This is a genomic window from Rhizobacter sp. P2_G4 (assembly GCF_056403575.1).
In genome coordinates, this window is sequence record NZ_JBFUFG010000004.1 from 112,356 (window position 1) to 168,206 (window position 55,851).

Annotated in this window: 54 protein-coding genes and 1 tRNA gene (2 of these 55 running past the window's edge); 43 read left to right on the forward strand and 12 right to left on the reverse strand. The window is 63.5% G+C overall.

The genetic code is table 11. The features are described 5' to 3' along the window. Together AC1DYS_RS16595 and AC1DYS_RS16600 are read left to right on the forward strand one after the other, a co-directional pair. Positions 1-364 carry the 3' portion of a YqaA family protein gene (locus tag AC1DYS_RS16595; protein ID WP_477901053.1) on the forward strand. The gene continues 119 nt to the left of window position 1, outside the view, so only the last 364 of its 483 coding nucleotides appear in the window; the start codon falls outside the window, past its left edge; it ends in the stop codon at positions 362-364. A gap of 189 nt (positions 365-553) precedes the next feature. Beyond that, complete coding sequence (locus tag AC1DYS_RS16600; protein WP_477901055.1) at positions 554-1,270, forward strand: hypothetical protein; 717 nt, start codon at positions 554-556, stop codon at positions 1,268-1,270. A 70-nt stretch (positions 1,271-1,340) separates the two neighbouring features. Here AC1DYS_RS16600 and AC1DYS_RS16605 read toward each other — a convergent pair whose 3' ends face one another. Next, positions 1,341-1,883 (reverse strand): phasin family protein, encoded by a 543-nt coding sequence (locus AC1DYS_RS16605; RefSeq protein ID WP_477901057.1) that lies wholly within the window; start codon positions 1,881-1,883, stop codon positions 1,341-1,343. Between the two features lie 193 nt (positions 1,884-2,076). Between AC1DYS_RS16605 and AC1DYS_RS16610 the strand changes: the two genes are divergently transcribed. The 3 genes from AC1DYS_RS16610 to AC1DYS_RS16620 all read left to right on the forward strand — a co-directional run bounded on the left by AC1DYS_RS16610 (position 2,077) and on the right by AC1DYS_RS16620 (position 6,373). After that, on the forward strand, positions 2,077-4,074 hold the full coding sequence (locus tag AC1DYS_RS16610; RefSeq protein WP_477901059.1) for an SDR family oxidoreductase: 1,998 nt from the start codon (positions 2,077-2,079) through the stop codon (positions 4,072-4,074). Between the two features lie 21 nt (positions 4,075-4,095). Beyond that, positions 4,096-5,166 (forward strand): RNA methyltransferase, encoded by a 1,071-nt coding sequence (locus tag AC1DYS_RS16615; protein WP_477901061.1) that lies wholly within the window; start codon positions 4,096-4,098, stop codon positions 5,164-5,166. A gap of 61 nt (positions 5,167-5,227) precedes the next feature. Continuing rightward, positions 5,228-6,373 (forward strand): zinc-binding dehydrogenase, encoded by a 1,146-nt coding sequence (locus AC1DYS_RS16620; protein WP_477901063.1) that lies wholly within the window; start codon positions 5,228-5,230, stop codon positions 6,371-6,373. A 14-nt stretch (positions 6,374-6,387) separates the two neighbouring features. On the opposite strand, the gene AC1DYS_RS16625 is transcribed toward AC1DYS_RS16620, so the two are convergent. Further along, positions 6,388-8,262: a hypothetical protein gene (locus AC1DYS_RS16625; protein ID WP_477901065.1), complete on the reverse strand. Its 1,875-nt coding sequence runs from the start codon at positions 8,260-8,262 to the stop codon at positions 6,388-6,390. A 106-nt stretch (positions 8,263-8,368) separates the two neighbouring features. On the opposite strand from AC1DYS_RS16625, the gene argB reads away from it, so the two are divergent. The 12 genes from argB (at position 8,369) to tatC (ending at position 15,335) form a co-directional block, all read left to right on the forward strand. Further along, complete coding sequence (gene argB, locus AC1DYS_RS16630) at positions 8,369-9,292, forward strand: acetylglutamate kinase (RefSeq protein ID WP_477901067.1); 924 nt, start codon at positions 8,369-8,371, stop codon at positions 9,290-9,292. 112 nt (positions 9,293-9,404) lie between these two features. Next, entirely contained in the window at positions 9,405-10,106 is a 702-nt protein-coding gene (locus AC1DYS_RS16635; RefSeq protein WP_477901069.1) for a pyrimidine 5'-nucleotidase, read from the forward strand. Positions 10,107-10,124: 18 nt separating this feature from the next. After that, positions 10,125-10,772, forward strand: a complete 648-nt coding sequence (gene slmA / locus AC1DYS_RS16640; RefSeq protein ID WP_477901071.1) for a nucleoid occlusion factor SlmA — start codon at positions 10,125-10,127, stop codon at positions 10,770-10,772. 55 nt (positions 10,773-10,827) lie between these two features. Beyond that, positions 10,828-11,706, forward strand: a complete 879-nt coding sequence (locus AC1DYS_RS16645) for an ATP-binding protein (protein ID WP_477901073.1) — start codon at positions 10,828-10,830, stop codon at positions 11,704-11,706. Beyond that, positions 11,703-12,140: an NUDIX domain-containing protein gene (locus AC1DYS_RS16650; RefSeq protein ID WP_477901075.1), complete on the forward strand. Its 438-nt coding sequence runs from the start codon at positions 11,703-11,705 to the stop codon at positions 12,138-12,140. Before AC1DYS_RS16645 ends, AC1DYS_RS16650 begins: the two co-directional genes overlap by 4 nt. A 12-nt stretch (positions 12,141-12,152) precedes the next feature. Next, positions 12,153-12,542: a phosphoribosyl-AMP cyclohydrolase gene (gene hisI / locus AC1DYS_RS16655; protein ID WP_477901077.1), complete on the forward strand. Its 390-nt coding sequence runs from the start codon at positions 12,153-12,155 to the stop codon at positions 12,540-12,542. A gap of 9 nt (positions 12,543-12,551) precedes the next feature. Continuing rightward, a complete protein-coding gene (locus tag AC1DYS_RS16660; protein WP_477901079.1) occupies positions 12,552-12,911 on the forward strand; it encodes a phosphoribosyl-ATP diphosphatase in 360 nt (119 codons plus the stop codon). Further along, positions 12,908-13,279, forward strand: a complete 372-nt coding sequence (locus AC1DYS_RS16665; RefSeq protein WP_477901081.1) for a DUF4870 family protein — start codon at positions 12,908-12,910, stop codon at positions 13,277-13,279. Before AC1DYS_RS16660 ends, AC1DYS_RS16665 begins: the two co-directional genes overlap by 4 nt. 12 nt (positions 13,280-13,291) lie before the next feature. Continuing rightward, positions 13,292-13,642, forward strand: a complete 351-nt coding sequence (locus AC1DYS_RS16670; RefSeq protein WP_477901083.1) for a histidine triad nucleotide-binding protein — start codon at positions 13,292-13,294, stop codon at positions 13,640-13,642. A 49-nt stretch (positions 13,643-13,691) separates the two neighbouring features. Then, entirely contained in the window at positions 13,692-13,925 is a 234-nt protein-coding gene (tatA, locus tag AC1DYS_RS16675; RefSeq protein WP_477901085.1) for a Sec-independent protein translocase subunit TatA, read from the forward strand. Between the two features lie 139 nt (positions 13,926-14,064). Further along, entirely contained in the window at positions 14,065-14,550 is a 486-nt protein-coding gene (gene tatB, locus AC1DYS_RS16680) for a Sec-independent protein translocase protein TatB (RefSeq protein ID WP_477901087.1), read from the forward strand. Continuing rightward, positions 14,547-15,335, forward strand: a complete 789-nt coding sequence (gene tatC, locus AC1DYS_RS16685; RefSeq protein WP_047493797.1) for a twin-arginine translocase subunit TatC — start codon at positions 14,547-14,549, stop codon at positions 15,333-15,335. Before tatB ends, tatC begins: the two co-directional genes overlap by 4 nt. Before the next feature lie 112 nt (positions 15,336-15,447). Here the strand turns inward: tatC and AC1DYS_RS16690 are convergent, their stop codons facing one another. Beyond that, complete coding sequence (locus tag AC1DYS_RS16690) at positions 15,448-16,623, reverse strand: S1C family serine protease (RefSeq protein ID WP_477901089.1); 1,176 nt, start codon at positions 16,621-16,623, stop codon at positions 15,448-15,450. Between the two features lie 17 nt (positions 16,624-16,640). Here AC1DYS_RS16690 and AC1DYS_RS16695 point away from each other — a divergent pair, with 17 nt between their 5' ends. Together AC1DYS_RS16695 and pdxA are read left to right on the forward strand one after the other, a co-directional pair. Further along, positions 16,641-17,390: a Nif3-like dinuclear metal center hexameric protein gene (locus tag AC1DYS_RS16695; protein WP_477901091.1), complete on the forward strand. Its 750-nt coding sequence runs from the start codon at positions 16,641-16,643 to the stop codon at positions 17,388-17,390. Beyond that, the gene (gene pdxA / locus AC1DYS_RS16700; RefSeq protein ID WP_477901093.1) at positions 17,387-18,400 is read left to right on the forward strand and encodes a 4-hydroxythreonine-4-phosphate dehydrogenase PdxA; all 1,014 of its coding nucleotides are present in this window, start codon (positions 17,387-17,389) and stop codon (positions 18,398-18,400) included. The genes AC1DYS_RS16695 and pdxA overlap by 4 nt, the downstream gene beginning before the upstream one ends. 4 nt (positions 18,401-18,404) lie before the next feature. Here pdxA and AC1DYS_RS16705 read toward each other — a convergent pair whose 3' ends face one another. Together AC1DYS_RS16705 and mscL are read right to left on the reverse strand one after the other, a co-directional pair. Further along, positions 18,405-20,969, reverse strand: coding sequence for a DUF1631 family protein (locus tag AC1DYS_RS16705; RefSeq protein WP_477901095.1), 2,565 nt, complete (start codon positions 20,967-20,969; stop codon positions 18,405-18,407). Between the two features lie 207 nt (positions 20,970-21,176). Then, a complete protein-coding gene (gene mscL / locus AC1DYS_RS16710) occupies positions 21,177-21,587 on the reverse strand; it encodes a large conductance mechanosensitive channel protein MscL (protein ID WP_477901097.1) in 411 nt (136 codons plus the stop codon). A gap of 172 nt (positions 21,588-21,759) precedes the next feature. Here mscL and petA point away from each other — a divergent pair, with 172 nt between their 5' ends. The 6 genes from petA to AC1DYS_RS16740 all read left to right on the forward strand — a co-directional run bounded on the left by petA (position 21,760) and on the right by AC1DYS_RS16740 (position 26,089). After that, on the forward strand, positions 21,760-22,359 hold the full coding sequence (gene petA / locus AC1DYS_RS16715; RefSeq protein WP_047493816.1) for a ubiquinol-cytochrome c reductase iron-sulfur subunit: 600 nt from the start codon (positions 21,760-21,762) through the stop codon (positions 22,357-22,359). A 116-nt stretch (positions 22,360-22,475) separates the two neighbouring features. Next, complete coding sequence (locus tag AC1DYS_RS16720; protein WP_477901099.1) at positions 22,476-23,876, forward strand: cytochrome b; 1,401 nt, start codon at positions 22,476-22,478, stop codon at positions 23,874-23,876. Positions 23,877-23,901: 25 nt separating this feature from the next. Continuing rightward, positions 23,902-24,672 (forward strand): cytochrome c1, encoded by a 771-nt coding sequence (locus AC1DYS_RS16725; RefSeq protein WP_477901101.1) that lies wholly within the window; start codon positions 23,902-23,904, stop codon positions 24,670-24,672. A gap of 128 nt (positions 24,673-24,800) precedes the next feature. Then, positions 24,801-25,412 (forward strand): glutathione S-transferase N-terminal domain-containing protein, encoded by a 612-nt coding sequence (locus tag AC1DYS_RS16730; protein ID WP_047493825.1) that lies wholly within the window; start codon positions 24,801-24,803, stop codon positions 25,410-25,412. An 18-nt stretch (positions 25,413-25,430) separates the two neighbouring features. Continuing rightward, on the forward strand, positions 25,431-25,961 hold the full coding sequence (locus AC1DYS_RS16735; protein WP_477901103.1) for a ClpXP protease specificity-enhancing factor: 531 nt from the start codon (positions 25,431-25,433) through the stop codon (positions 25,959-25,961). Positions 25,962-26,013: 52 nt separating this feature from the next. Then, positions 26,014-26,089: transfer RNA gene (locus tag AC1DYS_RS16740), tRNA-Thr, on the forward strand. A gap of 115 nt (positions 26,090-26,204) precedes the next feature. Here the strand turns inward: AC1DYS_RS16740 and AC1DYS_RS16745 are convergent. After that, positions 26,205-26,552 carry a hypothetical protein gene (locus tag AC1DYS_RS16745; RefSeq protein WP_477901105.1) on the reverse strand — a complete coding sequence of 116 codons (348 nt, stop codon included), beginning with the start codon at positions 26,550-26,552 and terminating at the stop codon, positions 26,205-26,207. On the opposite strand from AC1DYS_RS16745, the gene AC1DYS_RS16750 reads away from it, so the two are divergent. The 6 genes from AC1DYS_RS16750 to AC1DYS_RS16775 all read left to right on the forward strand — a co-directional run bounded on the left by AC1DYS_RS16750 (position 26,539) and on the right by AC1DYS_RS16775 (position 34,252). Further along, positions 26,539-27,516 (forward strand): M23 family metallopeptidase, encoded by a 978-nt coding sequence (locus AC1DYS_RS16750; RefSeq protein WP_477901107.1) that lies wholly within the window; start codon positions 26,539-26,541, stop codon positions 27,514-27,516. The two genes, AC1DYS_RS16745 and AC1DYS_RS16750, sit on opposite strands and share 14 nt — an antisense overlap. A 195-nt stretch (positions 27,517-27,711) precedes the next feature. Then, complete coding sequence (gene secA / locus AC1DYS_RS16755; RefSeq protein ID WP_477901109.1) at positions 27,712-30,456, forward strand: preprotein translocase subunit SecA; 2,745 nt, start codon at positions 27,712-27,714, stop codon at positions 30,454-30,456. A gap of 130 nt (positions 30,457-30,586) precedes the next feature. Further along, positions 30,587-31,816, forward strand: coding sequence for a bifunctional glutamate N-acetyltransferase/amino-acid acetyltransferase ArgJ (argJ, locus tag AC1DYS_RS16760; protein WP_477901111.1), 1,230 nt, complete (start codon positions 30,587-30,589; stop codon positions 31,814-31,816). Between the two features lie 167 nt (positions 31,817-31,983). Next, the gene (locus tag AC1DYS_RS16765; RefSeq protein WP_477901112.1) at positions 31,984-32,160 is read left to right on the forward strand and encodes a hypothetical protein; all 177 of its coding nucleotides are present in this window, start codon (positions 31,984-31,986) and stop codon (positions 32,158-32,160) included. Between the two features lie 140 nt (positions 32,161-32,300). Continuing rightward, a complete protein-coding gene (locus tag AC1DYS_RS16770) occupies positions 32,301-33,650 on the forward strand; it encodes an MFS transporter (RefSeq protein WP_477901113.1) in 1,350 nt (449 codons plus the stop codon). Positions 33,651-33,661: 11 nt separating this feature from the next. Continuing rightward, complete coding sequence (locus tag AC1DYS_RS16775; protein WP_477901114.1) at positions 33,662-34,252, forward strand: GNAT family N-acetyltransferase; 591 nt, start codon at positions 33,662-33,664, stop codon at positions 34,250-34,252. On the opposite strand, the gene ugpQ is transcribed toward AC1DYS_RS16775, so the two are convergent. The 5 genes from ugpQ to ugpB form a co-directional block, all read right to left on the reverse strand. Next, positions 34,243-34,992: a glycerophosphodiester phosphodiesterase gene (gene ugpQ / locus AC1DYS_RS16780; RefSeq protein ID WP_477901116.1), complete on the reverse strand. Its 750-nt coding sequence runs from the start codon at positions 34,990-34,992 to the stop codon at positions 34,243-34,245. The two genes, AC1DYS_RS16775 and ugpQ, sit on opposite strands and share 10 nt — an antisense overlap. 85 nt (positions 34,993-35,077) lie before the next feature. Continuing rightward, entirely contained in the window at positions 35,078-36,142 is a 1,065-nt protein-coding gene (locus tag AC1DYS_RS16785; RefSeq protein ID WP_477901118.1) for a sn-glycerol-3-phosphate import ATP-binding protein UgpC, read from the reverse strand. 8 nt (positions 36,143-36,150) lie between these two features. Then, on the reverse strand, positions 36,151-37,002 hold the full coding sequence (gene ugpE / locus AC1DYS_RS16790) for a sn-glycerol-3-phosphate ABC transporter permease UgpE (RefSeq protein WP_047493847.1): 852 nt from the start codon (positions 37,000-37,002) through the stop codon (positions 36,151-36,153). Then, the gene (ugpA, locus tag AC1DYS_RS16795) at positions 37,002-37,886 is read right to left on the reverse strand and encodes a sn-glycerol-3-phosphate ABC transporter permease UgpA (protein WP_047493850.1); all 885 of its coding nucleotides are present in this window, start codon (positions 37,884-37,886) and stop codon (positions 37,002-37,004) included. The genes ugpE and ugpA overlap by 1 nt, the downstream gene beginning before the upstream one ends. Before the next feature lie 88 nt (positions 37,887-37,974). Beyond that, positions 37,975-39,297 (reverse strand): sn-glycerol-3-phosphate ABC transporter substrate-binding protein UgpB, encoded by a 1,323-nt coding sequence (gene ugpB, locus AC1DYS_RS16800; protein WP_477901121.1) that lies wholly within the window; start codon positions 39,295-39,297, stop codon positions 37,975-37,977. A gap of 219 nt (positions 39,298-39,516) precedes the next feature. On the opposite strand from ugpB, the gene AC1DYS_RS16805 reads away from it, so the two are divergent. Then, positions 39,517-43,428: a DUF3683 domain-containing protein gene (locus AC1DYS_RS16805; RefSeq protein ID WP_477901123.1), complete on the forward strand. Its 3,912-nt coding sequence runs from the start codon at positions 39,517-39,519 to the stop codon at positions 43,426-43,428. A gap of 105 nt (positions 43,429-43,533) precedes the next feature. Here the strand turns inward: AC1DYS_RS16805 and AC1DYS_RS16810 are convergent, their stop codons facing one another. Beyond that, positions 43,534-44,511 (reverse strand): Bug family tripartite tricarboxylate transporter substrate binding protein, encoded by a 978-nt coding sequence (locus AC1DYS_RS16810; protein WP_477901125.1) that lies wholly within the window; start codon positions 44,509-44,511, stop codon positions 43,534-43,536. 65 nt (positions 44,512-44,576) lie between these two features. Between AC1DYS_RS16810 and AC1DYS_RS16815 the strand changes: the two genes are divergently transcribed. The 11 genes from AC1DYS_RS16815 to xrtB form a co-directional block, all read left to right on the forward strand. After that, positions 44,577-45,035 (forward strand): HIT family protein, encoded by a 459-nt coding sequence (locus AC1DYS_RS16815; RefSeq protein WP_477901127.1) that lies wholly within the window; start codon positions 44,577-44,579, stop codon positions 45,033-45,035. A 132-nt stretch (positions 45,036-45,167) separates the two neighbouring features. Continuing rightward, complete coding sequence (locus AC1DYS_RS16820; RefSeq protein ID WP_477901129.1) at positions 45,168-46,046, forward strand: 2OG-Fe(II) oxygenase; 879 nt, start codon at positions 45,168-45,170, stop codon at positions 46,044-46,046. 31 nt (positions 46,047-46,077) lie between these two features. Continuing rightward, positions 46,078-47,277 carry an acetyltransferase domain-containing protein gene (locus tag AC1DYS_RS16825; RefSeq protein ID WP_477901131.1) on the forward strand — a complete coding sequence of 400 codons (1,200 nt, stop codon included), beginning with the start codon at positions 46,078-46,080 and terminating at the stop codon, positions 47,275-47,277. 36 nt (positions 47,278-47,313) lie between these two features. Continuing rightward, entirely contained in the window at positions 47,314-47,733 is a 420-nt protein-coding gene (locus AC1DYS_RS16830) for a gamma-butyrobetaine hydroxylase family protein (protein WP_477901133.1), read from the forward strand. A gap of 17 nt (positions 47,734-47,750) precedes the next feature. Continuing rightward, on the forward strand, positions 47,751-48,482 hold the full coding sequence (gene ubiE / locus AC1DYS_RS16835) for a bifunctional demethylmenaquinone methyltransferase/2-methoxy-6-polyprenyl-1,4-benzoquinol methylase UbiE (RefSeq protein ID WP_477901135.1): 732 nt from the start codon (positions 47,751-47,753) through the stop codon (positions 48,480-48,482). Between the two features lie 274 nt (positions 48,483-48,756). Further along, the gene (locus AC1DYS_RS16840; RefSeq protein WP_477901137.1) at positions 48,757-49,656 is read left to right on the forward strand and encodes an EpsD family peptidyl-prolyl cis-trans isomerase; all 900 of its coding nucleotides are present in this window, start codon (positions 48,757-48,759) and stop codon (positions 49,654-49,656) included. A 23-nt stretch (positions 49,657-49,679) separates the two neighbouring features. Further along, the gene (gene epsE / locus AC1DYS_RS16845) at positions 49,680-50,486 is read left to right on the forward strand and encodes a polysaccharide export protein EpsE (protein ID WP_477901139.1); all 807 of its coding nucleotides are present in this window, start codon (positions 49,680-49,682) and stop codon (positions 50,484-50,486) included. 9 nt (positions 50,487-50,495) lie between these two features. Beyond that, positions 50,496-51,902 carry a chain length determinant protein EpsF gene (epsF, locus tag AC1DYS_RS16850; protein ID WP_082001070.1) on the forward strand — a complete coding sequence of 469 codons (1,407 nt, stop codon included), beginning with the start codon at positions 50,496-50,498 and terminating at the stop codon, positions 51,900-51,902. Beyond that, the gene (gene epsG / locus AC1DYS_RS16855) at positions 51,899-52,804 is read left to right on the forward strand and encodes a chain length determinant protein tyrosine kinase EpsG (protein WP_047493867.1); all 906 of its coding nucleotides are present in this window, start codon (positions 51,899-51,901) and stop codon (positions 52,802-52,804) included. The genes epsF and epsG overlap by 4 nt, the downstream gene beginning before the upstream one ends. Positions 52,805-53,517: 713 nt before the next feature. Next, on the forward strand, positions 53,518-54,933 hold the full coding sequence (locus AC1DYS_RS16860; RefSeq protein WP_477901142.1) for a DUF1996 domain-containing protein: 1,416 nt from the start codon (positions 53,518-53,520) through the stop codon (positions 54,931-54,933). A gap of 342 nt (positions 54,934-55,275) precedes the next feature. Continuing rightward, a protein-coding gene (gene xrtB, locus AC1DYS_RS16865) for an exosortase B (RefSeq protein ID WP_477901144.1) crosses the window boundary here: on the forward strand, positions 55,276-55,851 show its 5' portion. The gene runs 336 nt beyond the window's last position; only the first 576 of its 912 coding nucleotides appear in the window; its start codon is at positions 55,276-55,278; its stop codon lies off the right edge, out of view.

The window sequence follows — 55,851 nt, forward strand, 5'->3', positions numbered from 1 at the left end:
GCTGTTCGGCCTGGTCAAGCTCAACCCGGAGATGTTCTGGCCAGCTGTGCTCGTGGCATCCGTCGGCAACACGCTGGGCGGCATGGTCACCTGGTGGATGGGCTACGGCGCCGAGCGCGCCTACGAGAAAGTGGCGCACCACCCGCCACGGGCTCGCGCATTGGCGTGGCTGGAGCGCTTCGGCCCCAAGGCCTGCCTGTTGTCGTGGCTGCCGCTTGTCGGCGATCCGCTGTGCGCGGTGGCTGGCTGGCTGCGCCTGCCCTTCTGGCCCTGCGTTTTCTACATGGGCGTCGGCAAGTTGCTGCGTTACGTGATGATGACGGCGGTGCTGCTGTGGTTCTGGCCGGGGCAGTTCACGCCCTGATCGCGTGGCGGCTCAACGTGAGCAGAATTGCCGGATAGTTGCCAGATTGTGGGCAGTTGCCGACCGCGCGCGGCATGTCTCTGCGGTTTGCCTGTGGCACGATGAAACAGCTTGTTTCTACCGAGGATTCACCGTGTCAGTGCAGCATCTCGAACCTGTCTTGTTGTGTCGCACTGATCGGAGGCAATCGTGAGCCGCGCTTCATCGGCCCCGGCGGCGAAACGGGCCCCGTCTGCAAAGTCGGGCAACGCGGGAGCGGCTGACAAAGCGAACAAGGCAGACATTGCGGGCAAAGCCACCAAGCTGGTGAAGGCCGGCAGCAAGAAGAAGTCTTCAGCCCAGGCGGTACCGGTTGTCGAGAAGGACAGTTGGTTGCAGCGGCTCAAGCGCTTTCGCTTCAGCTTCAAACGCAAGGGCTTCAACATCCAGGTGCTCCTCGAAGACCCGGCCAAGCACATCGCGGAGATCAAGCGTGAATCCGCGGCTGCCGAGATATCTGAGGCTGCCACGCTGAACGCGGCCCTGAAGGGTGTGCTGGATCGCCACCCGACATCGCGTTCGGTGCTGGTGCACCTCGGGCTGCTCGAGAAAGCCATGAGCCGGCACGGCCTGAAGGCACTCGACGACATGCCGGCCGACATCCTCCAGCGTGCCATGTCGCAGTTCGACACGCTGGTGTCCGATTGGTCACCGGCTCCACTGGCGGCCCTGCGCGCCAAGATCAAGACCGTGTTGCTGGCCCACGAACGCGCCAATGACCACCGCAGCACCGCACAGCGCCTGTCCGACTTTCACGACGACAAGCGCATGCACGTGGCCGAGGCCAGCGTGACCACCTTCATGGAGGCCAACGCGGAGTGGGAGAAGTCGTTCACCGGGCAGAGGCTGAGTGCTGAGGTGAAGTAAACGCTGCGTGGAGCGGAAATGAAAAAGGGGCGCCGCGGCGCCCCTTGTCACGCGTGCACGAACTGGTCGCTCAGGCAGCCTTGCGCACTGCGCGCTTGGCAACTGACTTGACGGCCGGTTTGGCCAGGGTCTTCGCTGCAGGCTTGGCAACCGTCTTTGCCGCGGGCTTCTTCGCAGAGGCCGTGCCACCGAGCTTGGCCACCTGGGCGCTCAACTCGTCGATGCGCTTGGAGAGTGCGGCCACATCCTTCGCGCTCGGCACGCCCAGCTTGCCGAGGGCGCGGGCGGTGCGTTCTTCGAAGATGGATTCGAGCTTGTCCCAGTGCTGCCCAGCCTTGGCCGTCACATCGCCGGCCATGCCGCTCATCTTGCTGGCCACTTCGCCGAGCTTTTCTTCGGCCACGGTTTGCGTTTTCTTCTGGATGGTCACGCCTTCCTTGACCAGCGCCTCGAACACCTTGCCGCCTTCTTCCTGTGCCTTGGAGAAAGCGCCCAGGCCGGCGAGCCAGATCTGCTGGGCCGAGTCTTTCACTGTGCTGGCGAACTGGCCGTCGAGCAGGCCTGCTGCCGATGCGCTCTTCTTGTCCGCCATCTGTTTGAGTTTCTTGACCATGGTCTCTTTCGGTTGAGTGGATGAGTGAATGCGCGCTGCGCGGGGTGGCGTCGACTATAGGAGCGGCCCACCGCGCACGCACCGGGTTTCTCTAGTGAGCGATCTCTATGGCCGCCTCGGGGTAAGCGCGCAGCAAGGCCGGTGAGGGTTTGGTCAAGAATGCCGCACACCAACGCGCACCCAGGAGGCATGCATGCAGTACTTCGTGACCGGAGCCACCGGCTTCATCGGCAAGCGGCTCGTCAAGACCCTGCTGCAGCGACGCGGTGCCACGGTGCACTTTCTGCTTCGTGCCGAGAGCGAATCGAAGGTGGCCGACCTGCTCGACTACTGGGGCGTGACCGCAGCGCGCGCCGTGCCGGTGTATGGCGACCTGACGAGCAAGAAGCTGGGCGTGTCGGCCGACGCAATCAAGAAGCTCAAGGGCCATGTCGATCACGTCTACCACCTCGCGGCCGTGTACGACCTGAAGGCGGACGAAGAGTCGCAGGTGCAGGTGAACATCGAAGGCACGCGCAACCTGGTGGAGTTTGCGAAGGCCGTCGACGCCGGCCACCTGCACCATGTGAGCAGCATCGCCGCGGCCGGCCTGTACGAAGGCGTGTTCCGTGAAGACATGTTCGACGAGGCCGAGGGCCTCGACCACCCGTACTTCATGACCAAGCACGAGAGCGAGAAGATCGTGCGCAAGGAGAGCAAGACGCCGTGGACGGTGTACCGCCCGGCGCTCGTGGTGGGCGACTCGGCCACCGGCGAGATGGACAAGATCGACGGCCCGTACTACTTCTTCAAGCTGATCCAGCGCATGCGGCAGTTGCTGCCGCCGTGGATGCCCAGCATCGGCCTCGAAGGCGGGCGCATCAACATCGTGCCGGTCGACTTCGTCGTCAGCGCGCTCGATCACATCAGCCACCAGAAGGCAGCGATCGACAAGAAATGCTTCCACCTCGTCGACCCCGAGGGCTACCGCGTGGGCGACGTGCTCGACGTGTTCAGCAAGGCCGCGCACGCACCGAAGATGAACGTGTTCATCAACGCCGCGCTCTTGGGCTTCATCCCCAAGAGCATCAAGAAGGGGCTGATGGCGCTGGCACCGGTGCGCCGGGTGCGCAATGCGGTGATGAAGGACCTGGGCCTCCCAGAAGACATCCTGACCTTCATCAACTACCCCACGCGCTTCGATTGCCGCGAGATGCAGGCCGCGCTCAAGGGCAGCGGCATCGCCTGCCCGCACCTGCCCGACTACGCGTGGCGCCTGTGGGATTACTGGGAGCGGCATCTCGACCCGGCCCTCAAGATCGATCACAGCCTGCGCGGCACGGTGGGCGGCAAGGTGGTGCTGGTGACGGGCGGTTCGTCGGGCATCGGCCTGGCGGCGGCGATCAAGTTTGCCGAGGCCGGTGCGATCACCGTCATCTGCGCGCGCGACGAGGCCAAGCTCGCCGAAGCCAAGAAGGAGATCCTGGCCGCCGCCGGCAAGGACGCCAAGGTGGCGACCTTCTCGTCCGACATCGCCGACGAAGCCAGCTGCCGCGAGCTGATCGACTGGCTGACCGAAACCTACGGCGGCGTCGACTTCCTGATCAACAACGCCGGCCGCTCGATCCGCCGCGCCATCGAGAGCAGCTACGACCGCTTCCACGATTTCGAGCGCACGATGCAGCTCAACTACTTCGGTTGCCTGCGGGTGACCATGGGGCTGCTGCCCGGCATGGTGGCCAAGCGAAAGGGACACATCGTCAACATCAGCTCGATCGGCGTGCTGACGAACGCGCCTCGCTTCTCGGCCTACGTGGCCAGCAAGGCCGCGCTCGACGCGTGGACGCGCTGCGCCTCGAGCGAGTACGCCGACACCGGCATCACCTTCACCACCATCAACATGCCGCTGGTGCGCACGCCGATGATCGCGCCCACGCAGATCTACAAGAACGTGCCAACGCTCGCGCCCGAAGAGGCCGCCGACATGATCGCCGAGGCCTGCGTCTACAAGCCGGTGCGCATCGCCACCCGCCTGGGCATCTCGGGCGAGGTGCTGCACGCGCTGTTGCCGCGGGTGGCGCAGATCGTGATGAACACCAGCTTCCGCATGTTCCCCGACAGCTCTGCAGCCAAGGGCGACAAGAGCGCCAAGCCGACACTGTCACCTGAGGCGGTGGCCTTGCAGCAGATGATGCGGGGCATTCACTTCTGAGCTCAGGGGCGACAATGCGGCATGCGCATCGAAGACATTCGCCAGCGCCTGCGCGCCGCGGGTGCCAAACCCGTTCACGAGCAGCGCGTGCTGCGCCTGTGGGCGCAAGCCAAGCCGCAAGACAGCGGCCGCCGCCGGCCTGAAGACTTCCTGCCGCAAAGCGTGCGCGAGGTCTTGCCCGCGCTGACCGAGGAGCTGCAGGGTCTCGCGACGCTGAGTTCCGAGCACCCGGGTGAAGACGGCTCCGCGCGCCTGCTGGTGCAGCTGGCCGATGGCCAGGCGGTCGAGAGCGTGCTGTTGCCGCGAGACGGCTTGTGCGTCTCGACGCAAGTGGGCTGCGCGGTCGGCTGCGTGTTCTGCATGACCGGCCGCGAAGGCCTGTTGCGCCAGGTGGGCAGCGCCGAGATCGTGGCGCAGGTGGCGCTCGCGCGCACCCGGCGCGAGGTCAAGAAGGTGGTGTTCATGGGCATGGGCGAGCCGGCGCACAACCTCGACAACGTGCTCGAAGCCATCGAGTTGCTCGGCACCGCGGGGGCCATCGGTCACAAGAACCTCGTCTTCTCGACGGTGGGCGACCCGCGCGTGTTCGAGCGCTTGCCGCTGGGCGTGGTGAAGCCCGCGCTGGCCTTGTCGCTGCATTCCACGCGCCCCGAGCTGCGAGCGCAGCTGATGCCTCGTGCGCCGCGCATGGACCCGGCCGATCTGGTGGAGCAGGGCGAGCGCTATGCACGCGCCACCGGCTACCCGGTGCAGTACCAGTGGACGCTGCTGGAAGGCGTCAACGACAGCGAGGCCGAGCTGGATGGCATCGTGCGCCTGCTGCGCGGCAAGTACGCAGTAATGAACATGATCCCGTACAACACCATCGACGGGCTGGACTTCAAGCGCCCGTCGTGGGAAGCGGCGGCCGCCATCGCGCGTTCGCTGCATCGGCGCGGCGTGTTGACCAAACTGCGCCATTCGGCGGGGCAAGACGTGGAGGGTGGCTGCGGCCAGCTTCGCGCGCGCGCCGTCTCGGCGTCGACGGCGCCGATCGCGCTGGTTCTGAAACCAGGCATCACCTCTCAGGCGAACAGTCCGATACCGAGGTGACAGCGGCAGGTCGAAGCGCTTCCTATACTGGTCCGTTACACCAGATGCACAGGAGACAGCCATGAGCAACGATCACCCCGGAACCGCCCTTCAACTCCGCTCCCTGGTCAAGACGACCGGCGAGCTCGAGCTCTCGCTGGCGGAGACCCCCATTCCCGAATTGGGGCCCGACGACGTGCTGGTGCGCATCGAGGCCGCGCCGATCAACCCGTCCGACCTGGGGCTGTTGTTCGGCCCGGCCGACATGAGCACGGCCAAGGCCTCGGGCACGGCGGCACGGCCGGTCATCACGGCCACCATTCCCGAGAAGTTGATGAAAGGCCTGGTGGCTCGGCTCGATGAGTCGATGCCGGTGGGCAACGAAGGCGCCGGCGTGGTCGTCAAGACCGGTTCGTCGGACGCGGCCAAGGCCTTGATGGGCAAGACGGTGGCCATCATCGGTGGCGCCACCTATGCGCAGTACCGCGCCATCAAGGCCCAGCAGTGCCTGGTATTGCCCGACGGCACCTCGCCTGCGGAAGGCGCTTCGTCCTTCGTCAACCCGCTCACCTCGCTCAGCATGGTCGAGGTGATGCGCCTCGAAGGCCACAAGGCGCTGGTGCACACCGCGGCGGCGTCGAACCTCGGGCAGATGCTCAACAAGATCTGCATCCAGGACGGCGTGGCCCTGGTCAACATCGTGCGCAAGCCCGAGCAGGAAGAGATTCTTCGCAAGATCGGTGCGAAGTACATCTGCAACGCCGCCTCGCCGGATTTCATGCGCGACCTGACCCAGGCCCTGGTGGAAACCGGCGCCACGCTGGCCTTCGACGCCATTGGCGGCGGCAAGCTGGCGAGCCAGATCCTCACCGGCATGGAAGCGGCAGCCAGCCTGACCGCCAAGGAATACAGCCGCTACGGCTCGGCCGTGCACAAGCAGGTCTACATCTACGGTGCACTCGACCGCAGCCCCACCGAGCTGGTCCGCAACTACGGCATGGCCTGGGGCGTGAACGGTTGGCTGCTGACACCCTTCCTGCAGAAGATCGGCTACCCCGCGGCGCAAAAGCTGCGCGAGCGCGTGGCGCGTGAACTCAAGACCACCTTCGCCAGCCACTACACCGCTGAGGTGTCATTGGCCGAGGCGCTGTCGCTCGACGCCATCGGCGCCTATGGCCTGCAGGCCACCGGCACCAAATACCTCATCAATCCGAACAAGGGCGCGTGAGGAACTGAGGGGCCTCAGGGCTTCTTGTCCTCGGCCCCCGGCTTGAGCCAGTGCGTGAGGATCGCTTCGGTCGGAATGTACAGGCGCGCCGTCACGCCCTTGCTCAGGCGGTCGTCGCCGGCCAGCTCGCCGTCGTCGACCCCCTTGAAGTTGTAGCCGAGAGACAGCACGATGCGGTGGTTGAGTTGCACGCTCAGCGTCGTGCCGAAGAGGTTTTCGGCAGGCAGTGTGTTGTCGATGTAGCGGCCGCCGTGGAAGGCGAGTTGCCAGCGCTTCGCGATCTGCTGGGTGGCGCGCAGCACCGTGAGGTTGGTGGTGCGCAGCTCCCCGGCGTTGTAGGAATCGTCGCGCGACCAGCGGCGCGCGCCGTGCAAGAGAAGCGTCAGCTCCTTGCGGGCTTGCCAGGTTCCCTCGCCGTAGACCACGCGCGCGCGGCGGTCGGCGACGCCTGGCTCGACGACGTTGTATTGCAGCGCCTCACGGCCCAGGAAGGTGTAGCGCCAGAAGGTGCTGAGCCGGCGTTCTTCCGGCTCCTGCCAGCCCCAGCCGACCGTGGCGTCACCCGAGTTCACCGGCACGTCGATTGACGTGTCGTGGGGCCGCACGGCGGTGAAACTACCACGCAACAGGCCGAGCGTGTTGCGCGTGAGCCGCTGGGTGTAGTCGATGCTCGCGAAGCCGCTGTTCTTGATCTGCGTGCGCACCAATTGCAGTTCGGTCAGGAACGCGTGGTTGGGGTAGTTGTTCTTGGACAGCCGCACGTCGAAGGTGGTCGACTTGACGGCGTTCTCGCCCGCGATCGGAATGCCCGACTCGATCAGCGACTGTGCCTTCCAGTGATCCCAGAACTCTTCGGTGTGCCGCCAGCCGAGGACCAACAACGCGTCCTTGTCGTCGATCAGGCTCTTCTGGCGGATCTGCGCGTAGACCATGCCATCGGGCGAGCCTTCGGGCGTCTCGGCACCGAACACGCGCTTGTAGGTGGTTCGCTCTTCAACGCCGGCGGACGACAACAGCCCGAGCTGCGTGGCCTCGCGCCAATAAAGCCGTGAGCCGCTCCAGCGGCCGCCGGGGCGGTAATCGGTACCGAACTCGGTGCGCGCTGACGCAAGCCGTTCGTCGCCGGGTGCCATGTCGGGCTTGATGGCTTGCTGATGTTGTGCACCAAAGGTCAGCCCCGGTGCCGCTTCCCACTGCGCCTGGATGCCGCCGAAGTTGGCGCGCGGTTTCGGGTCGGCCCAGTTCTCGCGCAAGGCGGTGTCTTCGAGCTGAGTGTGGCGAACGAAGCCCTCGACCCACAACTCCGACGAGCCGACACGCAGCCCTGTTTGCGCATCGGTGCGTTGCACGCCCACCGTGTCGTCATGCAGCTTCAGGCCGCGTGTGTTGAGCACGAAGCCGGGCGCAATTCTCGTGATGGCCGAGGCGCCGTTCTCGCGGCCGCTGCCATCGCGCTGGTTATAGAAGCGCAGCTGGTTGATGTTGCCGTCGTGCAGGAGCTCCCATGTGCGCGCCGGCTGGCCGGCTGCCGGGATGCCGACACCCGCGTTGGTCAGGATGCCGGTCTGCCGCTCATCGAGCGCCAGCGTCCAGCGCTTGCCGAGGTCGACCGTCTTGCGCTGGCCGAAGACGCGGTAGCGCCGCTCCGGGTTGGGGCCGAAGGCGTCGAGCAGCAGCTCGTCGAGAAACTCCTGCCATGAGTCGAGCGTTGTCTCGATGCGCTCGGAGATGGCGCCCATCGTGTTGTCGGGCGGCGTGGCAACGGGCTCGGCCGGCGCCGACGCTGCATCTTCAGGCGGTGCCACCGGCGGGTCTTGCGCCCAGGCCTCGCATGCGCCCACGCCCAGCATCACAGCCAGCGGGAGTCGGATGTAGAGATGTGCGCACATGCGCCGCGAGTTTGGCAGCGCGAACTGGCGCCATCTGTAGGAGGATGGCCCGCCGTCTTGACCGACCCCTACAATTTCGCATCCAACTCTGCCGGACGCCGCAGCCATGACCAACGAGCCCCCCTCCGCCCTTTCTCATACATCCGAGCTCGCCAACATCGCCCCGCGCGACAAGGCCGAGATCCTGGCGCAGGCGCTGCCGTACATCCGCAAGTTCCATGGCAAGACCATCGTCATCAAGTACGGCGGCAATGCGATGACCGATCCCGCACTGCAGCAAGACTTCGCCGAAGACGTGGTGCTGCTCAAGCTGGTGGGCATGAACCCGGTGGTGGTTCATGGCGGCGGCCCGCAGATCGAAGACGCGCTCGCCAAGATAGGCAAGAAAGGCACCTTCATCCAGGGCATGCGTGTGACCGATGAAGAGACGATGGAAGTGGTGGAGTGGGTGCTGGCCGGCCAAGTGCAGCAAGACATCGTCGGTCTGATCAACGTGGCCGGCGGCAAGGCGGTCGGTCTCACCGGCCGGGACGGCGGCCTCATCCGCGCGCACAAGCTCAGGCTCGTCGACCAGAAAGACCCGACCAAGGTGCACGATGTGGGGCAGGTCGGCGAAATCGAATCCATCGATCCGTCGGTGGTGAAGGCGCTGCAGGACGACCAGTTCATCCCCGTCATCTCGCCGCTGGGCTTCGGCTCGGAGAACGAGAACTACAACATCAATGCCGACGTCGTGGCCGGCAAGCTGGCCGAGGTGCTGAAGGCCGAGAAGCTGATCATGCTGACCAACATCCCGGGCGTGCTCGACAAGCAAGGCAAGCTGCTGACCAACCTCTCCGCGCGCGAGATCGATGAGCTGTTCGCCGACGGCACCATCAGCGGCGGCATGCTGCCCAAGATCGCTTCGGCGCTGGATGCGGCGAAGAATGGTGTGAACACGGTGCACATCATCGATGGCCGCGTGCCGCACGCAATGCTGCTGGAAATCCTGACCGAGCAGGCGTACGGCACCATGATCAGATCTCATTGATGGCCCCCCAGTCGCTGCGCTCCTGCCCCCAAGGGGCGCCGGCCAGTCCTTGGGGCGGCCCGGCGGACGGCCGTTGCTGGAGGAGGCACTTCGCTTCGCTCGTGCGATGTGCATGCTGAAGAGGCGCTACCCAGTCTGGCTTTTCGACCTGGACGACACGCTGCACGATGCATCGCATGCGGCGTTTCGATTCACCAGCCAGGCGATGACGCAGTACATGGTCGAGCACTTGGCCATGTCGATCGAGGAAGCCTCTGCCTTGCGTCAGCACTACTGGGACCGCTACGGTGCAACCTTGCTTGGCCTGGTGCGCCACCACGGCGTGAAGGCTAACCACTTCCTTGAGGAGACGCACCGGCTCCCGGGGCTTGAAGATCGCCTGCGCACCAGCGCACACGATCGTGCGGCGCTGCGGCGCCTGAAGGGCCGCAAGTTCATCTTCACCAATGCGCCGCGCAGCTACGCGCTGCGCGTGCTCAATGCGCTGAACCTGGCCGACTGCTTCGAGGGTGTGATCAGCGTGGACGACATGCGCATGTTCGGCCACCCACGGCCGAAGCCCGACGCGCGAATGCTTCGCTGCATTGCAGCACGGCTGAAGGTGCCGCCAAGCCGCTGCGTGTTGGTCGAAGACACGCTGGCGAATCAACGTTCGGCGCACGCCGTCGGCATGCGTTCAGTCTGGATGGGGCGCTACCTTCATTCAAAACGGAAGAGTGTGAAGAACGCCATGGAAGTTGGCGTTCACCAATGCCGAAAGCCCCCCTATGTGTATGCAAGAATTCGATCGCTGAAGACCCTGCACGCACTCTGATCACCGATCACCGCACAGATGACCGACGCTGAACCCACACCCGAAGAAGCGAACGTGCCATCTGCCGTGGCGGAGCCGACGGGTCGCAAGCGTCCGAAGCCGGGCGAACGCCGTGTGCAGATCCTGCACACGCTCGCGACGATGCTTGAACAGCCGGGTGCTGACCGCATCACCACCGCGGCACTGGCCGCCAAGCTCGATGTCTCCGAAGCAGCGCTGTATCGCCATTTCGCGAGCAAGGCGCAGATGTTCGAAGGCCTGATCGAGTTCATCGAACAAAGCGTCTTCACGCTCGTCAACCAGATCGGCGAGCGCGAGACAGACGGCCGCGTGCAAGCGCAAAAGATTCTCAGCGTGCTGCTTCAGTTCGGTGAGAAGAACCCCGGCATGACACGCGTGATGGTGGGCGATGCGCTGGTGTTCGAAAACGAACGCCTGGTGTCGCGCATGAACCAGTTCTTCGACCGCATCGAATCGATGCTTCGCCAGAGCCTGCGTCTGGTGGCCGAGTCGGCAGGTTCCAGCACGCCGACGGTCGATGCCAACGCCCAAGCCTCGGTGCTGACCGGCTTTGCCGTCGGCCGCCTGCAGCGCTATGCGCGATCGGGTTTCAAGCGCGTTCCGACCGAGCACCTCGACGCCGCGCTCAAGCTGCTCGTCGCCTGACAGCCAAGCGTCGAGCGAGGCAAGGCGTCGCAATGACGCCCGCTAAACTGCCCGCATGTCCGATCTCACCACTCCATTGCTGCAGCTGATCTCGCGCGCAGAAGCTCTGATGTCGCGCCTCGAATCGGCGCTCCCGCACACCTTGCAAGCGCCCGATTGGGCTGCAGCAATCGCCTTCCGTTACCGCAAGCGCTCGGGCTCATGCGCGCTTGAACCGGTGAAGCACGTGGCCACCATTCGCCTGAGTTCGCTGGTCGAGGTCGAGCCGCAAAAGGAGCGCCTGCTTCGCAACACCGAGCAGTTCGTCAGTGGCCACAGCGCGAACAATGTGCTGCTGACCGGCGCGCGCGGCACCGGCAAGAGTTCGCTGATCAAGGCCTGCCTCAACGAGTTTTCTTCTCGGGGGTTGAGGCTGATCGAAGTCGACAAGACCGACCTGGTGGACCTGCCCGACATCATCGACTTGGTGGCCGACAGGCCTGAGCGCTTCATCGTGTTCTGCGACGACCTGAGCTTTGATGAAGGCGAGGCGGGGTACAAGGCGCTGAAGTCGATCCTCGACGGCTCGGTGTCACAGGCGTCGGACAACGTGCTGATCTACGCGACCAGCAACCGGCGCCATCTGCTGCCGGAATACATGAAGGAAAACCTCAGCTACACCCACACCGAAGATGGCGAGGTACATCCTGGCGAGGTGATCGAAGAGAAGATTTCGCTGAGCGAGCGGTTCGGCCTGTGGGTCAGCTTCTACCCATTCACGCAGGACGAATACATCGCCATCGTGGCGCAGTGGCTGCGTGGCCATGGGGTGAACGAAGAGGCCATTGCTGCGGCGCGGCAAGAGAGTCTGGTGTGGGCGCTGGAACGCGGCTCGCGTTCGGGGCGGGTGGCTTTTCAGTTCGCCAAGGACTACGCCGGGAGGCACGCGGCGTGAACGCCGGTTCGGATCGGGTGCCGGTCGACGTCGCCGTGGGCGTGCTGATCGACCCCGAGGATCGTTTCCTGCTGACCTCGCGGCCCGAAGGCAAGGTCTACGCCGGCTACTGGGAGTTCCCCGGCGGCAAGCTGGAGGCCGGTGAGACGGTCGAGCAGGCCCTGCGGCGCGAGCTGATCGAGGAACTGGGCATCACCATCGGCGCAGTCCATCCGTGGAAGGTCGAGCTGGTGGACTACGAACACGCCCGCGTGCGCCTGCACTTCTGTAAGGTCCACGAGTGGTCGGGCGAGTTCGAGATGCGCGAGCGCCAAGCGATGGCTTGGCAGACCCTGCCGGTCGAGGTGGCGCCGGTGCTGCCGGGCACGATTCCGGTGCTGCAATGGTTCGCTTCCGAGCGCGGCTTTGCAGGGGCGACGCACAGGGCCGGTTGATACACTGACCGCATGAGTTTCCTCGACGAAATCACGTGGGATGCGCAGGGCCTGGTGCCGGTGATTGCGCAAGAGGTGGGCAGCAATGACGTGCTGATGTTCGCCTTCATGAATCGCGAAGCCTTGGCCGAAACCGTGCGCCGTGGCGAGGCGGTGTACTGGAGCCGCTCGCGCAACCGCCTGTGGCACAAGGGCGAGGAATCGGGCCATATCCAAAAAGTGCATGAGATGCGCATGGATTGTGACAACGACGTGCTGCTTTTGAAAGTGACGCAGCTGGGCCATGAACCGGGCATCGCGTGCCACACCGGCCGTCACAGCTGTTTCTTCCAACGTTATGACAATGGCGAATGGAAGGCCGTCGAGCCGGTCTTGAAAGACCCCGAAAGCATCTACAAATGAGGGCTGCGAATGAACGGCAATGACACCCTGGCCCGCCTTGCCGAAGTGATCGAATTGCGCCGGGCCGGTGACCCGGACAAGAGCTACGTGGCGCGTCTGTTCCAGAAAGGGAACGATGCCATCCTGAAGAAGATCGGAGAAGAGGCGACCGAAACGGTCATGGCGGCCAAAGACGGCGATCGCCAGAAGATCGTCTACGAGGTGGCCGACCTCTGGTTCCATTCGATGATTGCGCTGAGTGCCTTCGGCCTGAAGCCTGCGGACGTGCTCGCCGAGCTGGAACGGCGCGAGGGGCAGTCGGGCCTGGAAGAGTTTGCGGCCCGCAAGGCGCAGCAGCGCGAAGCCGATGCCGAAAGGAGAGACACATGAACGAGATCGTTACGGCGGAAACCGGCAGTCAGGAGCGCGAGACGCTCCGGTTGGTGACGCACGTCATGTACGCCTTGCACACTGCGTCGTGGTTTTCAGCCGGCATTTTTTCGGTGATCGCCATGATCATCAACTACGTCAAGCGGCCGGACCTGCCGGACGAGTTCTTCCGCAGCCACTTCCGCTGGCAGGCGCGCAGTTTCTGGTTCACGCTGCTGTGGCTACTGCTGACCTCGCCACTCTTCCTGCTGTTCGTGATTCCCGGCATCGGCGCCTGGACGCTGGTGGGGTTCTGGTACCTCTACCGGTTTGTGCGCGGCTGGTGGAGCTTCTCCGAGGGCCGGCCGATGCCCGTGCCTGCCGACTGAGCGACCTGCACCATGACACACGACCCCAACTGCATCTTCTGCAAGATCGTCGCCGGGCAGATCCCGAGCCGCAAGGCCTACGAAGACGACGACTTGCTGGCTTTTCACGACATCGCGCCGTGGGCGCCGGTGCACGTGCTGGTCATTCCCAAGACTCATATCGAATCGCTCTACGACACCACCCCCGAAGAGCATGAAGCCCTGCTCGGCCGCATGCTGGCGCTGGCACCCAAGCTGATGCGCGAACAGGGGGTCACGGGTGGCTTCCGTGTCTTGGTCAACAACGGGCCCGATGGGCGGCAGGAGGTGCCTCACCTGCACCTGCACGCCATGGGCGGCCCGCGGCCTTGGGCCAAAGGCTGAGGGTTTTGGCCCTCACCTAAACTTCGCTATTCCTGACAGGAGATCAATCATGGGTTCATTCAGTATTTGGCACTGGCTCATCGTGCTGGCCATCGTGGTCCTGGTGTTCGGCACCAAGAAGCTCAAGAACATGGGTTCCGACCTCGGCGGTGCCGTCAAGGGCTTCAAGGACGGCATGAAAGACGGCGCGAGCAGCGACGCCACGCCGACCAACCAGCAGGTCACGGCCAACAAGGCCACGGACGCCAACACCGTCGACGTCGAAGCCAAAACCAAATCGTAAGTGCAGACCCCCCAGTCGCTTTGCTCCTGCCCCCAAGGGGCGCCACCCATCGGAACGGCGGAGCCGGATCCTCGGGCGTTGCTTGATGGGCACGACGTTGTCCGTGCGGGCAATCGGTTCACCTTGACAGTTTTCAGCCTTGATTGATTTTGGGTTCGACAAGATCGCGCTGATCGGTGCGGTGGCGCTCATCGTCATCGGGCCGGAGAAGCTGCCGCGCGTGGCGCGAACCGTCGGCCACTTGCTGGGCAAGGCGCAGCGCTATGTGAACGACGTGAAGGCCGAGGTCAACCGCTCGATCGAGCTCGAAGACCTCAAGAAGATGAAGACGCAGTTCGAAGACGCAGCTCGCGACGTCGAGAAAACCGTCTCCGACGAAATCCACCAGACCACCTCGGCGCTTGAGAATGCCTGGGTCGACGCCGACCCGACGACTTCCAGCGGCAGCCTGCACGACGGCTTGCTGCCCGCACCCAGCTACAAGCACCCCAAGAAGAACTGGCGTCTCAAGCGAGGCGCGATGCCGCAGTGGTACAAGCAGCGGCACGGGGTGCGCAACAAGGCACAGTCAGGGGCAGCTCGCGTGGCACGCTTTCGGCCGCCACGATCGAACACTTCCCCATGAGCTCCTCTGATCACAAGCCCGACGAACTCGAAGGCACCGAGCAACCTTTTGTCTCCCACCTCATCGAGCTGCGCGACCGGCTGATCCGGGCGGTGGCGGCCATCGCGGTGTGCTTCGGCGTGCTGGCGATCTACCCAGGCCCCTCCGAGCTGTATGACCTGCTGGCGCACCCGCTGGTGGCTAGCATGCCGGCCGGCGGCAAGCTGATCGCCACCAACGTCATCTCGCCATTCCTGGTGCCGATGAAGATCACGCTGATGGCGGCGTTTCTACTCGCCTTGCCAGTCGTTCTGTACCAGGTGTGGGCGTTCGTGGCGCCAGGACTGTATTCGCACGAAAAGAAGCTGGTGCTGCCGCTCGTGGTGTCCAGCACCTTGCTGTTCTTCCTCGGTGTGGCGTTCTGCTACTTCTTCGTCTTCGGCAAGGTGTTTGCATTCATACAGGGCTTTGCGCCCAAGAGCATCACCGCGCAGCCGGACATCGAGGCTTACCTGAGTTTCGTGCTCACGATGTTCATCGCTTTCGGTGCCGCGTTCGAGGTGCCGGTGGTCGTGGTGGTGTTGGCGCGCATGGGCCTGGTGAGCATCGAAAAGCTCAAGGCATTTCGCGGCTATTTCGTGGTCATCGCCTTCATCATCGCTGCGGTGCTCACCCCGCCCGACGTGGTGTCGCAACTCGCCCTCGCCATCCCGATGTGCCTTCTCTATGAGGTCGGCATCTGGGCTTCGGTGATCTTCATCAAGCACACGCAGGCGCCAGCGGAAGAAACACCTCCCGCGAGCTGATTGCCCCGCGCTGCGCGCGGGGCAGGCCAGATATCAAGCAACACGCCGGGCAACGGGTCTCCCGGGCCCAGGCGTGGCGCCCCTTGGGGGCAGAAGCGAAGCGACTGGGGGGCTACTTTCTAACCTGGCTTTTCGGCCGCTGCGTGACGATCACCTTCAGTTCGATCGCCTTGTTGCCCCGCTGAATCCCGATCGTCGCAGGCTCCTTCGGTTTCAATGCGGCGACGGCGGCGAGCAGCTGCACGGTGTTGGTCACCGGCGTGTCGGCCACCTTCACCACCACATCACCCGGTCGCATGCCACCGACGCTTGCCGGCCCACTTTGCAGCACGCCGGTGATCAGCACGCCCTGACTGATGGGCAGGTTGAAGGTTTCGGCGATCTCTGGCGTGAGGTCGCGCGGCTCGACGCCGATCCAGCCACGGGTCACCTGGCCGTCGCGGATCAGGCCTTCCATCACCAGCTTGGCCGTGCTCACCGGGATGGCGAAGCCGATGCCCAGGCTGCCACCGCTGCGTGAGTAGATGGCGGTGTTGATGCCCAGCAGGTTGCCGTTAGCGTCCACCAGCGCGCCGCCGGAATTGCCGGGGTTGATCGCGGCATCGGTCTGGATGAAGTTCTCGAAGGTGTTGATGCCGAGCTGGTTACGGCCCAGCGCGCTGACGATCCCCGAGGTCACCGTCTGGCCGACACCGAATGGGTTGCCGATGGCCAGCACAACGTCGCCGACCTGGGCCGTCTCGACGCTGCCGAAGGTGATGACCGGCAGCTTCTCGAGCGAAATCTTCAGCACGGCGACGTCGGTTTCTACGTCGGCGCCGACCACCTTGGCGCGGGCCTGACGTCCGTCGGGCAGCTGCACTTCAATGTCATCGGCACCTTCGATCACATGGTTGTTGGTCAGCAGGTAGCCGTCGGGCGAAACGATCACGCCAGATCCCAGGCCGACCTGGGGCTGCTGTTGCTGACCCTGGGCCTGGTCGCCGAAGAAGAACTTGAACCACGGGTCTTCGCCATGCGGGTTGCGTTGGGCCGGCGCCTTGCTCGCCGTGATGCTGACCACTGCCGGCGTGGCGCGGCGAGCGGCAGCGCTGTAGCCGGCGATATTGCCCGAGGGCGGCAGACCCACCGGCTGCACAGCCGGTGCCTGGTTGATCGAGACGATGTTGGGCAACATCGTGCCGCCGGCACCGCGCTTGAGCCATTCGGGCTTCAAGGTGGCGACGACGAACAAGACCGCCAGCGCCACGGTGACCGCTTGGGAGAAAATGAGCCACGTCTTGCGCATCAACGAGATCCTGTTTCATGACCCCACGCACCGAACTTGAGTCGTACCTGGGCACGCTGCTGGAGGTAGGGAAGTTCCGTGATTATGGGCCGAACGGTTTGCAGGTCGAGGGCAAACCCGAGGTGCAGCGGATCGTCTCTGGCGTCACCGCCAGCCGGGCGTTCATCGAGGCTGCCATCGAGCAGAAAGCCGACGCGCTGCTGGTTCATCACGGCCTCTTCTGGAAGGGGCACGACGGGCGCGTGACGGGCTGGTTGAAGGCTCGGCTGGAGCTGCTTCTGGCCCATCGCATCAACCTCTTTGCCTATCACTTGCCGCTGGACGCGCATGCCAAGTTCGGCAACAACGCGCAGTTCGGTGCTCGGCTCGAGTTCTTAGCGGATGGGCGCTTCGGTGACCAGAATCTCGGCTTCATCGGCGCGCCGGCCCAGCCGCTGGCGGCTGCGGATCTGAACGCACTGCTGACACTGAAACTGGGCCGGACACCGGTGATGGTGCAAGGGAGCGATCAAACGATTCAGCGCGTGGCCTGGTGCACGGGCGGTGCGCAAGGCTACTTCGAGGCGGCCATCGCCGCCGGTGCCGACGCTTACATCACCGGCGAGATTTCGGAGCCACAGGCCCACCTTGCACGGGAGACCGGCGTGGCCTTCTTCGCTTGCGGCCACCACGCCAGCGAGCGTTTCGGCGCTCCCGCACTGGCGGGCCATTTGGCCGAGAAGTTCGGGCTGGAACATCAGTTCATCGAGATCGACAACCCGGCATGACTGCACCTCCCGTCATCACGATGGGAGATGCCTCCGGCATCGGCCCCGAGATCATTGCCAAATCCTTCGCCTCGGGGCTGGCGCAGGGCGCGGTCGTGCTGGGCGATGCCGGCGTAATGCGTCGCGCGCTGGCGTTGACCGGCCATAGCACTGCGCTGGCCTTGCTGGAGCGGGCAGCTGACGCGATGGGCTGTCCGCCGAACTGCGTCCCGTTGCTGCAGGCCCGGGACCTGCCCACCGACCTGATCGACGCACCGGTGGGCCAGATCGACGCGCGCGCAGGGGCGGCCGCTGCCGCGTGCATCGCCCAGGCCGTCCAGCTTGTGCAATCAGGTGACGCCAGCGCCATCGTGACCGCACCCATCCACAAGGAAGCGCTCTCCGCGGCCGGCGTGAGCTACCCGGGCCATACCGAGATGCTGCAGGCGCTGGCTGCGCGGCCAGGTCAGCCGGCGCCGCCGGTGCGCATGATGCTGGCCAACGAGGAGCTGCGCACGGTGCTGGTGACGATCCACATGTCGCTGCGCCGTGCCATCGACGCGGTGACCTTCGATGCCGTGCTTCAGACGCTGCGCATTGCCGACAAGGCGGCTCGCTCGTTTGGCATTGCGTCGCCGCGTATTGCAGTGGCAGGGCTCAACCCGCATGCCGGGGAGGGCGGTCTGTTCGGTGATGAAGAGCTGCGCATCATCAGCCCGGCCATCGAGGCTGCGCGCAGCGAGGGCATCAACGCGACTGGGCCTTATGCGCCCGACACGGTGTTCATGCGTGCGCGCCACACCGCCGCCCATCCGGGTGAGTTCGACCTGGTGGTCGCCATGACTCACGACCACGGGCTGATTCCGGTTAAGTACCTGGGCGTGGAGCAGGGTGTGAACGTAACGCTGGGCTTGCCGTTCGTGCGCACCAGTCCCGACCATGGCACGGCATTCGACATCGCAGGCACGGGGCGAGCCGATCCGTCCAGCCTAATCGCGGCGCTGCGAATGGCCCGCCAGCTGGCCGCCTAGCCAGCTACTTGCTGTTGGTGGTCAGCGCGGCGAGCTGCTTGCGAGCGCGGGCGGTGGCGCGTTCGATCAAGTAAGAACTCTCGAAGGCCTTGAAGCGGCCCGTTTCGCACATGCGCGACAACATGCGCGCCGTCAGCGACACGGTTTCGTGGTGGCGCTTGCCACGCGTGAACACGAAGAACGCACGCCCAGGGCTCACGTAGCTTAGGCGCACTTTCTGCCACTGGTCGTTCAGGTGCATCTGGTACGCGAACCCCAGGCGCACGTGGTCCATCAGCTGGATGCCTTGAGACGGCTCGGCAGCGTCCTTGGGCGAGAAATCGAGGTTGATGTCGAGCTTGGCCGACAGGTCGAGGTTGAGGTCGACCGGGCTCGTGTCGCTTTCGAAGTCGGCGGGGGCCGGCTCTGTGTCGGCCGTGAGGTCGATGTCGACCTCGCCGGACCAGTTGACCGCACTTTCGTCGATCAGGCCGATCTGCTTGGCCTCGGTGTCGGAGAACTGCGGCTCCAGCGCGGTGACGCCGGTGCTCGTCATCGGCACGTCGCGCAGCAGGGCGTCAGGTTCAGGCACTGGCGTGTTGAACACGCCCTCGAGCTGCTTGGCGAGCAGGTTGTATTCGAGTTCGCTCAGCGGCTGGCCCTTGAGCGAATCGGCGTGGGCAGGCAGGAGCTTGCTGAAGAATTCCTTCTGCGCTGCATCGGGCCAGCCGACGAGCTTCATGCCCTCGTTCAGGTCCTTCATCAGCGGTGGCAGCTGCATCAGGAACTTCTTGCGCATGGCCGGCGAGCCCTTGGGCTGCACGCTCATTACCAAGTCGCGGCCGGCGCGTTTGAGGCGCTGGACCAGTTCGGACTGCGGACCGTCGCGGCGCGTGCCGAGCGCGAGCGCCTGACTCCACACCTGGGCCAGAAAATCGCGAAGATATTCTGGCAACGCCAGCGGGTTGAGCGCGGAGCGCAGTTGCAGCATGTAGCGCTGCTGCACTCGCAGGTCGGACTCCTTGCTGTCGACCACCGAGACGGCCGAGGCGTTCACCTCGACATCGGTCTTGGCCTGCTGCGCGACGAAGCCTTCCAGCGCATTCAGCTTGGCGACATAGACATCGATCTGGTCGAAATCGCCTTCCACGATCTCCTGCACCAGCTCGCGCACGCGCACCATGAACTGCTTGCCGAGCCCATCGTCGAAGTCTTCGAAGGCGACGGCGAGCGAGGCGATGCGGTTGACGAAACGCCGCACCGGGTGCTTGCGCGAAGAGAAGAAGGTGTTGTCGACCAGGGCGACGCGCAGCACCGGCAGTTGCAGGCGCGCAATCTGCCGTGCCATCTGCGGCGGCACACGGGGGTCGGACAGGATCTGATCAAAGAGGCTGCCGACCACGTCGATCACCATGTGATCGAGCGTGCCGGTGGAGGCGGCTCTCAGTTCTTCGCGGTGGTTGCGGATCAGGTTGGCGGCCATGAGGCCGGAGGCCACGTCGCCGTACCCGCTGCCGCCTGTCGATGCGCCCAAGGCGCCGCTGCCCGTGCCGCCAACCGCTCGCGCGCCCAGCCCGGCGGGCATCGTCGGCCCGCCCAGATCCGCGGGGCGTGTGGCCAGGAACGTCAGGCGCCGGATCAGCGACATCAACTCGGCGTCGGCCTGCGCCGAAGAATTGGCGTTGCGCCCGCCGCCGCCCGCGCGGCCCAAGTTGCCAGCCGCACCGGGCTGGCGGTTTCCGCCAACGCCCTGTGACGACGCGCTGGGGTCTCGGCCACCCCAGCCGCCTTGGCCGGTGCGAGCACCGGAGCCGCCGCTACCACCCGGGCCGCCCCCTGTGCTGTGGCCTCCGGCACCGGAGCCGCCACCGTCGAAGTCGGCATTCGCGGTCGAATTGAAATGACCGCTGCTGGTGCTCACGCCGCTGTCCCCGCGCGACAGGGTGTCGTAGCCCGAGACGCGCTCACGCGACAGCTCGTTGCCCGGCCCTTCGACGCCTTTGACAGTCAGCCCTACCGGCTGGATGCCGCGGGCGCGGAAGTCTTTCAGGATGTCGGCGTAGCAGGTCGGCATCACCCGGGCCATGCCGAGCCCGAGTTCCCGCGCCAGCAGCTTGCGGCTTTCCTTGTCCTTCGAGACGGAGTCGATGGCGCGGTAGATGGCGGCGCCCAACACCTCGGATCGCAGCGGGTTGCGGTCATGGTCGGCGCGGCCGATGCCCAGCAACTGGCCGGTGTACGACGCCAGTTCGCGCAGCTCCCATTCGCAACCGTGGGTGATGGCCTGGCTGATGCGATCCGCGAACATTCGTTCTTCGACTTCGGAGTCATCGACCAGACTGAGTGATTGCCAGTCGGTTTCAGCGAGTTTGCGGCCTCCGTCGTGACCCGGGTTGAGCTCGCGGGTGACTTTCTTGCTCAAGGTGTCGGCAAACACCAGCACGAAGGTGCTCATGTGGCGCCGCAGGTCGATCTGCGCGTTCACCAGGTTGTCGCGATCGAGGATGCGGGCCGCCGCCGAGGCGAGCAAGCCGAGGTGGTCGGCCACGCGATCCGCCACGCCCGCGGTGGTCGTCTTGATGTGATTCATGGCCGCATCGAATGCGGCCTGGGCGCGTGGATCGGTCTGATTCATCTCGAGCGGGGCCACTGTTGGCCGGCCGGAACGCGCTCACAGGCAGGCTCCCTCCTGAGCGCACGGCCTTGAAGTATGGGGCCAAATCGTACCCGCCCGCCACGTCGTTGCACCGCGGCGACGACCGCGGTTCCCGTCAGAAACCCGCGGCCGTGAAGCCGATCACCTCTTCAGTGAATCGCGAATCTCGCGCAGCAGCAGCACATCTTCGGGTGTTGCAGCGGCTGGGGGCGGTGGCGCATTCTTCTTCAGGCGGTTGATCTGCTTGACCATCAGAAAGATGATGAAAGCCAGAATGATGAAGTTGATCGCGACGGTGATGAAGCTGCCGTATGCGAACACGGCACCGGCCTTCTTGGCGTCCGCCAGATTGGTCGCCGCCTGCCCGGCGAGCGGGATGAAGTAGTTCGAGAAGTCGAGGCCGCCGAGCAGCTTGCCAACGATCGGCATGATGAGATCGCCGACGATCGAGTCCACGATCTTGCCGAACGCCCCGCCGATGATCACGCCGACGGCGAGGTCGACGACGTTTCCCTTCATCGCGAATTCTTTGAATTCGGTCGTAAATCCCATGGCTCTCTCCTGTTGACGATGCCGGCGCAGTATTGCCCAGCGCGAAGAGATGTCAAGGCTGCTCGGCAGACGCTGTTCAGCGAAGCTCGCTTGCGCGGTCGGCCTGCCGGGCTTGACACGTCCGCTAGAATTCTCGGTTGCCCCTGATCAGAAGTCAGCATTGAGGATCCCCATGAGTGACCAGCAAGTCGATCAAGGCCGCCGTACCTGGGTTGCCATCGCCTGTGGCGCAGGTGCGGTCGGTGGTGTCGCCACCGCCGTGCCTTTCGTCAGCACCTTCCAGCCTTCCGAGCGCGCGCGAGCTGCCGGAGCGGCCGTCGAAGTCGACATCGGTGACCTGAAGCCCGGCGAAAAGAAGACCGTTGAATGGCGCGGCAAGCCGGTGTGGATCGTGCGCCGCACGCCCGAGCAAGTGGCCGCCTTGCCCAAGAACGATTCTCAGCTGGCCGATCCCCAATCCGAACGCAAAGCCGACGAGCTGACCCCGAAGTACGCCCGCAACGAAGGCCGCTCGCTCAAGCCCGAGGTCCTGGTCGTCGTGGGCATCTGCTCGCACCTGGGTTGCTCGCCATCCGATCGCTTCCAGCCGGGTGCCCAACCCTCGCTGCCCGACGACTGGGCCGGTGGCTTCCTGTGCCCCTGCCACGGTTCGACCTTCGACATGGCCGGCCGTGTCTACAAGAACAAGCCCGCGCCCGACAACCTCGAAGTGCCTCCGCACATGTACTTGTCCGACAGCCGACTCCTCATCGGCGAAGACAAGCAGGCCTGAGATGACGGCTTCCACGTCACTTCGTTCCTGCCCCCCGAAGGGGTGCTCAGCCGCCTTGCGGCGGCCCGGCGGCGTCTGACGCCAGGCATCAACGGCATTTCAGGAGATCTTCTTTCATGGCCGAGTTCAAGCAAGTCAGTCCCAACGCGCCGATCGGCGAGAAGCTGTTGACCTGGGTCGACAACCGCTTCCCTGCGAGCAAGCTCTACAAAGAGCACATGAGCGAGTACTACGCTCCGAAGAACTTCAACTTCTGGTACGTCTTCGGCTCGCTCGCACTTCTGGTGCTAGTGATCCAGATCGTCACCGGCATCTTCCTGGTGATGCACTACAAACCCGATGCCACCAAGGCGTTCGAGTCGGTCGAGTACATCATGCGCGACGTGCCCTGGGGCTGGCTGGTGCGCTACATGCACTCCACCGGCGCGTCGGCGTTCTTCGTCGTCGTGTACCTGCACATGTTCCGCGGCATGATCTACGGCAGCTACCGCAAGCCGCGCGAGCTGGTGTGGATCTTCGGCTGCGCGATCTTCCTGTGCCTGATGGCCGAGGCCTTCATGGGCTATCTGCTGCCTTGGGGCCAGATGTCGTACTGGGGCGCTCAGGTGATCGTGAACCTGTTCCAGGCCGTGCCTTTCATCGGCCCTGATCTGGCTCTGCTGATCCGGGGTGACTATGTCGTGTCCGATGCCACGCTGAACCGCTTCTTCAGCTTCCATGTGATCGCGGTGCCTCTGGTGTTGTTGGGTCTGGTCGTTGCGCACATCATTGCGCTGCACGAAGTGGGTTCGAACAACCCGGATGGCGTAGAGATCAAGGCGAAGAAAGATGCCAAGGGCATTCCGCTCGATGGTGTGGCCTTCCATCCGTACTACACGGTGCACGACATCTATGCTGTCAGCGTGTTCCTGATGGTCTTCTGCGCGATCTTGTTCTTCTCGCCGGAGTTCGGCGGCTATTTCCTCGAATACAACAACTTCATTCCGGCCGATCCGCTGAAGACGCCGGCGCATATTGCGCCAGTCTGGTATTTCACACCGTACTACTCGATGCTGCGTGCAACCACGTCGCAAATGGTCTACGTGTTGGTGGCCTTGGTCGGGCTGGGCGCCGTGCTCAGCATCGTCAAGGGCGGTTTCTCCGGGCTGGTAAAGGCGGCGATCGCCATCGGGGCCCTGGTCGCGGCCTTCCTGCTGCTTACTTTCGAAGCGAAGTTCTGGGGTGTGGTCGTGATGGGCGGCGCCGTCGTCATCATGTTCTTCCTGCCCTGGCTGGACCGCGCCGAAGCCAAGTCGATTCGCTACCGTCCGAGCTGGCACAAGGTCATGTACGGCTTGTTCGTGCTGGTGTTCGCCGTGCTGGGCTACTTGGGCGTGCAGCCGCCGTCTCCGGTGGGCGAGCGCGTGTCGCAGGTCGGTACCTTGTTCTACTTCGGGTTCTTCTTGCTGATGCCCTGGTGGAGCCGCGTGGGCCAGTCGAAGCCCGTGCCTGACCGCGTGACGTTCGCTGCCCACTGAAGACGCAAGCCGGAACCCATACATCATGAAGAAACTGATTTTGATTCTGCTGGCATCGTTCGGCTTGAGCGCCGGTGCCGTGGCTTCGGAAGGTGGCGTTGCCTGGGACAAATTCCCCGAAGGCAAGGTGACCGACATGGCTGCGCTGCAGCATGGCGCCAAGCTGTTCGTCAACTACTGCTTGAACTGTCATTCGGCCTCGTTCATGCGCTACAACCGCTTGCGCGACATCGGCCTGACCGAAGACCAGATCAAGAAGAACCTGATGTTCGCGACCGACAAGGTCGGTGAAACGATGAAGGTTTCGCTGGACGCGAAGCAGGCCAAGGAATGGTTCGGTGGCACGCCGCCCGATCTGACCGTGATCGCCCGTTCGCGCGCCGACATTGGTAAGGGCTCGGGTGCTGATTACCTGTACACCTACCTGCGCAGCTACTACCGCGACGACACCAAGGCCACCGGTTGGAACAACCTTGTCTTCCCGAGCGTGGCCATGCCTCACGTGCTGTGGGAACTGCAGGGCCAGCGCATCGCCAAGTACGTTGAAGAAAAAGATCCGCATCACGAAGGCAAGACCGAGCATCGCTTCGCCGGCTTCGAGCAGGTGACGCCGGGAACGCTGAGCCAGATCGATTACGACGATTCGGTGGCCGATTTGGTGGGGTTTCTTCAGTGGATGGGTGAGCCGGCGCAGAACGACCGGATCAAGCTCGGTACCTTCGTGCTCATCTTCCTCGCCATCTTCACGGTCATTGCATGGCGGCTGAATGCAGCCTTCTGGAAAGACGTGAAATAAGCGTGCGACCCGCGGCCGCAGGGCTTTGCCCTGATCGGCCCAGATCGTTTGCGGAGTGGGGATGCCCGCCGGGGCCCGCCCACTCCGTTTGTGTTTTGCAAGACCTCTAGCCTCAAGGAGCCGCCATCATGATGGTGCTTTACTCCGGAACGACCTGCCCTTATTCGCACCGTTGCCGCTTCGTCCTGTTTGAAAAAGGCATGGACTTCGAAATCCGCGACGTGGACTTGTTCGCCAAGCCCGAAGACATCGCGCTAATGAACCCGTACAACGAAGTGCCGATCCTGGTCGAGCGCGACCTGATTCTGTACGAGTCGCACATCATCAACGAGTACATCGACGAGCGCTTCCCTCACCCGCAGCTGATGCCGGGGGATCCAGTCGCTCGCGCTCGCGTGCGTTTGTTCCTGCTCAACTTCGAGAAGGAACTGTTTGCTCACGTGAACATCCTCGAGTCGCGCGGCGGCAAACCCACCGACAAACAGCTGGAAAAGGCCCGCTCGCAGATTCGCGATCGCCTCACGCAGCTCGCGCCGATCTTCCTGAAGAACAAGTTCATGCTGGGCGACGACTTCTCGATGCTTGACGTGGCCATCGCCCCGCTGCTGTGGCGCCTGGACTACTACGGTATCGACATGTCGAAGAACGCCGTGCCGCTGCTCAAGTACGCCGAACGCATCTTCTCGCGCCCGGCCTACATCGAAGCGCTGACGCCGTCCGAGAAGGTCATGCGCAAGTAAAAGAAGAGCAACAGCGGCATGAGCCTCATCCCGACGTCGCCAGGCAATGCCGGCAGTTCCACCCGGCCTTACCTGATTCGCGCCTTGCACGACTGGTGCACCGACAACGGCTTCACGCCGTACTTGGCGGTACACGTCGACGCGAGCGTGCAGGTGCCGATGGAGTACGTGAAGAACAATGAAATCGTTCTGAACGTCGGGTTCGAGGCCACCACGGCCCTGAAGCTTGGTAACGAATTGATCGAGTTCAAGGCGCGTTTCGGCGGCAGCTCGCGCGACATCGCCGTGCCGGTCGACCACGTGATCGCCATCTATGCCCGTGAAAACGGGCAAGGCATGGCGTTTCCCGTGCCGGCCGAAACGGCAGCCGGTGCCGAATCGCCGTTGCCGCCCGTTCCCTCCGATCGGCCGACCCAGCCGGGTGGGCTGCGCTTGGCAAGCGCCGAGGGCAGCGCGCCAGCCGACAGCAAACCAGTGGATGCTGGCGACGATCAGGAACCGCCCGAACCACCCAGCGGTGGCCGTCCGTCGCTCAAGCGGATCAAATGAACCGAGTGCCGCTGGACGAGTCGGCGGCTAAAATCTCGGACACCTCTTTCTAGCCCTTGTAGCTCAGTTGGTAGAGCAGCGGTTTTGTAAACCGAAGGTCGCGGGTTCGATTCCTGCCGGGGGCACCATTCCATCGAACCAGGTTCTCGCAAGATTGCTGCGGGGCTTCGCCCCAACGTTCTTGACCCTTTCGGAGCGGCGTAACAGTCATGCCGCCCTCGGAGCTAGCGGATACGTCTCGTATCAGCTCGATTGAACCTTGATTCTGATTGCAGTAACCTGCCATTCCCGACCCTTGAGTGCATCCTCCAGCCGGGGCTGAAGCTGACGCAGTTTGGCGGCGACCGACGCGTTTGCAACGAGCAACGACCAGCCTTCACTGTCCACGGGGCCGGGTTTCACATGAGCGGCCAGAGCCGCCGGCAAGACGTGGCGGACGGCGTCGAAGCGTGCATTCGATTCACGCATCAGCTGCTGGAGTCGAACAAGCGGGGCGCTGCGATCAAGCGCCTGTTCTATACGCAGGGCGTTGGGGGTGACCGGGGGTTGCTTCGGGTTCACCGCAAGGAGTTTAACGATGCAGATCATCATCACGCACGGCAGCTCGGCGCGCACCCGCGTGTTGCACTTCAATCGGCTGCAGTTGGGCGGCCTGATTGCGGGGCTCGTCATCATGCTGCTGCTGCTGTCCGGCACGGTCTACCACGTGGTTTTTCTGAAGGCAGCGCGGGAGGGGTGGCCGGTGGTCAGCCAGATCGTGCGTCTGCTGGTCCGCGACGAATTTGCCCAGCGTGACCGTTTCATGCGCGAGAACCTCGACGCCATGGCGCAGAAGGTGGGCGAGATGCAGGCCAAGCTCATCAAGCTGGAAGCGATCGGTGAGCGTGTTTCAGGCTTGGCCGGGGTCAAGCCCGATGAGCTCAAGCAAATCGCGCCGGCGGCCATCCGCGGCGGGCAAGGAGGTCCCTTCGTTCCGGCCGGCACGCCGTCGTTCGACCAACTCAACGGCATGGTCTCTTCACTCGATGAAGCTGCCGAGCAAAGCACGGACCTCTTCACGATGATCGAGTCGCGGCTGTTCGAGAGGCGCCTGGCCGCCTTGATGGTTCCCAACAGCCAGCCGATCAGCGGGCCGGTGGGGTCGGGTTTCGGCTTCCGCACCGACCCGTTCACCGGTCGGGCTGCCTTGCACACCGGTCTGGATTTCGCCTCGGAAGTCGGCTCACCCATCATGGCCGCGGCGGGTGGCGTGGTTCGTTCGACGGACTTTCACCCTGCCTACGGCAACCTGCTGGAGATTGACCACGGCAATGGTCTGGTCACCCGCTATGCCCACACCTCCAAGATCCTGGTCAAGGCCGGTGACCTGGTGAAGCGGGGGCAGGTGGTCGCGCTGGTCGGGACGACCGGCCGTTCGACCGGCCCGCACCTGCACTTCGAGGTGATGGTCGAAGGAGTGCTCCAAGACCCTGCCAAGTTCCTTGCGGGGAAGGGGTCGGCCGGCGTTCGTACCGCGGCGACGCCTGCCCTCAACACCCCTGCCAACCCGCCCTGAACGCCCCTCGGGGGCATGTGCCCCCGGTGCTAAGATTCGCGGCTTTTCCCGCGGTAACAACGGCCTCGCCTTGTAAAAGGCCGAAGCGGCCCTCAGTTCCAAGGGCAGTGCCCTTTCCAAGAATTCACGCGGCTGGCAACGTGCCAGCCGCTTTGAATTTGCCCGCTGCTTTCCAGCCCCAATCCCTGACGCTGCATGTTGCCCAAGCTTCTCACCTCGATATTCGGTAGCCGCAACGACCGCCTGCTCAAGCAGTACCGGGCCGTGGTGCAGCAGATCAACGCCCTGGAGCCGCAGTTCGAAAAGCTCGACGACGCCGCGCTGCGAGGCAAGACCGACGAATTCAGGCAACGTGTCGCCCGCGGCGAATCGCTCGACGACTTGTTGCCCGAAGCCTTTGCCGTGGCCCGCGAGGGCAGCAAGCGCGCCCTCAAGATGCGCCACTTCGACGTGCAGCTCATCGGCGGCATGGCACTGCACGACGGCAAGATCGCCGAAATGCGCACCGGTGAAGGCAAGACGCTGATGGCGACATTGCCGGTCTATTTGAATGCGCTCACCGGCAAGGGCGTCCACCTGGTCACGGTGAACGACTACCTCGCGCGCCGCGATGCCGAGTGGATGGGCAAGCTCTACAACTTCCTCGGCCTCACGGTCGGCGTGAATCTGCCGCAGATGCCGCGCGAGGAGAAACAGGCCGCCTACGCCGCCGACGTCACCTACGGCACCAACAACGAATACGGCTTCGACTACCTGCGCGACAACATGGTCTACGAGACGGCCGACCGCGTGCAGCGCGGCCTGCCGTACGCCATCGTCGACGAGGTCGACTCGATCCTGATCGACGAAGCACGAACGCCGCTCATCATCAGTGGCCAGGCCGAAGACCACACCGAGATGTACGTGCGGATCAACGCCGTCGTGCCGCAGCTCAAGAAGCAGATCGGCGAGCTCGACCTTCGCACCGGCGAAGGCGTGATTGATCCGGGTGACTTCACGGTCGATGAAAAGTCGCACCAGGTGTTCCTGACCGAAGACGGCCACGAGAACGCCGAGCGCATCCTCCGTGAAGCCGGGCTGCTGGTCGAAGGCGCGAGCCTCTACGACCCGCAGAACATCACGTTGATGCACCACGTGTACGCCGCCTTGCGTGCGCGCCACCTCTACAACCGCGACCAGCACTATGTTGTGCAGGACGGCGAGGTCATCATCGTCGACGAGTTCACTGGCCGCCTGATGACGGGCCGCCGCTGGTCCGATGGCTTGCACCAAGCGGTGGAAGCCAAGGAAGGCGTGCAGATCCAGAGCGAGAACCAGACGCTCGCATCGATCACCTTCCAGAACTACTTCCGCATGTACGGCAAGCTGTCGGGCATGACCGGTACGGCCGATACCGAGGCCTATGAGTTCCAGGAGATCTACGGCCTGGAAACCGTCGTCATCCCGCCGAACAAGCCGACCGCCCGCAAGGACGAGCTCGACCTGGTCTACAAGACCGACAAGGAAAAGTTCGACGCCGTCATCCAGGACATCCGCAGCTGCCATGAGCGTGGCCAGCCGGTGCTCGTGGGCACGACCTCGATCGAAAACTCGGAGCTGATCTCCGAGAAGCTGAAGAAGGCCAACCTGCCGCATGCCGTGCTGAACGCCAAGCAGCACGCGAAGGAAGCCGAGATCGTCGCGCAGGCCGGTCGGCCGGGTGTGATCACCATCGCCACCAACATGGCGGGTCGCGGTACCGACATCGTGCTGGGTGGCAATGTCGAAAACCAGATCAAGCTCATCGAGGCCGATGAGTCGCTGAGCGAGACCGAGAAGGCGCTTCGCGCCGACAAGCTCCGCAGCGAGTGGCAGGGCCTGCACGAGCAGGTGAAGTCAGCCGGCGGCCTGCGCATCATCGCCACCGAGCGGCACGAGTCGCGCCGCATCGACAACCAGCTGCGTGGCCGCTCCGGCCGCCAGGGCGACCCGGGTTCGTCGCGCTTCTACCTGTCGCTCGAAGACTCGCTGATGCGCATCTTCGCCGGCGACCGTGTGCGCGCCATCATGGACCGGCTGAAGATGCCCGAAGGCGAGGCCATCGAGGCGGGCATCGTCACGCGCAGCATTGAAGGCGCGCAGCGCAAGGTCGAGGCGCGCAACTTCGACATGCGCAAGCAACTGCTTGAATACGACGACGTGGCGAATGACCAGCGCAAGGTCATTTACCAGCAGCGCAACGAGATCCTCGAGGCCGAGAGCCTCACCGCCCAGATCGCAAGCCTCCGCGAAAGCACGCTGACCGATGTGGTGCGCACCTATGTGCCCGCCGAAAGCGTCGAAGAGCAGTGGGACCTGGCTGGCCTCGAGAAGACGCTGCGCGAAGAATGGCAGCTCGATCTGCCCATCAAGGCCCACGTCGAGAAGAGCAGCGCGATCACCGATGAAGACATCCTCGAGATGGTCGTCAAGGCGGGCAACGATGCCTTCACTGAAAAGCTGGAGCGTGTGGGTGCGGAGCAGTTCACGCCCTTCGAACGGATGATCCTGCTGCAGTCGATCGACCAGCACTGGCGCGAGCACCTCGCGGCGCTGGACTATTTGCGCCAGGGCATCCATCTGCGCGGCTATGCGCAGAAGAACCCCAAGCAGGAATACAAGCGCGAAGCCTTCGAGCTGTTCAGCCAACTGCTCGACGTGGTGAAGATGGACGTCACCCGCATCCTGATGACGGTGAAGATCCAGACGCAAGAGCAGATGGCCGAGGCAGCCGAGGCTATCGAAGAGCGCGCCGAAGCCATCAGCAACGTCACCTACACCCACCCCGGCGATGACGGCAGCGTGGTGCAGGAAACCGATGCGTCCACGGTGGCAGCCGAGTTGCCCAAGGTCGGTCGCAACGACCCCTGCCCCTGCGGCAGCGGCAAGAAATACAAACAATGCCACGGCAGGCTGGCCTGAGCTGGTTCTGACCTCGTCTTGACCATCGAAAACGGAGCCTGCGGCTCCGTTTTTTCTTGAGGTTTCGGGTCGGGGTGTCATGGTCCGTTTCTACAATCGGCGCCTGCCACGATCCAACCGAGAGACGACCATGCCTGTCAACCTGCAAACGCCCGACCCCAAAGACCTGCATGCCGTGCCGGGTGTGAAGCTGGGCATCGCGATGGCCGGTGTACGCAAGGCCAACCGACGCGACCTGACCGTGATCACGCTGGCCGAAGGTTCCCAGGTGGCCGGCGTGTTTACCAGCAACCGCTTCTGCGCCGCGCCGGTGCAGCTGTGCCGCAAGCACCTTGCCGCAGCCATCGGCCCGCGTGCACTCGTCATCAACACCGGCAACGCAAACGCCGGCACCGGTGAAGACGGGCTGATGCGCGCGTTCTCGACCTGCGTGTCGGTGGCGCAGCAACTCAATCTGTCGCCCGAGCAGGTGCTGCCGTTCTCGACCGGCGTGATCATGGAGCCGCTGCCGACCGACCGCATTGCCGCCGGCCTGCCCGCTGCGATTGCCGACTTGAAGGAAGCCAACTGGGCGGTGGCCGCTGAAGCCATCATGACCACCGACACCTTGCCCAAGGCGGCGTCGCGTCAGATCCAGATCGGCGGCAAGACGGTCACCATCACCGGCATCAGCAAGGGTGCCGGCATGATCCGGCCCAACATGGCGACGATGCTGAGCTTCCTGGCCACCGACGCCGTGATCGCGCCGCAACTGATGCAGGCCTTGACCACCGAGGCGGCCGACCGATCGTTCAACCGCATCACGATCGATGGCGACACGTCGACCAACGATTCATTCGTCGTCGTGGCCACCGGTGTGGCCGGCCACGCGCCGATAGCCCAGCTTGAGACCGGTGACGGTGCCTTGCTGAAGCAAGCCGTGATCGACGTCGCCACGCAACTGGCCCAGGCCATCGTGCGCGACGGCGAAGGTGCCACCAAGTTCATCACCGTGCAGGTCGACGGTGGCAAGAACGAAGCCGAGTGCAAGCAGGTGGCCTATGCCATCGCCCATTCGCCGCTCGTGAAGACGGCCTTCTTCGCGAGCGACCCCAACCTCGGCCGCATCCTCGCGGCGGTGGGCTATGCCGGCATCGCCGACCTCGACCAGACGCGCATCGAGATGTTCCTCGACGACGTGCACGTGGTCACCGACGGCGGCCGCAAGGCGAGCTACCAGGAAGCCGATGGCGCGCGCGTGATGAAGCAGAGCGAGATCACCGTGCGCATCGACCTGCGCCGCGGGCCGGCCCAGGCCACGGTGTGGACCTGCGATCTCAGCTACGACTACGTCAAGATCAACGCCGACTACAGGAGTTGATCGTCCGGTGTTACGCGCGCATGTGAACGCGCATTCCTGACGTGTGCTGCCATGTGTTTCGCATGTGTACTCGGCGAATTTTTTCTAGGGGGTGAACCCCCTTCGGACCTTGCTTGCCCACAGCACCCGCTGGTAGCATGGCCGCTCGCCATTCACCGCTTCATGACATGACCCACCCCATCAACCGCCCATTGGATGCCGCTTCGTGCGGTGTCGGCGGCATGGGTGCGTCGTCCCGACGCATCATTCACCTGCCGTCGGTCATGCAGTGCGGCGAGCGCCTTCATGGCGCAGCCCCAGGTTTTGCAGGCAGCCCACGCAAGTGGGCGTTCTGCGGTACCTGACCTCTCAGCTTCACTTCCACCGAAGTTCCGCTGAGATCCTCAGCGGAAGAACGGGTTCGTTGCTCTTCTTTCGCTGACCCGGATCCATCGATCCGCCAGAGTGCCACCCGCACCCGCGACAGAAGAAAGAGGAGACGACGATGTCGAATCGGCTCACACGGCTGCGAACAGCGTGGACGCAGCGGCTCGCCTTGCCGCCCAACGACCTGCTGCGCGACGCGGTCTACCGCCGCCTGTGGACTTCCATCCTCATCAGCTCGTTCGGCGGGCAGGTGACGATGCTGGCCCTGCCACTCACTGCCGCCGTGCTGCTGCACGCATCGCCCACACAAATGGGCTTGCTCACGGCGATGGAGATCATTCCCTTCGTTCTGTTTTCATTGCCAGCCGGCGTGTGGCTCGACCGCGTGCGCAAGCTGCCCGTCTATGTGATGGGCGAGTGCATGCTCGGCGTCATCGTGGCCAGCGTGCCTCTCGCCTGGTGGATGGGCTGGCTCTCGATGACGTGGCTGTACGTCGTGGGCTTCGTGATCGGCATCGTCTACACCGTGGCCGGCACGGCCGCGCAGATCGTGCTGACGCAGGTGGTGGCGCGTGAACGCTTGGTCGAGGCGCATGCCAAGAATGCGCTCGCCACCTCGGGCGCTGAAGTGGCCGGCCCCGGTTTCGCCGGTGCGCTGATCAAGGTCGTCGGCGCGCCGCTCGCCCTGCTGGTGGACGCGGTGCTGGTGGTCGTGTCGGCCGCCATCTTGCGCGGCATCCGCGTGCAGGAAGACCAACGCTCACGCAAGAACACGCACTTCTGGCGCGACCTGCGGACCGGCGTGCGCTTCGTATTCAGCACGCCGTTGCTGGTGTCGCTGGCGGTCGTGGTCGGCGCTTGGCAGATGTGTCACCACGCAGCAGTGGTGGTGCAAATCCTGTTCGCCACCCGCACGCTCGGCTTGACCGAGCAGCAGGTGGGCCTGAGCTACATGGGCATGGGCTTGGGCACCGTCTTGTCGAGCGTGCTGGGCAACCGCATCAGCCGCCGTTTGGGCCCCGGGCCCTGCCTGGTGATCGGCTGCGCGATCTGTGGCACGGGCTGGCTGTTGCTCGCGGTCGCGCCGGCCAACGCCTGGGGTGTGGCGGCGTTCGCGTTGATGCTGTTCCTGTTCAGCACGGGCGCGGTGTTGGTGTTCATCAACTTCCTGGCGTTGCGCCAAGCGGTGACACCCGAGCCGCTGCTCGGCCGCATGACGAGTGCGATGCGTTGGCTCACGCTGCTGGCCGCTGGTCCCGGTGCCTTGCTGGGCGGCTGGCTGGGCGAGCACGTGGGCCTGCGTGCGGCGCTCGGGTTTTCGGGCGTCTCGTGCCTGCTGCTGGCGCTGGTGGCATGGCGGCACCCCGCCATCCGTGGCGTGAAGGTGCTTCCCAAGGCCGAAGATGCCGACGAGTGGGTGGGAGGTGAGGCCTCGGTGCGCCCGACCACGATCATGGACGTGACCTGAGGAGCGATGTGATGGACCCGCTGCTGATCGACGTTCCCGAACGCCTGCTCACCGAGCGCTTCATCGCGCGTTGCCCGCAGCCTGGCGACGGCGCGGCGGTGAACGCAGCGGTGTGCGAAACACTGGCCGAGCTGCGCCCCTGGATGCCCTGGGCGCAGACCGCACCCACCTTGGGCGAATCGGAGCTGCACGCCCGTCGCGCGCAAGCCAAGTTCCGTCTGCGCGAAGACCTGGTGATGTTCATCTTCGAGCGGCTGCCGGGCGACCGCGAAGGCGCGTTGATCGGCGGCTCGGGCCTGCACCGCATGGACTGGGAGGCGCGAAGATTTGAGATCGGCTACTGGCGCCGTGCGGGTCACGCGCAGCGCGGCATCGTCACCGAAGTAGTGACTGCACTGAACCGCCTGTGCTTCGACACGCTGGCGGCTCGCCGCGTCGAGATCCGCATGGACGCCAACAATATCGCCAGCCGTCGCGTGGCAGAGCGGGCTGGCTTCACGTTCGAGGGCGTGCTGCGCCAAGACAACGTGACACCGGCCGGTGAGCCGCGCGACACTTGCGTGTACTCGCGCGTGCGCGGCGTTGAAGAGGCTCAGGTCTGAACGGTCGACCCGGGTGAGAAGCGGTCGACGGCATCGGTGATGAGCCCGTCGATGCCTGCGGCGAGCAGGCGCTGCGCATCGGCCGTCTCGTTCACCGTGTAGCAGAGCGAGCGCATGCCGGCAGCGTGGATCTGGGCGATGACGTTGGCGTCGAGCAGCTTGTGGTTGCCAACCACGGCCACGCAAGCGAGATTCTTGGCTTCATCGAGCCAGCCATTTCGCAGCTCGTCGAGCAGCAATGCGCGCGGCAGGGTCGGCACGGTGGCTTGTGCTGCTGCCAGGGCGTCGGGCTGGAACGAACTGAGCAATGGTTTCACGGCCACCCCTGACCACAGGCGTTCCGCGTCGATGGCCACCACGCGGCCGGTCTCGATGTTCTCTCCGGGCGTCGGCTTGATTTCGATGTTGAGCGCGAAGCCATTGCGGATGCAGTAGTGCGCCACGGCATCGAGGCTCGGGATCGGCTCTCCTGCAAAGGCGCGGCTGTGCCACGCGCCAGCGTCGATGCGTGACAGCTCGCTCCAGCTGCGTTCGCCTGCCTTGCCTTGCGCGGTGGTCGTGCGTTCCAGCGTTGCGTCGTGCAACAGAAAGGTGAGCCCATCTGCACTCAGCTTGACGTCGCACTCGAAGGCTCGGTAGCCGTGGCTTGCGCCGACGCGAAAAGCGGCGAGCGTATTTTCAGGCGCCAGCTTGCCGGCGCCGCGGTGGGCGACCCAGAGCGGATAGGGCCACGGAGTCATGACGGCTCCCCGCTCGACGAGTACATCGAGCGACCCTCCAGGAGGGTGAGGTCTGGCTTGGGGCGGCTTGGCGCGGCGACGCGGCTCATTCCACCCGTGCCCCAGTGGCGACATCGAACCAATGCAGGTGTTGCGCCGACAGCTGCAACTGCACCGTGCTGCCGACAGCCGGTGGCGTGAGCATGCCGTCCATGCGCAATGTGAACGCGTGGCTGCCGAGCTGGCCGTGGACCAGGCGCTCGGCGCCCAGCATTTCGATCAGCTCTACCTTCAGCGGCCAGCCGCCCGAGCCGCCGGCCACCACGTGTTCAGGCCGCAGCCCGAGCGTGAGCTCGCCGTTGCGCGGTGCCGGCGCAGGCAGCGGCACGGTCTGGCCGTCGAGCGTGAAGCTGGCGCCGCTGGCTTGGCCAGTCAACAAGTTCATCGGCGGCGATCCGATGAAGCTCGCCACGAAGGTGGTGGCCGGCCGGGCATAGACCTCGTCCGGCGTGGCGAACTGCTCCATGCGGCCCGCGTTCATCACGATCATGCGTTGCGCGAGCGTCATCGCCTCGACCTGGTCGTGTGTGACGAACAGCGAGGTCACGCCCAGCTCGGCGTGCAGCTTGCGAATCTCGATGCGCGTTTGCCCGCGTAGTTTTGCGTCCAGGTTGGAGAGCGGCTCGTCGAACAAAAAGACCTGCGGCTGACGCACGATGGCTCGGCCCATGGCCACACGCTGGCGTTGGCCACCCGACAGCTCGCGCGGCTTGCGTTGCAGCAGTGGCCCGAGTTGCAGGATGCCCGCAGCTTTGTCCACGCGCGTCTTGATCTCTGCTTCCGATACCTTGGCGATCTTCAGGCCGTAGGCCATGTTGTCGAACACGCTCATGTGCGGATAAAGCGCGTAGTTCTGGAACACCATCGCGATGTCGCGCTCTGCGGGTTCGACGTCGTTGACGACACGCCCGCCGATGGCGATGTCGCCACCGGAGATTTCTTCCAGCCCGGCCACCATGCGCAGCAGCGTGCTCTTCCCGCAGCCCGATGGGCCGACGATGACGATGAACTCGCCATCGGCAATCTCCGCGCTGACGCCGTGGATGACCTGGTTCACCTTCGGGCCGATGCCGTAGCGCTTGACGACGTCTTTGAGAGTGATGGATGCCATGTTGATTTCTATTTTTCGGTGTCCACGAGGCCTTTGACGAACCAGCGCTGCATCAGCACGACCACGATGGCTGGCGGCAGCATCGCCATGATGGCGGTGGCCATCACGATGTTCCACTCGTTGCCGGAGTCGCCGCCGGCAATCATCATGCGGATACCGACGACCACCGGGTACATCTGCTCGCCGGTGGTGGCGATCAATGGCCACAAATACTGGTTCCAGCCGTAGATGAACTGGATGACGAACAGCGCCGCGACCGACGTCTTCGACAGCGGCAGCAAGATGTCCTTGAAGAAGCGCATTGGCCCGGCGCCGTCGATGCGGGCTGCTTCGACCAATTCGTCAGGCACTGTCAGGAAGAACTGGCGGAAAAGGAAAGTTGCCGTCGCCGAGGCGATCAGCGGGACGGTGAGGCCGGCGTAGGTGTTCAGCATGCCGAGGTCAGACACCACTTTGTAGGTCGGGCTGATGCGCACTTCGACCGGCAACATCAGCGTGACGAAGATGGCCCAGAACACCAGCCCGCGCAGGGGGAAGCGGAAGTACACCAACGCGAAAGCCGACAGGAGCGAGATCGCGATCTTGCCGAAGGTGATGACGAGCGCGGTGACGAGGCTGACCCACATCATGCGGGCCACGGGCGCGTTGGAGCCGGCGCCGCCGCCGTGGCCGGTGAGGGCGGCGGCGTAGTTCTCCCAAAAGTGTCCCCCGGGCGTCAGCGGCATCGGCGCCTGCAGGATCGCCTGCGACGTGTGCGTCGACGCGATGAAGGCCAGATACAGCGGAAAGGCGACGATCAACACGCCGAGGATCATGACGGCGTGGGCGAATATGCCGAGGGTGGTGCGGCGCTCGACCATCAGTAGTTCACCTTCTTTTCCACGAACTTGAACTGCAGCACGGTGAGGGTGACGACGATCAGCATCAGGATGGTTGACTGCGCTGCAGAACCACCGAGGTCACCGCCCTTGAAGCCATCCTGGTACACCTTGTAGACGAGGATGGCGGTGTCGCGGCCGGGGCCACCGTGGGTGGTGGCGTCGATGATCGCGAAGGTGTCGAAGAATGCGTACACCATGTTGATCACCAGGAGGAAGAAGGTGGTCGGCGACAGCAGCGGGAACTGGATCGTCCAGAAGCGGCGCCACGGCCGCGCGCCATCGATGGCCGCGGCCTCGATTAACGATTTCGGGATCGATTGCAGGCCAGCCAGGAAGAACAGGAAGTTGTATGAGATTTGCTTCCAGACCGCGGCGGTGACGATCAGCGTCATCGCGTGCGTGCTGTTGAGCAGGTGGTTCCACTGAAAGCCGAAGAAGCGATCCATGCCGAACGCCACGACGCCGAGCGACGGCGAGAACATGAACACCCACAGCACGCCGGCCACGGCCGGAGCCACGGCATAGGGCACGATCAGCATCGTCTTGTAGAACAGCGCACCGCGCACCACGCGGTCGGCGAAGATGGCCAACATCAGCGACAACGAGATGCCCAGCACCGCCACCAGCAGCGAGAAGACAGCGGTGACCTGAAACGATTCGAGGTACGCGGAGTCGTTGAACAGTGTCTTGAAGTTGTCCAGACCGACCCACTCGGTCGACAGCCCAAAGCTGTCTTGCACCTGCATCGACTGAAGCAGTGCCTGCGCTGCAGGCCAGAAGAAGAAAACCGCACAGATCGCGAGCTGGGGTGCCACGAGCATCCACGGCAGGACCTGTGAGTCGAAGCGAACGCGCTTTTCCATGGGGTTCAGAAAGAGTAAGGCGGCCGGGGTGGCCGCCTTCGTGGAGCGACCGCGGTGCGCATTGTGCAGCGTCGCGGTGTTGTTCAGATCAGGGTGCGGGCGCCTTGTTCTGCTTTTCGAAACGTTCCAACTGCTCGTTGCCGCGTTTCACCGCGTCGTTGAGCGCTGTCTTCGCGTCTTTCTTGCCGGCCCAGATTTGCTCGGTTTCTTCATCGATGATGGTGCGGATCTGCACGAAGTTGCCCAGGCGGATGCCGCGCGACTTGTCAGTGGTTTTGCGGATCATCTGCGTCACCGCCACGTCCGTACCGGGCTTCTCGGTGTAGAAGCCTGACTTCTCCGTCAGCTGGTAAGCGGCCGTGGTGATGGGCAAATAGCCTGTGCGCTTGTGGCTGGCCGATTGAACGTCGGGACTGGACAGGAACTTGAAGAACTCGGCCACACCCTTGTATTCGGCCGGCTTCTTGCCTGACATCACCCACAGGCTGGCACCGCCGATGGCCGTGTTCTGCGGCGCGCCCGGCACGTCGGGGTAGTAGGGCAGCGCTGCAAGGCCGTAGGCGAACTTGGCACCCTTGCTGACGTCTGCGTACGAACCGGACGAGCCGGTCAACATGGCGCATTCGCCCGACACGAACGACGGCACGGCCACGCTGGCGCGGCCCTTGTAGACGAACAGGCCCTGCTTGGACATGTTGGCCAGGTTGTCGAAGTGACGCAGGTGCAGCGGCGAGTTGAAAGCCAGGCGCGCGCTCGGGCCGCCAAAGCCGTTGTTCTGCGTTGCAAACAGCGTGTTGTGCCAGGTCGAGAAGCTTTCCAGATGTACCCAGCTCATCCAGCTGGTGGTGTAAGGGCACTTGCTGCCGCTGGCCTTGAGCTTGGCGGCTGCAGCAACCACTTCAGGCCAAGTGGTCGGGGCCTTGTTCGGGTCCAGGCCGGCGGCCTTGAAGGCGTCCTTGTTGTAATAGAAGATCGTGGTGGAGCTGTTGAACGGGAAGGACAGCATCTCGCCATTCGGCGCGGTGTAGTACCCCGACACGGCCGGCACGTAGGCCTTCGGGTCGAAGGTCACGCCGCTCTGCTTCATCACTTCGCCGACGGGCTTGATGGCGCCCTTGGCCGACATCATGGTCGCGGTGCCCACCTCGAACACCTGCAGGATGTGCGGCGCGTTGCCTGCACGGAAGGCGGCGACGGCAGCGGTCATCGACTCGTCGTAGTTGCCCTTGAAGGTGGGCACGATCTTGTAGTCCTTCTGGCTCTCGTTGAATTGCTTGGCGAGGTCGTTGACCCATTCGTTGAGGCCGCCCGTCATCGAGTGCCACCATTGAACTTCGACTTGGGCGTGGGCCGGGCTTGCCAGCGCCAGGGCCAGCAGGCCAGGAGCGAACGCTGCGAGTTTGATTTTCATGAACTGCTCCGAGAGAGGGTTTGCGGATTGGCTTTTGACCAGCCCGCCAGTTTGCTGCAAGTTTGTGACACGGGCGTTTATGTCGCGGATGAGCGTCGGCAGCAACGGGGATAACCCGCCGGCGCAGCCTGCATGCCCGTTCCCGGGCGTCGCGCAGGGGGGGCTGCGTTACCATTCGCTTCCAAGTGCAGTAGCAGGCGCGCGCGTCGCCTGGACCCCATGAACGCACCCGTTTTGCTGAACCAGATTACCGCTGCATCCGACGCTGCGCACAACGCGCCCCGGCTGCGCGAGATTCCCTACAACTACACCTCGTTCTCCGACCGCGAGATCGTGATCCGCTTGCTGGGCGCTCGTGCGTGGGAGCTGCTGAACCGCCTGCGTGAAGAACGCCAGACCGGCCGTTCGGCGCGCATGCTGTACGAGGTGCTGGGCGACATCTGGGTCGTGCAGCGCAACCCCTATCTGCAAGACGACCTGCTCGACAACCCACGTCGGCGCAAGTTGCTGATCGAGGCGTTGAACCACCGCCTTGGCGAGGTGCAGGCCCGCCGCTCGCCCACCGGCGACGGCACGCGCGACGCCTTTGTCGGAGAGCTGCTGCAGGCGGCCGACGCGGCGGTGAAGTCGTTCGCCAACCAGTTCGAACGCATGGCCGAGCTGCGCCGCCGCACGACCAAGGTGCTGGGTCGCCACACCGCGAAGGACAACATCAAGTTCGACGGTCTCTCGCGCGTGTCTCACGTGACTGACGCGACCGACTGGCGCGTCGAGTACCCCTTCGTCGTGCTGACGCCGGACACCGAAGCCGAGATGGCCGCGCTGGTCAAGCATTGCATCGAGCTCGACCTGACCATCATCCCGCGTGGGGGTGGCACCGGCTACACCGGCGGCGCCATTCCGCTCACCTGGAACAGCGCGGTCATCAACACCGAAAAGCTCGAGGCGATGACCGAGGTAGAGCACGTGCGCCTGCCCGGCATGGACCGCGACGTGGCCACCATCTGGACCGAAGCTGGTGTCGTAACGCAGCGCGTGGCCGATGCGGCTGAGCGCGCGGGCTTCGTCTTCGCGGTCGACCCCACGTCGGCCGAGGCCTCCTGCATCGGCGGCAACATCGCGATGAACGCCGGCGGCAAGAAGGCGGTGCTGTGGGGCACGGCGCTCGACAACCTGGCCTCGTGGCGCATGGTCACGCCCGAAGCCAAGTGGCTCGAGGTGACGCGGCTCGCCCACAACATGGGCAAGATCCACGACGTCGACGTGGCGAGCTTCGAGCTGAAGTATTTCGACGCGTCGGGCAAGGTGCTAGAGCGAACAGAGCAGCTCGACGTCCCCGGCCGCATTTTCCGCAAGGAAGGCCTGGGAAAAGACGTCACCGACAAGTTCCTCGCCGGCTTGCCTGGCATCCAGAAAGAAGGCTGTGATGGCCTCATCACCAGCGCGCGCTGGGTCGTGCACAAGATGCCGGCGCACACGCGCACGGTGTGCCTCGAATTCTTCGGCAATGCGCACGATGCGGTGCCGTCGATCGTCGAGATCAAGGACTTCATGTTCGCCGAGGCCAAGGCGGGCGGGGCCATCCTCGCCGGGTTGGAACACCTGGACGACCGTTACCTGAAGGCGGTCGGTTATGCCACCAAGAGCAAGCGTGGCGGCCTGCCGAAGATGGTGCTCGTGGGCGACATCGCCGGCGACGACCCCGACGTGGTGGCGCGTGCCACCAGCGAGGTGGTGCGCATTGCTAACAGCCGCGCCGGCGAAGGCTTCGTGGCGGTGAGCGCCGATGCCCGCAAGAAGTTCTGGCTGGACCGCAAGCGCACGGCCGCCATCAGCAAGCACACCAATGCGTTCAAGGTGAACGAAGACGTGGTGATCCCGCTGCCGCGCATGGGCGAGTACACCAACGGCATCGAGCGCATCAACATCGAGCTGAGCCTGCGCAACAAGCTGGCGCTGGTCGATGCGCTGGAAGCCTTCTTCGAGAAGGGCAACTTGCCACTCGGCAAGAGCGACGATGCGGGCGAGATCGCCTCGGCCGAGCTGCTGGAAGACCGCGTGCAACAAGCCCTGGTGCTGTTGCGCGACGTGCGCTCGCTGTGGCAGCTGTGGCTGCATGACCTCGATGCGGTGGACGCGCAGACGGGCCGCAGCTACTTCGTTGAACTGCAGGACCACACCTTGCGCGCGTCGTGGAAGACGCAGCTCCGCACGCCGCTACAAGACATCTTTGCCGGCTCGGCGCTGAAGCCCATCGTCGACGAATGCACCCGCATCCACAAGGAGGTGCTGCGCGGTCGCGTGTGGGTGGCGCTGCACATGCATGCCGGCGACGGCAACGTGCACACCAACATCCCCGTCAACAGCGACAATTACGAGATGCTGCAGACGGCGCACGAGGCCGTGGCGCGGATCATGAAGCTGGCGCGCAGCCTCGACGGCGTGATCTCGGGCGAGCATGGCATCGGTATCACCAAGCTCGAGTTCCTGACCGACGACGAGATGGCCGCCTTTACCGACTACAAGCGGCGCGTCGACCCGAACGGGCACTTCAACAAGGGCAAGCTGCTGCGCAATGTCTCGTTCGAAGGGCTGGCGCTGAAGGCCGACCTGACCAATGCCTACACGCCGAGCTTCGGCCTGATGGGGCACGAGTCGCTGATCATGCAGCAGAGCGACATCGGCGACATCGCCAACTCGATGAAGGACTGCCTGCGCTGCGGTAAGTGCAAGCCGGTCTGCGCAACACACGTGCCGCGTGCGAACCTGCTGTACAGCCCGCGCAACAAGATCCTCGCGACCTCGCTGCTGGTCGAGGCCTTTCTGTACGAAGAGCAGACGCGCCGTGGCGTGAGCATCAAGCACTGGGCAGAGTTCGAAGACGTGGCCGACCACTGCACGGTGTGCCACAAGTGCCTCAGCCCCTGCCCGGTGAACATCGACTTCGGCGACGTGTCGATGAACATGCGCAACCTGCTGCGCAAGATGGGCAAGAAGAGCTTCCGGCCCGGCAACAAGATGGCGATGATGATGCTTAACGCCACCAACCCCGAGACCATCAAGCTGCTTCGCACAGCCATGGTCGATGTGGGCTTCAAGGCGCAACGAGCGGCCAACAACCTGTTCCGCGGTTTGGCCAACAAGCAAACTGCCGCGCCGAAGTCGACGGTGGGGACGGCTCCGATCAAGGAGCAGGTGATCCACTTCATCAACAAGAAGCTGCCGGGCGGCTTGCCGAAGAAGACGGCGCGTGCGCTGCTCGACATCGAAGACAAGAATTACGTCCCGATCATTCGCGACCCGAAGACAACCACGTCGGAAACCGAGGCGGTGTTCTATTTCCCCGGCTGCGGCTCGGAGCGCCTGTTCTCGCAGGTGGGTTTGGCCACGCAGGCGATGCTCTGGCATGCCGGCGTGCAGACCGTGCTGCCGCCCGGCTATCTGTGCTGCGGTTACCCGCAAAAGGGCTCGGGCCAGTTCGACAAGGCCGAGAAGATCATTACCGACAACCGGGTGCTGTTCCACCGTGTGGCCAACACGCTGAACTACCTGGACATCAAGACGGTGGTGGTGAGCTGCGGCACCTGCTACGACCAGCTGCAGGGCTACCAATTCGACAAGATCTTCCCGGGCTGCCGGATCATCGACATCCACGAATACCTGCTCGAAAAGAACATCACGCTCGGCGCAGCGTCGGGTTCTAACGGCTACCTGTACCACGACCCCTGCCACACGCCGATGAAGCTGCAGGAGCCGATGAAGACAGTGAAAGCGCTGCTCGGCGACAACGTGCTGAAGAGCGAGCGCTGCTGTGGCGAGAGCGGCACGCTCGGCGTGACGCGGCCCGACATCTCGACGCAGGTGCGCTTCCGCAAGGAAGAAGAACTGCGCAAGGACGAAGCGAAGCTTCGTGCGACGGGTTCGGTGCCCGACAAGGGCGGGGTGAAGATTCTCACCTCATGCCCTAGCTGCCTGCAGGGCCTGAGCCGCTACGGCAACGACCTCAACAACGGCTTGCTTGAAGCCGACTACATCGTGGTCGAGATGGCCAACCAGATCCTCGGGGTCGACTGGATGCCCGAGTACGTCGAACGCGCCAACGACGGGGGCATCGAGCGGGTGTTGGTGTAACTAGCCCCCCAGTCGCTTTGCTCCTGCCCCCGAGGGGCGCCGCCTGGTGGACCGGCAGAGCCGGATCCACTGGCGTTGCTCGATGTGGACTTCGCTTTGCTTGTCCTATTCGGCGGAGAGGTTGCGCTCCTTGATGAGCGCATGCCAGAAGCTCGTTTCCTTCTGCAGGAACGCAGCGAGCGCCGGGCCGTCCGAAGGCGTCACTTCGAGGCCGAATTCTTCGAGCCGGGCTTTCACCTCGGGCACGTTGATGGCCTTGATCATCTCGGCCGAGAGGTGGGCCACGATGTCGGATGGCGTACCTTTGGGTACGAACAATCCTTGCCAAGCAGTGACCTCGAAGTCCTTGATGCCGATCTCGTCGAGTGTCGGCACGTCGGGCAGCGAGGGCAGGCGCTTCTTGGACATCACGGCGAGTGCCTTGACCTTGCCAGCGCGGATCTGGGGCAGACCGGCCGCGGTGTCGAGCACCATCATTGGCACCTGGCCGGAGATGACGTCTTGCACGGCGAGTGCGGTGCCGCGGTAGGGCACGTGAACGATGAAGCTCTTGGTGCGGTCCTTCAGCAGCTCCATCGCGAGATGGTGTGGGCTCCCGATGCCGGGTGACGCATAGGTGTACTTGGCTGGGTTCTTCTTCACCTCGTCGAGCAACTGCTTGGCAGTGCTGAATCCGGCATTCGGGTTGACGGCGAGGATCAGCGGGAAGCGCGCCATGAAGCCCACGGGCGTCAAGTCCTTCGGGTCGTAGGGCAGCTTGCGGTACATGGCACTGTTGAACACCATCGCACCGTTATCGCCGGTGAGGATGGTGTAGCCGTCGGGTGGCGACTTGGCGGCGTTGTCGGTGCCGATGGTGCCGCCGGCACCCGGACGGTTCTCGATCACCAAGGTCTGGCCGAGCTGCTTGCCGAGCTGCGGTGCGAGTTGGCGGGCGAGGAAATCGGAACCGCCCCCTGCCGGGTAGGCCACCACCCAGCGCACGGGTTTGTTGGGCCACGCCTGAGCCTGCGCCATCGCAGGTGCGATCAGCGCCGAGGCAAGGGCCATACCGAGCAAACGGCGGGACAGGGCATGGGTCATGTTGTGTGCTCGCGAGCAATGGGGTGACGCCCATCTTATCGAGGGCGGCCGCGATAATCCGCCGCATGACGTTCAGCTTCAGCCCGCCCTCTGATTCCGTGGCCACGTGTGACCTCTGCCAGCACGCCGGCGGCCGCCTGGTCTGGACGAGCGATGCCTGGCGCGTGATCGGCGTCGCCGACGCGGACTTCCCTGCCTTCTACCGCGTGGTATCGAACCGCCATGTGGCCGAGTTCTCCGATCTGTCGGAGCCACAGCGCGCACGTTGCATGCAACTGGTGAGCGCCGTCGAGCGTGTGCTGGTGGATCGCCTGAAGCCGACCAAGATCAACCTTGCTGCGCTCGGGAACATGGTGCCTCACCTTCACTGGCACGTGATCGCCCGTTTTGACTGGGACAGCCACTTCCCGCAGCCGGTCTGGGGGACGCGTCAGCGTGAAGTCGAACCGCCAGCCATTGATCGGATAGCCTGCAGCCGGGATGACCTCGATGCTGCCGTGGCTGCGGCGCTGGTCGCCATCTGAGCTGGACTCCCCTCCGCTGGCTGTAGACGAGCATGGGCATCCCGGGCGCTGCGTGAAAACCCTCAAGTGAGGGCCGGTCGGCGCGGTGGCTTCGATATACATTTCCGAGAGATTTCAGTCCAAGGAATGCCTGTGAGCCCGGTCCTGCCCATCGATCTGTCAAACGGTTTCAAGCTCGACCCGAAGCGAGCGCGCGAGATCGGCGCTTCGCTGTCCAGCGACTACTGTTTCGCAGAGCCATTCCCGCACATCGTTCTCGACAACTTCTTGCCCCAAGACCTGATCTCGGGCTTGTATTCGCACTTCCCGAAGGAGCGGCTCGAATCCGACGTGGTGTTCGAGTCCGGCTACGCGGGTCACCACAAGCGGCAGGTGCTGCCTGCGGACTGCGATGACTTCTGCCGGCGGGCTTTCGACTTCTTCAACTCGCAGCCCTTCCTCGAGTTTCTCGAAGGCTTGTCGGCCATCGACGGCTTGCTGCCCGATCCCTACTTCGTCGGCGGTGGCTTCCACGAGATCGGTGTTGGCGGCAAGCTGGGCATCCATGCGGACTTCCGGATCAACAACAAGCTGCACGTGAACCGGCGCATGAACGTCATCGTCTACCTGAACGAAGGCTGGAAGGACGAATACAACGGCTCGCTCGAACTCTGGAGCCGTGACATGAAGCAGATGGTGAAGAGCGTGAGCCCAGTGTGGAACCGCTGCGTCATCTTTAACACCGATGCCGATTCGTACCACGGCCACCCGGATCCGCTGACTACCCCCGATGGCGTGCTTCGCCGCTCGGTGGCGCTGTACTACTACACCGCATCGAAAGCCGTCTACGAAGAGGTGCCCAACCGGTCGACCATGTATGCAGCCCGGCCGCAAGACAACGCCGAGATCCGCCGCGAAGCGACCAGCCTGCGCATGGAACAGCACCTGCAGGAGTGGGTGCCGCCCGCCGTGCTGCGGTACTCGCGTGCGGTGATGAGGCGAGTGAAGAGACTGGCCGGGTCGGGCACCTGACTCTCCGCGCGGGTCCAGCCTCAGTCCAGGCATGAGTTCGGGCGCAACTCAGCGACCGCGAGTGTTCGCGCCGGAGCTTGACGTGCTGCGGGGGATCGCGGCGGTGCTGATGATCCTCAACCACGCCGGCTTTCGCCTGCTGAGTGGTACGGATGCCGCAGCRTCGCCCAGTGCAGCGGCGGTGTTTCTTGGCGGCTTTGCACCTGTTGTATTTTTCTTTGCCACCGGCTTTGGCATTGCGCTGTCCACGCGGGCAAGCTCAGGCGCGGTGAACATGCGGTCCGTGCTCTGGAAAGCGGCCTTGCTTGTCGTTGCCGACCAATGGTTCTATTGGCGCCACGATGTAGCTGGCGGGTTCGATTTCTTCGGGTTCATCGCACTCGCCTCCGTCACGGTGACCGTCATCGCTTCTCGTCGCCGGCCCGTTCTGATTTGCCTCAGTCTGGCGCTCGCATTGCTGGCGCTGCGCTATGCGGTGGGGCCGCTTCTGCGTGGCAGCATGTCGGAGTTTGCTATCTGGAACTGGGTCACTGGTGTGCAGGCGGTCGAGCACGTGTCTTACCCACTGTCTCCGTGGATGGTGTATCCGCTGCTCGGTTTTGCCCTGGGTTGGTTCTACGAGCCAATCCATACCTTGACCCCTGGATCCCGGCTGAGGCTGTATGTCAGAGGAGCCGTCTGTGCCATCGGGTTCGGCGGGCTTTCGCTGGTGCTGGCGCTGGTATTCAAGAGCTCGTTCTTCCGCTGGGGCATGGTGAGCGCAGGCTTTTTGGTTTTTTCGCTGGGTGTCCTGATGGCTGCGACTCTGGTGGCGTGGTGGCTTTCCGTCTCGCATCCGAAGTTGGCGAGCGGCGTGGCATTGCGCGGTGTTGCCTCATTTGCCGTGATCCCCATTCACTATGCGACGCTGGATCTTTGCGAGATGCTTTTGCCTCTGCCCGTCACCCAGTGGGTGTACGCGTTGCTCGCCGCGGGGATCATCGTCTCGGCCTTCTTCCTCTCTTCGCGCTTTTCCACGTTTGTGTCGGGCATCTCGAACCCGCCGTTCCGGCGATCTGTGGTTCCCATGCTGCTGGCGGCACTTGTTGTCTTGTCGCTCGGGGTAATTGCCGGCGTCACACGAAACGCCGCCGCCATCGCCCTGATGACGCTGCTGGCTCAGCTGTTCGTCGCGGCCTTGCTGGGCATCAAGCCACAAGCTACTCAACAGGGTGCCGCGCTACCTGCCTGATGGCTACACTGCAGCAGATGCTTTGATCGAGTTCCCATGACTGGCCTGACTGCTGACACCCCACAACCGACGTCCATCACCGTTCACAGCAAATCGCGTGTGCTGGAGGTTTCCTTTGCGGACGGCAAGGAATTCCGCATTCCGTTCGAGTTGATGCGGGTGTATTCGCCATCCGCCGAGGTCAAAGGCCATGGTCCAGGGCAGGAAGTGCTTCAGACCGGCAAGCGAGATGTGGATCTGGTTCAACTGGAGCCGGTGGGGAACTACGCCGTACAACCCAGGTTCTCGGACGGGCATGACTCCGGCATCTACTCTTGGGACTACCTGTACTTCCTGGGTTCGCAGGAAGCCGAGCTCTGGAAGCAATACGAGGCCCGGCTACAAAAGGCTGGGGCTAGCCGTGACGAAGCCATGAAGACACCCGCAGCAGCGTCAGGCTGCGGGCATCACCACTGAGCGCGAGGTCATCGACCATGAGTGGCACCCATTTCGGCTTCCAGGCCGTGGACGAATCAGAGAAAGCTGGCCGTGTGCGCGGCGTGTTCGACTCCGTGGCTTCACGCTACGACTTGATGAACGACCTGATGTCGGCTGGCCTTCACCGGGTTTGGAAGGCCTACACCGTGGCGGTGGCAGCCGTTCGCGAAGGGGACAAGGTTCTGGATATCGCCGGTGGCACGGGGGACTTGGCTCGCGCGTTCGCCAAGAAAGTCGGCACGGCTGGGACGGTCGTTCATACCGACATCAACGAAGCCATGCTCCGGCGCGGGCGGGACCGTCTGCTCGATGAAGGCCTGGCCTTACCCACATCGATTTGCGACGCGGAAGCGTTGCCGTTCCCGACGGGCAGCTTCGATCTGGTCAGCGTGGCCTTTGGCTTGCGCAACATGACTCACAAGGACTTGGCTCTGGCCGAAATGTGCCGCGTACTGCGCCCCGGCGGCCGTTTGCTGGTGCTCGAATTTTCCAAAGTGGCGGCTCCGCTGGAGAAAGCCTACGACTGGTACTCGTTCAAGGTGTTGCCACAGATCGGCAAGCTGGTGGCCGGTGATGCCGAAAGCTACCGCTACCTGGCCGAATCCATCCGCATGCATCCGGGGCAGCAGGAACTCAAGGCCATGATGAAGGGTGCTGGTTTCGGCCACGTGGACGTGCACAACCTCACCGCCGGAGTTGCGGCATTGCACGTTGGCATCAAGTGCTAGTGTGAGTTCCTCGTGGCGGGTGAGCGACTCACTGCGTGAGCAGGCGCCAGCGAGCGTTTCGGCGGTAGTTCCTCACGGTTTTACCGAGGGAGATTGCTCTGCTATCCCTCAGTCGAGGGCGTGGTGCGTTTTGGCTTCGCCGCTACACTCGGCAAGCTGCGGCTCCGCGGTTTCCCGGTGACCCAGCGCTTGCACAAACCTTTGCGTAACGTGGTTTGTTCGTTGAGCGCTGAACCCGTCTGGCCGCCGAAGTGACTCTGGGATTGATGATCGAATGATTTCAAGAACCGATGCAAGTGCCCCGCCCAAGAGCAGGTTCGGCGTGAAGGGTCTGGCGTTGATGGCTGTGTGTGTGCTGGCGCTCGCAGGTTGTGGCGGTGGCAAGAACAAGGCGACGCAGTCCGCGGCCAAGGTGAACAAAGAGGAAATCACGGTTCATCAGATCAACTATGTGTTGCAGCAGCAGCGTGGCGTGCCACCGGCTCAAGCCGCATCGGCGGCTCAGCAGGTGCTGGAGCGTTTGATCGACCAGGAGCTGGCCGTGCAAACCGCCAAGAGCAAGGATATTGACCGCGACCCTCAGGTCGTTCAGCAGCTTGAGGCTGCTAAGCGCGAGATCATCGCGCGCGCCTACATCGAACGAGTTGGCTCGGGAGCGTCCAAACCCTCCGCGGAAGACATCAAGAAGTACTACAACGACAAGCCAGCGCTCTTCAAGGATCGCCACGTCTATACCTTGCAAGAGCTTCGCATCGAAGCGAAGCCGGAGCAGGTCAGCGAGTTGCGGGCCAAGCTGCAGGAATCGGCCGCGATCAGCGATTTCACCGCCTTCTTGAAGGAGAAGGGTTATCGCTTCGCCAGCAATCAGCTGACTCTGGCGGCCGAGCAGGTCCCATTGGGGAGCCTGGACAGTTTTGCCAGCATGAAGGACGGCCAGTCGTTGCTGAACACTTCGCCCAGCGGCGTCCAAGTCGTCACCATGGTGAGCTCGCGGAGCCAGCCACTCGACGAGACACAGGCATTCCCTGCAATCGAACAGTTCCTGTTGAACGAGCGCAAACGCCGAATCGTGGAAGAAGATCTGAAGGCGCTGCGCGCCACCGCCAAAATTCAGTATCTTGGCGAGTACGCCAAGGGCGCTGCCTCCGGGGCTGAACCCGCAAAAACCCCGTGAGACACCTACAGGAACGCATCACCATGTCGATACGACAATTTCTTCGCTTGGCTCTGGCAACGCTGGCTCTGTTGTCATGTGCTCTTGTACAGGCGCAGGCTAAGGCCGAGCACATCCTCGGCTCCGGCGACGTGATCCGCGTCACCGTCTACCAAAACCCAGACCTGACGCTCGAGACGCAAATCTCTGAGTTAGGTCAGATCACCTTCCCGCTGATCGGTACTTTGAGCTTGGATGGAGCGTCCATCACGGGCGCTCAGGAAAAGATTGCCAAGCAGCTTCGTGACGGCGGGTTTGTCTTGAAGCCGCAGGTGAACGTCATGGTGGTGCAGGTGCGCAGCAGCCAGATTTCGATGCTGGGCCAGATTGGCAAGCCTGGTCGTTATCCAATCGTCTCCGTGAACAGCCGGGTTTCTGAAATGATCGCGGCGGCAGGCGGAGTTTTACCCGGCGGAGCCGATGTGGTCACCGTGGTGGGCACTCGCGAAGGCAAGCCGGTGAAATACGCCATTGACCTGCCTGCGATCATGCAAGCTGGCAAGCGTGAACTCGACATCACCGTGGCGAATGGCGACATCATCTATGTGGACCGTGCTCCAAGCCTTTACATCTATGGCGAAGTGCAAAAACCGGGCGTTTTCCGGCTTGAGCGGGGCATGACGGTCCTCCAGGCGCTGGCGCAAGGGGGCGGCCTGACCGCACGTGGCACGGAACGCGGAATTCGTGTACATCGTCGTAACGCGAAGGGTGAAGTGACCGTGATGGAACTGAAAATGACCGAGCTTGTTCAACCCGACGATGTGATCTACGTTCGCGAATCTGTTTTCTGATCGGCAGCCATGTCCATCTTGCAGTTCCTACGGGTTATCTGGGTACGGAAGTGGTTGGTCCTTCTGGTGACCATCGTCGTGGCTGGCGTGGGCTTGAACATCTTCTTGCGGCAGCCCAAGCAATACGTCGCAAATGCGTCTCTCGTCATCGATGTTCGCCCCGATCCGCTGCTTGGTGGGCTGGCAACGCCGGCCAGCTTGGCCACTGAAATCGAGATACTGAAGAGCGACAAGGTCGCTACGCGAGTGGTCAAGGTGTTGGGTCTCGAAAACTCGCCGGTCTACGTACAGCAATGGAGAGAGGCGACGAGCGCCAAGATCCCGCTCGAGCAGTACTACGCTGATGGCCTTCAACGGGGCCTGACAGTCGAGCCGGTGCGCCTGAGCAATGTGATCAGCATCACTTACGTGTCACGAGACCCCGCATTTGCCGCTGCAGCCGCAAACGCGTTTGCGCAAGCCGCGATCGATACCGCCATTGAGATGCGTGTCGAACCGGCGCGTCAGTCGGCAACCTGGTTCCAGGAACAAGCCAAGGTGCTGCGCAACAACCTCGAGCAGGCTCAAGCGCGTCTTTCAAAGTACCAGCAACAGAACGGAATCGTGGTCTCCGATGAGCGACTCGATCTGGAAAATGCCCGGCTGGTCGCGTTGACCGCTCAGCTCGCGACCGCGCAGGCTGAAAACGTCGATGCAGCGGGGCGGCAACGCAACACCGGTGAGGCGTCTCCTGAAGTGGCACTGAGTGGAGCTGTGCAATCGCTCAAGAGCCAGCTCGGTGCAGCGGAAACCAAACTGAGCGAGATCAGCAGCATCGTGGGCTCCAACCATCCCCAACGCTTGCAACTCGAGGCCCAGATCGCGCAAATCAAGCAGCAGTTGGCGGCTGAAATTCGCCGGGTTTCCAGCACCACCTCAGTCGTCAGCCGAACCAGCTCGCAAAAGGTGGGTGAACTGCGTGCAATGATCGAAGCGCAGAAAAAGCAGCTGCTGTCGATGCGGTCCGAGCGTGACCAGATTTCCGTATTCCTGAGAGACGTGGAAACGGCGCAGAAGGCCTACGACGCTGTCAGCCAGCGCGAAGGTCAGCTCAGCATGGAAAGCCAGACCAACCAGTCGACGCTACGTATGTTGAGTAAGGCAGTGGAACCATCGGAGCCATCTCAAAAGAAAGTACTGATGGGCGTGCTCGGGTCGATTTTCGGCGGTGTGTTGCTGGGTTCCGTTCTTGCGCTTGCGTGGGAGTTGCTGGATCGGCGCGTGCGTGGCCCCGAGGATTTGCAGATCCTCGACGGTGTGCCGGTCATCGGTGTGCTGCGTCCCAATGAATCACGGCAACCTGTGTTCAGGCGGCTCGCCGCGCCAAGCTTTGCGATGAGCCGCTCGGCGCTTCCCAATCCTGAGGGGCTGCCATGAAGGTAACGGGGACCGCAGCTGTCTCGTTACCGCCAGCGGTCCGATCGATTGGTGCCATCCTCATGGATGCGGGGCTGCTGCGCCCCGAAGATGCAGAACGGATCCTGTTGCTCCAGCGCCAGGAAAACCTTCGTTTCGGCGAGGCTGCGGTGCGGCTCGGCCTGCTGACCGAGGCCGACATTCAGTTCGGGCTGGCGCGCCAGTTTTCATTCCCCTATCTGCGGTCGAATCCAGACAAGAAATCGATCAGCGAGGAGGTGGTTGCGGCCTATCAGCCGTTCAGCCCCGTGGTCGAGCAGATGCGGGCGGTGCGCAGCCAGATCATGCTGCGTTGGATCGACAAGACCGAGCAGCGCCACGTTTTCACCGTCGTGGGGGCCGAGCGGGGTGAAGGGCGCAGTTACCTGGCAGCCAATCTCGCGGTGGTTTTCACCCAGCTCGGCGAGCGGACGCTTCTTATCGACGCTGACCTTCGCCATCCACGCCAGCACGAGTTGTTCAACATCCAGAACCAGGTCGGGCTTTCGACTTACCTGGCGGGCCGGTCACGGGACGAAAGCATCATCCGCATCACCGATCTCATGGGCTTGTTCGTGCTGCCCGCCGGGCCCATTCCGCCCAATCCCATCGAATTGCTGAGCCGCCGCAGCTTTGATGAACTGCTGACCCACGCGCGTGCCAGCTACGACGTCGTCATCATCGACACGCCGGGTCTGGTCGAGGGGGAAGACTGCGCGTTGGTGGCTGTTCGCGCTGGGGCAGCGATTGCCGTCGCCCGCGGCAATCAAACCCGCGTGAGCGGGTTCGCCGACATGGTTAAAGGCCTGTCGAACGCCGGTGTCGTGATGGTCGGCACCGTGTTGAACTCCGTGCCCTCGAAGAAGAAAAAAGGCAAGGCATAAGGGACCGGAGGCCGCTCAAGGCGGATTTCGCAAGCTAAGCGCGGGAGCGTTGAAGCTACAGATGGCTGCTGAATTGACCTGTTTGGCAGGTAATTCCAGCCTATCTCTTCTTATGAGTGCCGGCGCCGCTCCCCAGAGGCCGATCACAGCTGTGTGATTTGTACCAAGATGCGAAGAAAACACAGCCTGGGCGGGTAAACCCGTGTGGTTCGCCCCCTTGTTCCAGGGGTGGACGGGGCCCGTATTCATTGGGTTTCCCGATGGGAAGAGGCCTGTCCTCGGCCGCGCTGGCATGCATGAGGGCGTGTTACGTCCTACTCCCTTCAGTTACAGCCCCCCCTTTCAACTCAGGCAACCTTCGCTTCATCAGTGAATGTCGCGGTGATCAAGCGCCCAGATGAAGTCTGGCAACGCCGTGGGGTAGTTGGCAAAAGCTCAAGTGTCTGCAGGCACCAGTCAAGCGCTACTCGCCCGGGATCAGCGGCCCATGCGCCGCTGATATGAGTCAGACCTGAATATTTGGAGTGCTTGAAGTGAAATTCGAAAAGACATTTGCCTGGCAGGCAACATTTGCCGCCGCTTGCCTTGCTTTGGGTGGTTGCGGAGGAGGTGGTTCGTCCACAGCGCCGTCCGCGACCGACGTGGAACCTGTAGCCGAAACTTCGAGCGTCGATTCCGATGCAGCGGATGATGGCTTCCAGACCGCACAGGCCGTGACCAGCACCACCACTGGCTGGATCCGGATCGCCAGCGAAGGCGCTGCCTTCTCCGTCACTGGGACGCAGACGGTTCGATTTGGCTGGGACGGAAGATGGGTCCAGAAGATCGTCACCGGCTCTGGCCAGTGCACCACCACCTTCTTCAAGGCAGACCCGGCTCCCGGCAATGCCAAGTACTGCGAGCGGTCTTCCACGGCTTCAGCGGTACCCGCCGTTGAGACATGGACGCAGATTGCCGATGAGGGCCAGACTTTCACCTTGGCAGGTCCGCGTACCGTTCGCTATGGCTGGAATGGCAAGTGGGTCACCAAGGTGCTCTCTTCCGGCTCGTGCACCAATGAATTCTTCGGCAGCGACCCGATTCGTGGCAGCAGGAAGCAATGCTGGGTGAGCTCCGTCTTGCCGACCGCCTCGGCACCTGCACCTGCACCCGCACCCGCACCCGCACCCGCACCGGTGGGCGTGGTGACGGTCAACACAAGCTTGATCCCCAAGCTGACGCAGAACCCTGTCGGCGGCTGGTCCCAGGACATGCTGATTCCGACCAGCGAGGTCGCTCCTACGTCGGACATCGGTGCCTTCCGCACGGGCTGCCAAGTGACCAAGTACGCGTTCGATGATCCGATCGTGTTCCCGGGCCAGCCCGGCAAGAGCCATCTGCACACTTTCTTCGGCAACACGGGCATCGATGCATATTCGACTGCCACCAGCTTGTCGACCACCGGTAACAGCACCTGCCGCGGCGGCACCATTAACCGCAGCTCGTACTGGGTGCCGTCGATGATCGACACCCGCACCGGTGCCCCGTTGGCACCGATGTTCGAGTCCAACTTCTATTACAAGACGGGCTACGCACTGCCGCCGAGCGCCATCACGGAAGTACCAGTGGGTCTGCGGATGATTGCCGGCGATGCCAAGGGCAACCCCAGTGCACCGAGCGGCGCAGCGATCTACTCCTGCGTGTGGGACGGTGGTAACAGCAACTGGTCGTCCAGCATTCCGACCGATTGCCCGGCAACGGCCAACTCATGGCTCATCATGGGCATCGACTTCCCGCAGTGCTGGGACGGCGTGAACCTCGACAGCCCGGATCACAAGAGCCACATGACCAACCCGGTCAACGTGAAGGCCAACAACACTGGCAACTGCCCGGCGTCGCACCCTGTGGCCCTGCCGCAGATCGCCTACCAGATCCTCTATCGGGTGAAGGTGACTGGCGAGACGAAGTACTGGCGTCTGACGAGCGACAACTACGACCTGACTAAGCCAGCGGGCTTCAGCGGCCACGGCGACTACTTCATGGCCTGGAAGCCTGAGATCGTGAAAGCCTGGACCAAAAACTGCGACAACGCACAGAAGGATTGCCACTCCCACTTGCTGGGTGACGGTCGCGCGATGGTGATTCCCTGAGTCATCGAAGAGTCCGGGCTGACACAGTGCCATCCGGACATTGAGAGAACTCAGTAAGAAGAAAGGCCGCTGACGCAAGTCGGCGGCCTTTTGCTTGGTATCACCGTTCCAGAGTCTGTGAGGCCCCTTCGGCCGTGAAATCACCCTCATGTAGGTGTTACCGCTGATAGAGGAGCGGCGGGTACACTTCTTCGCGGCTACTGCTCCGCTTCACTCGAAGTGTTGACGCCAACGTCGGCGGTTTGCAGTCAGTGTGGGCCGCGTATGTCCCCTTCGCCTGCTTTTTGCCCGCCCAGCTCCAAGTAGTTCCTCGAAGATTCACCACAAGAGACGCGTGTGAATATGTTGAATCTCGAGACCAAGCGCAGAACAGATATCGCGCCCGCCACCATCGGTTGGTTTGTCATCCTCTTGGCGCTCTCCGCTATGTACGTGCCCACCTACTGGGCTGCTGCAGACTCCACATGGCAGTCTGAGGACAATGCCCACGGAGCGTTGGTGCTGGCTGTTGCCCTATGGCTCTTCTGGCGACAGCGGAAGCTGATTTCCGATAGCCCCGACCATCCTTCCAGGGCGCTGGGCGGAGTCAGCTTCACCTTAGGCCTTCTCTTCTATGTCTATGGGCGAGCCCTTGAGAGTCGCTCATTCGAGTTTCTTTCCCCGGTTCTCGTCATGAGCGGCCTGCTGCTGGTGATCAAGGGTCGCGAAGCCCTCAAGGCGGCTTGGTTTCCGGTTCTCTATCTGCTTTTCACGATTCCACTGCCCGCAGTCGTCGTAGATACATTGACGGGGCCTCTGAAGCAGTGGATCTCGGCGTTGGTCGTGAACGGGCTGTATGGTCTTGGCTACCCCATTTCGCGGGCCGGAGTGATGATTTCCATTGGTCAATATCAGCTGCTCGTTGCAGATGCTTGCTCG

Bases quoted from the DNA above. Each gene is read 5' to 3' on its own strand.
- AC1DYS_RS16605 (WP_477901057.1), bottom strand. From the start codon at position 1,883: ATGGTCAAGAAACTCAAACAGATGGCGGACAAGAAGAGCGCATCGGCA.
- AC1DYS_RS16610 (WP_477901059.1), top strand. From the start codon at position 2,077: ATGCAGTACTTCGTGACCGGAGCCACCGGCTTCATCGGCAAGCGGCTC.
- AC1DYS_RS16615 (WP_477901061.1), top strand. From the start codon at position 4,096: ATGCGCATCGAAGACATTCGCCAGCGCCTGCGCGCCGCGGGTGCCAAA.
- AC1DYS_RS16620 (WP_477901063.1), top strand. From the start codon at position 5,228: ATGAGCAACGATCACCCCGGAACCGCCCTTCAACTCCGCTCCCTGGTC.
- AC1DYS_RS16625 (WP_477901065.1), bottom strand. From the start codon at position 8,262: ATGTGCGCACATCTCTACATCCGACTCCCGCTGGCTGTGATGCTGGGC.
- argB (WP_477901067.1), top strand. From the start codon at position 8,369: ATGACCAACGAGCCCCCCTCCGCCCTTTCTCATACATCCGAGCTCGCC.
- AC1DYS_RS16635 (WP_477901069.1), top strand. From the start codon at position 9,405: ATGCTGAAGAGGCGCTACCCAGTCTGGCTTTTCGACCTGGACGACACG.
- slmA (WP_477901071.1), top strand. From the start codon at position 10,125: ATGACCGACGCTGAACCCACACCCGAAGAAGCGAACGTGCCATCTGCC.
- AC1DYS_RS16645 (WP_477901073.1), top strand. From the start codon at position 10,828: ATGTCCGATCTCACCACTCCATTGCTGCAGCTGATCTCGCGCGCAGAA.
- hisI (WP_477901077.1), top strand. From the start codon at position 12,153: ATGAGTTTCCTCGACGAAATCACGTGGGATGCGCAGGGCCTGGTGCCG.
- AC1DYS_RS16660 (WP_477901079.1), top strand. From the start codon at position 12,552: ATGAACGGCAATGACACCCTGGCCCGCCTTGCCGAAGTGATCGAATTG.
- AC1DYS_RS16665 (WP_477901081.1), top strand. From the start codon at position 12,908: ATGAACGAGATCGTTACGGCGGAAACCGGCAGTCAGGAGCGCGAGACG.
- AC1DYS_RS16670 (WP_477901083.1), top strand. From the start codon at position 13,292: ATGACACACGACCCCAACTGCATCTTCTGCAAGATCGTCGCCGGGCAG.
- tatA (WP_477901085.1), top strand. From the start codon at position 13,692: ATGGGTTCATTCAGTATTTGGCACTGGCTCATCGTGCTGGCCATCGTG.
- tatC (WP_047493797.1), top strand. From the start codon at position 14,547: ATGAGCTCCTCTGATCACAAGCCCGACGAACTCGAAGGCACCGAGCAA.
- AC1DYS_RS16690 (WP_477901089.1), bottom strand. From the start codon at position 16,623: ATGCGCAAGACGTGGCTCATTTTCTCCCAAGCGGTCACCGTGGCGCTG.
- AC1DYS_RS16695 (WP_477901091.1), top strand. From the start codon at position 16,641: ATGACCCCACGCACCGAACTTGAGTCGTACCTGGGCACGCTGCTGGAG.
- pdxA (WP_477901093.1), top strand. From the start codon at position 17,387: ATGACTGCACCTCCCGTCATCACGATGGGAGATGCCTCCGGCATCGGC.
- AC1DYS_RS16705 (WP_477901095.1), bottom strand. From the start codon at position 20,969: ATGAATCACATCAAGACGACCACCGCGGGCGTGGCGGATCGCGTGGCC.
- mscL (WP_477901097.1), bottom strand. From the start codon at position 21,587: ATGGGATTTACGACCGAATTCAAAGAATTCGCGATGAAGGGAAACGTC.
- petA (WP_047493816.1), top strand. From the start codon at position 21,760: ATGAGTGACCAGCAAGTCGATCAAGGCCGCCGTACCTGGGTTGCCATC.
- AC1DYS_RS16720 (WP_477901099.1), top strand. From the start codon at position 22,476: ATGGCCGAGTTCAAGCAAGTCAGTCCCAACGCGCCGATCGGCGAGAAG.
- AC1DYS_RS16725 (WP_477901101.1), top strand. From the start codon at position 23,902: ATGAAGAAACTGATTTTGATTCTGCTGGCATCGTTCGGCTTGAGCGCC.
- AC1DYS_RS16730 (WP_047493825.1), top strand. From the start codon at position 24,801: ATGATGGTGCTTTACTCCGGAACGACCTGCCCTTATTCGCACCGTTGC.
- AC1DYS_RS16735 (WP_477901103.1), top strand. From the start codon at position 25,431: ATGAGCCTCATCCCGACGTCGCCAGGCAATGCCGGCAGTTCCACCCGG.
- AC1DYS_RS16750 (WP_477901107.1), top strand. From the start codon at position 26,539: ATGCAGATCATCATCACGCACGGCAGCTCGGCGCGCACCCGCGTGTTG.
- AC1DYS_RS16745 (WP_477901105.1), bottom strand. From the start codon at position 26,552: ATGATGATCTGCATCGTTAAACTCCTTGCGGTGAACCCGAAGCAACCC.
- secA (WP_477901109.1), top strand. From the start codon at position 27,712: ATGTTGCCCAAGCTTCTCACCTCGATATTCGGTAGCCGCAACGACCGC.
- argJ (WP_477901111.1), top strand. From the start codon at position 30,587: ATGCCTGTCAACCTGCAAACGCCCGACCCCAAAGACCTGCATGCCGTG.
- AC1DYS_RS16765 (WP_477901112.1), top strand. From the start codon at position 31,984: ATGACCCACCCCATCAACCGCCCATTGGATGCCGCTTCGTGCGGTGTC.
- AC1DYS_RS16770 (WP_477901113.1), top strand. From the start codon at position 32,301: ATGTCGAATCGGCTCACACGGCTGCGAACAGCGTGGACGCAGCGGCTC.
- AC1DYS_RS16775 (WP_477901114.1), top strand. From the start codon at position 33,662: ATGGACCCGCTGCTGATCGACGTTCCCGAACGCCTGCTCACCGAGCGC.
- ugpQ (WP_477901116.1), bottom strand. From the start codon at position 34,992: ATGACTCCGTGGCCCTATCCGCTCTGGGTCGCCCACCGCGGCGCCGGC.
- AC1DYS_RS16785 (WP_477901118.1), bottom strand. From the start codon at position 36,142: ATGGCATCCATCACTCTCAAAGACGTCGTCAAGCGCTACGGCATCGGC.
- ugpE (WP_047493847.1), bottom strand. From the start codon at position 37,002: ATGGTCGAGCGCCGCACCACCCTCGGCATATTCGCCCACGCCGTCATG.
- ugpA (WP_047493850.1), bottom strand. From the start codon at position 37,886: ATGGAAAAGCGCGTTCGCTTCGACTCACAGGTCCTGCCGTGGATGCTC.
- ugpB (WP_477901121.1), bottom strand. From the start codon at position 39,297: ATGAAAATCAAACTCGCAGCGTTCGCTCCTGGCCTGCTGGCCCTGGCG.
- AC1DYS_RS16805 (WP_477901123.1), top strand. From the start codon at position 39,517: ATGAACGCACCCGTTTTGCTGAACCAGATTACCGCTGCATCCGACGCT.
- AC1DYS_RS16810 (WP_477901125.1), bottom strand. From the start codon at position 44,511: ATGACCCATGCCCTGTCCCGCCGTTTGCTCGGTATGGCCCTTGCCTCG.
- AC1DYS_RS16815 (WP_477901127.1), top strand. From the start codon at position 44,577: ATGACGTTCAGCTTCAGCCCGCCCTCTGATTCCGTGGCCACGTGTGAC.
- AC1DYS_RS16830 (WP_477901133.1), top strand. From the start codon at position 47,314: ATGACTGGCCTGACTGCTGACACCCCACAACCGACGTCCATCACCGTT.
- ubiE (WP_477901135.1), top strand. From the start codon at position 47,751: ATGAGTGGCACCCATTTCGGCTTCCAGGCCGTGGACGAATCAGAGAAA.
- AC1DYS_RS16840 (WP_477901137.1), top strand. From the start codon at position 48,757: ATGATTTCAAGAACCGATGCAAGTGCCCCGCCCAAGAGCAGGTTCGGC.
- epsE (WP_477901139.1), top strand. From the start codon at position 49,680: ATGTCGATACGACAATTTCTTCGCTTGGCTCTGGCAACGCTGGCTCTG.
- epsF (WP_082001070.1), top strand. From the start codon at position 50,496: ATGTCCATCTTGCAGTTCCTACGGGTTATCTGGGTACGGAAGTGGTTG.
- epsG (WP_047493867.1), top strand. From the start codon at position 51,899: ATGAAGGTAACGGGGACCGCAGCTGTCTCGTTACCGCCAGCGGTCCGA.